This is a genomic window from Enterobacter sp. CFEC122 (assembly GCF_052983755.1).
The window spans coordinates 1-48,960 of the sequence record NZ_JBRIQR010000033.1 but is presented as its reverse complement, the minus strand read 5'-3'; the positions used below and the strand labels follow the sequence as shown (position 1 = coordinate 48,960).

Below are 48,960 nucleotides of genomic sequence, written 5' to 3'. Positions count from 1 at the left end.
GCGTCGTGCCGAAAGGGGAAATCACCGAACGTCAGGCGGCGGCGAATCTCGTCGCGGATGTGCTGAACGTCGAGAAACGTCTGGCCGTATGCGCGCCGGTGAAAATGCCGCAGCACGTTTACGACGCGCTGGTCAGCTTCTCATTCAACGTGGGAACCGGCGCGGCCTGCCGGTCGACGCTGGTCTCGTTTATCAAACGCCAGCAGTGGCCGCAGGCTTGCGACCAGCTCACCCGCTGGGTGTATGTGAATGGCGAAATTAACAAGGGGCTGGAAAACCGCCGCGCGCGCGAGCGTGCCTACTGCCTCAGGGGGATTGAATGAAAGTGATGTTGTTTTTACTGGCCGCGCTTATTGCGGTTGTGCTCTGGCAGCGTCATGAAAACGGCAACCTGACGCGCTCGTTTGAACGGGCAAACAGGGTCGCCACGGAACAAAAAACCGCGATCGGGATGCTGAAAAATCAGCTTTCCGTTTCGCAGGGAATTGCCAGGCGAAATGAAACCGCGCAGGCCAGTTTACGCGGTGAACTGCTGGCCGCCGGTGCGATGGCCGTGCAGCGTGAAGAAACCATTACGAGGCTGATAAATGAGAATGAAACCCTACGCCGCTGGTATAGCGCTGAGCTGCCTGATGTTGTGCGTCGGCTGCACACCCGCACCGCCTGCGCCTCCGCCGGTCATTGTTTACAGCGCCTGCCCGAAGGTGAGCTATTGCCCGATGCCGGGAAGCGACCCGGCCACTAATGGCGACCTGAGCGCCGATATACGCAGGCTTGAGCACGCGCTCGCCGCCTGCGCGCTGCAGGTTGAAACCGTCAAAGACTGTCAGGATAAACTCGATGAAGAAAGCACGCAGCCTGCGCGAAGCGCTGATTAAAGCCGTTCCGCAGCTTGAAACAAACCCCGAAATGATGCGCATCTTTGCCGATGAGGGAAATATCGATGCGCGGCTCGCGGCCTCGCTCTCACATGAGAAAATTTACACCCTGAATGTGATCGTGTGTGACTTTGTCGGCGACCCTGACCTGATTTTCGTGCCGGTGGCCGCATGGCTCAGGGAAAACCAGCCGGATATCTGCACGCTCGATGACGGCCGCAAAAAGGGCTACCGTTTTCAGATGGATTTGAACGACGGGGACAGCGTCGATATTAGTATCAGCCTGCAGCTCACCGAGCGCACCCTCATCAAGGAGGAAAACGGCGCGCTTCACGTAAGCTATGCCCCTGAGCCGCCGCTGCCGGAGCCCGTCACCCGGCCAAAAGAGCTCTATATCAATGGCGAACTGGTGAGCAAATGGGATGAGTGAATTTAAGCCCTTTGACGACCGGCTCAATGGCCTGATTGCTGCCCTGTCACCGGCTGCGCGCCGCAAGCTGGCCGGGGAGATTGCAAAGGAGCTGCGCAAGTCGCAACAGCAACGCATCAAGCTGCAGATAGCCCCGAACGGCTCACCGTATCAGGCGCGAAAGCGTCAGCCGCTCAGGGCTAAGACCGGGCGGATTAAACGGGCGATGTTCCAGAAGCTCAGGACAAACCGGTACATGAAAGCTACTGGTCGTGAAAACATCACGGTAGTTGAGTTTACCGGCAAAGTGCAGCGTATTGCTCGGATTCATCAGCATGGTCTAAAAGATCGGCCAAACCCGCACAGCCGTAACGTGCAGTACGCAGAGCGCCAGTTACTTGGAATTAGTCAAACGGAGAAATATCTTATTGAAATGTTAGTTGTTAAACATCTAAAAATTCAGTGACTTACTTGGTGGGGTACCCCACCAAGTATTATTTTCTTACTTTGGTTTTACTGCTGCAATTAATGATGCAATTTGTTCTACTCCATCAAATGTTGACGGTATTTTCTCTTGGCTCGGCATAATGTTAGAGAATATAACATCTTCAAATTTTGCAAGCGAATTCCCATTAGAGTCTTTTATTTTTTTTGAGTAATCCGCATAACTTTGGATAAACTGACAAAGACTTTTTCTGAGGTCAATTTGTAGTGTCTGTGCTTTCAGTGATGTGTGATTTGTTAAGGCAACTCTGAAATAATAAATAAAAATAAAGGTGAGGGAGAAAAATGGAATAAAGGAAATAAGTTTGTCGATTAAACTTGCGGTGGCGTTGGTTTTTATTGTTGAAAAAATTTCGATGAGTAATGGGCAGGGGATTGCAAGTGCAAGTGCAAGTAGCAATAATCTAGACCAGAAGATCTCTTTATTCTTTTGCTTACCTAATGAGCTAAAACCTTCATATAAGCCTACAAAATTGAAAGCACTCTCATATCCCTCAAGAGTTGATTTAATGTCCTTTATTTGTTTGTTTTTCTCCTCAATATATTCCTCCCAATCCCTTGCGAATTCTTGCGCTGATTTGAATTTTTTAATGAATTGATCATAAGTACTTATATCTGTGTCGCTGAAGGCATTTTTGACAATATTTAATGGCATTTCTCTTAGTGCGTAATCGAGTTGTCCTTTGCTTCTGTCATCAAATTCGTTATATCTATAAATGCCAAAGTCTTTAATTTGTTTTATGGTGCTAAATGGGCTTTCAGTCATTCCAGTAAATATGCTGGGTTCAACAATGATTCGGAAGCAGGAGGTGAACATGATATTTAGTGTTTGAGATGAAAGTATTCTGTCTTCTAGCTCGTTAGAAATCATATCACCAATGTGTTTAATATTAAAAGATGCTTCATAATCCCATCGGTCCGGTTCTTTTAAGAACATATTTAGGGACTCCTTAATGAGAGCGTTCCTATCTCTATCGAAGTCACTTGGTGCATCTGTTGAATCAATTGCGAGAATGTATTCACGTATCATTTGCTGAATTCGTGGGGTTTCAAAAAATTTGGTTGTCATTGAGAATTGCCCGTTACGTTGTTTAGAGAATGACAAAACGACAGTAAGTTTAAATCATTGTTAGAGCATTACATTATGCTCGAATGAAAACTGAACTCAATGACATCTTGCGAATTGTGCGTAATCTAATACGGACAGGGATTATTAGCGAAGTCGACGTAGAAAAGGGGCTTTGCCGTGTCCAGACCGGCGGCATGGAAACCACCTGGCTGAACTGGCTAACCTGTCGTGCCGGTCGCTCGCGCGTATGGTGGGCTCCCTCCGTTGGTGAGCAGGTGCTTTTACTGGCTGTTGGCGGCGAGCTCGATACGGCGTTTGTGCTGCCCGGCATTTTCTCTGACGACCATCCCGCGCCGTCTGCCTCCCCTGATGCGCTTCACGTGTCCTTTCCTGACGGGGCGGTTATCGAGTACGAGCCCGAAAACGGCGCGCTCACCGTATCCGGTATCAAAACCGCAGACGTCACTGCGTCGGATTCCATTACGGCCACCGTGCCGGTGGTGCTGGTGAAAGCGTCGAGCCGCATCACGCTCGATACGCCGGAGGTGGTTTGCACCAACAAGCTGACGACCGGCACGCTCGAAGTGCAGAAAGGCGGCACCATGCGCGGGAACATCGAGCACACCGGCGGGACACTGAAATCAAACGGCGTGCAGGTGGATAACCACGCGCACGGCAACGTACAGAGCGGCGGAAGCTGGACAAAGGGGACGCAATGACGGTGCGTTATCTGGGAATGAACAGCCAGACCGGCCTCAGTATCTCTGAGGTTGAGCATATCCGGCAAAGCGTGCGCGACATTCTGGTCACGCCGGTTGGCTCGCGCGTCATGCGCCGTGAATACGGCTCGCTCCTGTCGCAGATGATTGACCAGCCGCAGACCCCGGTGCTGCGCCTGCAGATTATGGCCGCGTGCTATTCCGCGATCCAGAAGTGGGAGCCACGCGTCAGCCTGACGACCATCATCTTTGAACGGTCGGAGACCGACGGCGGGCTGTATGTCGACATCACCGGCACGCGATCCACTGGCGGCCAGCCTTTTTCACTCACCATTCCACTGAGTTAAACGCTATGGCAATTGTTGACCTTAACCAGCTCGCCGCGCCTGACGTCGTGGAAGAACTGGACTATGAAACCATCCTGAGCGAACGAAAGGCGACGCTCGTCTCGCTGTACCCGGGAGACCAGCAGGACGCCATCGCGCGCACGCTGACGCTTGAGTCTGAGCCGCTGATGAAGCTGCTGCAGGAAAACGCCTACCGGGAAGTTATCTGGCGACAGCGCGTCAACGAGGCCGCGCGCGCAGTCATGCTGGCCTACGCCACCGGTGCTGACCTCGACCAGATAGGCGCAAACTCCAGTGTAGAGCGTCTCGTCATCACCCCCGCAGACGACACGACGTTGCCGCCGACGCCTGCCGTGATGGAGTCGGACACCGACTACCGTCTGCGCATCCAGCAAGCCCCGGAAGGGCTGAGTACCGCAGGCTCAACCGGTGCATATCAGTTTCACGGTCGCAGCGCTGACGGGCGGGTCGCCGATATTTCGGTCATCAGTCCCGCGCCTGCGTGTGTCACGGTCTCGGTGCTGTCCCGCGAAAATAACGGCGTGGCGTCTGACGAGCTGCTCGCCATCGTGCGCAACGCGCTGAACGATGAGGACGTCAGGCCGGTCGCTGACCGTGTGACCGTGCAGTCGGCGAGCATCATCGACTATAAAATCACCGCAACGCTTTACCTTTACCCTGGCCCCGAAAGCGAGCCGGTGCTCAGTGCCGCAAAAGCAAAGCTGCAGGCGTATATCACCGCGCAGCACCGGCTCGGGCGCGATATCCGCAAATCGGCAATTTATGCCGCGCTCCACGTCGAGGGCGTGCAGCGCGTCGAGCTGGCCGAACCGGTGGCCGACATCGTGCTCGATGACACGCAGGCCTCATGGTGCAGCGAGTACAGCGTGATGATCGGGGGCAACGATGAATGATACCCGCCTGCTGCCGGTGGGCTCGTCACCGCTTGAGGTGGCGGCGGCGCGCGCCTGCGCGGAGATTGAAAATACCCCCGTTCCGCTGCGTCGCCTCTGGAGTCCTGACGACTGCCCGGCAAACCTGCTGCCATGGCTGGCGTGGGCGTTTTCCGTTGACCGCTGGGATGAGAACTGGCCGGAAGCCACAAAGCGGGATGTGATCCGCGCGGCGTGGTTTATCCATGCGCACAAAGGGACGATTGGGGCGGTTCGACGCGTGGTCGAGCCGCTCGGCTATCTGATTAACGTGTCTGAGTGGTGGGAAACGAATGACCCGCCCGGCACATTTCGCCTCGATATCGGTGTGCTAGAGACCGGCATCACCGAGGGAATGTATTACGAGATGGAGCGGCTCATTGCGGACGCTAAGCCAGCCAGCCGCCATCTTATCGGCCTCAACATTATTCAGGATGTGCCGGGCTATCTCTACACCGGCGCGCTGACGTATGACGGCGACATCATCACGGTTTACCCGGATAAGTGAGAACATAATGACAGTAAAATATAAAACGGTCATCACCAAAGCCGGTGCGATTAAGCTTGCTGCAGCGACCGTCCCGAACGGGAAAAAAGTGAATTTTACGGCAATGGCCGTCGGTGACGGTGGCGGCACATTGCCGGTGCCTGATGCCAGCCAGACAGAGCTCGTCAATGAAGTCTGGCGCCATACACTGAACAAAATCAGCCAGGACAACAAACATCAAAATTATGTGATCGCGGAGCTGCTCATCCCGCCTGAAACCGGCGGTTTCTGGATGCGCGAAATGGGGCTCTATGACGATACCGGCACGCTGATTGCTGTCGGCAACATGGCGGAAAGCTATAAGCCGAAACTTGAGGAAGGGTCAGGCCGCGCACAGACCGTGCGTATGGTCATCATGGTAAGCGACATCGAGTCAGTCGAGCTGACGATTGACACCTCAACGGTGATGGCAACGCAGGACTATGTCGATGATAAGCTGGCGGAGCATGAGCAGTCCCGCCGTCATCCTGACGCCACGCTTAAGGAAAAAGGGTTTACCCAGCTCAGCAGTGCGACCGACAGCACGTCTGAGACGCTCGCCGCGACGCCGAAAGCGGTCAAAGCGGCATATGACCTTGCTAACGGGAAATACACAGCTCAGTACGCGACCACGGCGCAAAAGGGTATCGTCCAGCTCAGCAGCGCGACTGACAGCACGTCTGAGAGCGTCGCAGCGACGCCGAAAGCAGTTAAGTCTGCATATGACCTTGCTAACGGTAAATATACGGCTCAGGACGCGACCACGGCGCAAAAGGGTATCGTCCAGCTCAGCAGCGCAACTAACAGCATCTCTGAGGCGCTCGCGGCTACGCCAAAAGCCGTGAAGCTGGTCAGTGATGACGTGACTAACCTCAAAAACAACCTGCGGGATGCTGCTTACAGAAACGTAGCCGATAAAGCTGCGGGTGATTTAGTACCGGTTGGGTATAAAGGGAATTTTGTTTCCTCCTGCAACCATGACCCGATTAATTTTGCGACATATCCTTTTGTGGTCGGCGAATCGCTGTTTTTGGATGTGCGGTATTGCACGAATACGCCGCAGTTTCTGAAGCAGGATTATTATTATATTAACGTTATTGCAGCGACCAACCCTTCATTAGGGGGGCAATATAACCGCCCATTGATCCAGTTTGTAAGTTATACGAGTTCAACGTCTATCTATGCCATCCGTGAAGATGACGGGTTGAATACTGGCTGGCGTTATTTCCGTGAAGTTCAGTACGATGCGGATAATGCCACTATCACTGCACCCGGTTTTATTCGGGCATGTAACGGGAATACAGAGCTTGGACAGAATGCAATTTTCATCAGAGGTTATGGAAATAAGCATTTGTGGTTTTTCAAAGATAATGCAGAAATGGCTCTTATCTATGCCGGAGATGATGCGGTATTGCGCCTGCGTGGCGGCGGTGGTCCTTCACTTAATATCGGTCCTGATGGCAGCATTTCAGCCCCTGGCTATTTTGCCACAGGAGACGATATTCACTCTGGGCGCAACATCAGCAACGTTGGGCTGATTCAGGCAGGTGCAGGAGTATACGATACACCGGGCGTACGCGTTTATTCACCTAATAACCCGCCACCGCGTGATCAGTATGCCGCGCCAAACACAGCATGGTTGACAGGAGGCCAGACGTGGTGGCGCTGCGGAAGTTCAGGGGCTATGCGTGTGGCTGCTGTGGTTGGTGGTGTCCCGAACAGCGGACGCGTCACCTTCCCGACAGCGTTTCCTAGTGTGTGCAATGTCGTTATCCCGACTAGAAATGAAGAATCAGGTCAAGGTGCAGCAATGCAGCCTTATAACGTCGACAGAACGGGATTTAACTTGCGTATTGCTGGCGGCGGTACGGTTACGCTGATGTATGTAGCGGAGGGATATTAATTATGGGTTATGTATATCGTGCCAGCACTGGCGGCTTTTATTGTGATGAGCTGGAAGCCGAATATCGCAAGGCGGGAACGTGGCCGGGCTTCTTTGTGCGCGTGTCGGATGAGGATTACCGCAACCTGATGGAAGGCCTGTCTCAAGGTAAAATCATTGTCCCGAACAAGCAGTGTTATCCGGTACTGCAGGAGCGTCCGGCTCCATCCCGTGACGAACTTATCGCAGAGGCGGAGGAAAAGCGCCGGGAGCTGATTGAGTCTGCGCTGCAGTCGATTTCCGTTATCCAGCTCAAGCAAATGAACGGGCGCAGTTTAACCGAAAAAGAAGTTACCAGGCTGAATGACGTGCTTGATTATATCGAAGCGCTTGAGGCGACCGAGACCGACGCCGCCCCGGATATTCACTGGCCTGAATTAGCCGCGTAACCTGAGCCCTCCACCCGGAGGGCTTTTGTTTGTTGTTTTATCCCTCCGCCAACGCCATTTCATCGCGCCTGCAGAATACACAACAGAAAATAGTCGCACCCCTTAACCACGGAGTTAAACAGATGGGCGACTATCATCACGGCGTCGAGGTCATCGAGATTAACGATGGCACGCGCACCATTTCCACCGTCTCGACGGCCATCATCGGCATGGTCTGCACGGCCAGCGATGCTGACGCAAAGACATTCCCCCTTAACGAGCCGGTGCTGATTACCAGTGTGCAAACAGCTATCGGGAAAGCCGGTAAAAAAGGCACGCTGGCAAAATCCCTGCAGGCCATTGCCGACCAGTGCAAGCCGGTCATTGTGGTGGTGCGCGTTCCCGAAGGCACCGAAGACCCGGACGACCCAGAAGCGGCGCAGAAAGAGACCATTTCCAACATCATCGGCACGATCGACGAAAACGGCAAATACACCGGGCTTAAAGCGCTCTTAACAGCGAAAACCGTCACCGGCGTTAAGCCGCGCATTCTCGGCGTGCCGGGGCTGGATACGCAGGAAGTGGCGACCGCGCTCGCGTCGACCTGCCAGAGCCTGCGCGCGTTCGGCTATGTGAGCGCGTGGGGCTGCAAGACCATTTCCGATGCCATCAAATACCGTGAGAATTTCAGCCAGCGCGAGCTGATGGTCATTCACCCTGATTTTCTGGCATGGGACACCACGGCGAACGAAACTGATATTGCATGGGCGACCGCCCGCGCGCTCGGCCTGCGCGCCAGAATCGACCAGGAGACCGGATGGCACAAAACGCTGTCCAACGTCGGGGTGAATGGCGTCACTGGCGTCAGTGCCTCGGTATCATGGGATTTGCAGGAGCAGGCCACCGACGCCAACCTGCTGAATCAGGCCGGGGTGACAACGCTCATCCGCAACGACGGCTTTAAATTCTGGGGTAACCGCACCTGCTCTGACGATCCGTTATTCGTGTTTGAAAACTACACCCGCACGGCGCAGGTACTGGCCGACACGATGGCGGAGGCGCACGCGTGGGCGATAGATAAGCCTGTTTCCGCAACGCTCATCCGCGACATCGTCGCCGGTATCAATGCCAAATTCCGCGAGCTGAAAAACAACGGCTATATCGTTGACGGCTCATGCTGGTACGACCCGGAGTCAAACAGCGTGGAAACCCTGAAAGCCGGGCAGCTGTATATCGATTACGACTACACCCCCGTCCCGCCGCTGGAAAACCTGACCCTGCGCCAGCGCATCACCGATACCTATCTGGCAGACCTGTCAGACTCGGTTAACAGCTAAGGAGCTCAGAGCATGGCGTTACCCCGCAAACTTAAATACCTGAACATGTTTAACGACGGTCTCAGCTACATGGGCGTCGTTGAATCCGTCACCCTGCCAAAGCTGACCCGCAAGCTTGAGAAATATCGCGGCGGCGGGATGCCGGGCTCGGTGTCGATTGACCTCGGCCTCGACGACGACGCGCTGTCGCTTGAGTGGACGCTGGGCGGCCTGCCTGACGTTGAGCTGTGGGCGCAGTACGCGTCACCGGGTGCCGACAGTGTGCCGCTGCGCTTCACCGGCTCATTCCAGCGCGATGACACCGGCGCGATTTCCGCCGTTGAGGTTGTCATGCGTGGCCGTCACAAGGAGTACGACGGCGGCGAGAATAAACAGGGCGAAAGCGGCACGACCAAAATCGCGACCGAGTGCTCGTACTACCAGCTCACGATTGACGGCAAAGAGGTCATCGAGATTGACGTCGTCAACATGGTGATGAAAGTCGACGGCGTCGACCGTCTCGCAGAACATCGCCGGGCGATTGGCCTGTAACCCGTTAACCGGTCAGCCAGGCTGGCCGGTCACATACTCATATTCAAAGAGAGCAACATCATGGAACACATTAACGAAACCGCCACCACCGAAACCGAAAACCCAAACATTGTGATCCTCGATAATCCAATCATGCGCGGTGAGCAAAAAATCGAACAGGTGACGCTGACCAAACCCAATGCCGGAACCCTGCGCGGTGTGAGTCTGGTCTCGCTGGCAAACTCTGACGTCGATGCGCTGATTAAGGTGCTGCCGCGCATGACGTACCCGGCGCTGACCGAGTCCGAGGTCATGCGTCTGGAAGCATCGGACCTGATTTTGTTCGCCGGTAAGGTGGTCGGTTTTTTGTCACCATCTTCGGCTCGCTGACCTTCCCGGATAACTTTTCGGTCGATGACCTGATGGCGGATATCGCGGTGATATTTCACTGGCCGCCATCAGAGCTGAATTCCCTGAGCGTGACCGAGCTCATCACATGGCGCGATAAGGCGCTGCAGCGAAGCGGACACCACCATGAGCAATAATGTCAGACTTGAGGTACTGCTGAACGCAGTAGACCGGGCAAGCCGACCGCTTAAAGCTATCCAGAATGCCAGCAAGACCCTTGCTGGCGATATCCGCACTTCTCAAAACAGCCTGCGCGATCTGAATGCGCAGGCGTCCAGAATTGACGGATTCAGGAAAGCAAGCGCACAGCTTGCCGTGACAGGCCAGTCGCTTAACAAGGCCAAACAGGAAGCCGCCGCGCTGGCCGTGCAGTTTAAAAACACGCAGAACCCCACAACAGCGCAGGCGCGCGCGATGGAGGCGGCAAAGAAATCCGCCGCTGACCTGCAGCTCAAATACAACAGCCTCAGGCAGTCGGTACAGCGCCAGCGCACCGAGCTCGCGCAGGCCGGGATTAACACCCGTACTCTCTCGGCGGATGAGCGCCGCCTGAAAACCAGCATCAGTGAGACGACCGCACAGCTAAACCGGCAGCGCGAGGCACTGGCGCGGGTCAGCCAGCAGCAGGCGCGACTGAGTCGCGTTAAAGAACGTTATCAGGCCGGTAAATCCCTTGCCGGAGGCGCTGCAGCGGCAGGCGCGGCGGGCGTCGGTATCGCCACGGCGGGAACGATGGCCGGAGTGAAATTACTCACACCCGGTTATGACTTTGCACAGAAAAACTCTGAGCTGCAGGCCGTGCTCGGGGTTGAAAAACAGTCACCCGAAATGGAGGCGCTGCGCAAACAGGCGCGCCAGCTCGGGGACAATACTGCAGCGTCTGCAGATGATGCGGCGAGCGCGCAGATTATCATTGCGAAAAGCGGCGGGGACGCTGCAGCCATTCAGGCGGCGACGCCGGTCACGCTGAATATGGCGCTGTCTAACCGGCGCTCGATGGAAGAAAACGCCGCGCTGCTGACGGGGATGAAATCCGCGTTTCAGATGTCAAACGACCAGATCGCACACATCGGCGACGTGCTGTCGATGACGATGAACAAAACGGCCGCTGACTTTGACGGACTGAGCGACGCGCTGACGTATGCTGCGCCGGTGGCAAAAAATGCCGGGGTTAGTATCGAGCAGACCGCCGCAATGGTCGGCGCGCTCCATGATGCCAAAATCACCGGCTCGATGGCGGGGACGGGCAGCCGTGCCGTCCTGAGTCGCCTGCAAGCTCCGACCGGTAAGGCATACGAGGCTATCAAAGAGCTCGGCGTTAAAACGTCTGACAGCAAGGGCAACACACGCCCGATATTCGCCATTCTGAAAGAAATGCAGCGCAGTTTTGAGAAAAATAATCTCGGAACAAGCCAGAAAGGCGAGTACATGAAAACCATTTTCGGTGAGGAGGCCAGCTCGGCGGCGGCGGTACTGATGACCGCGGCATCAAGCGGCAAGCTCGACCAGCTCACGGCGGCGTTTAAAGCCTCGGACGGGAAAACCGCTGAGCTCGTTAAAATCATGCAGGACAACCTCGGCGGTGACTTCAAAGAATTTCAGTCAGCCTATGAGGCCGTCGGTACTGACCTGTTTGACCAGCAGGAGGGCTCACTGCGTAAGCTCACCCAGAATGCCACGAAATATGTGTTAAAGCTCGACGGCTGGATCCAGAAAAATCAGGGGCTGGCACAGACCATCGGCATCATAGCAGGCGGCGCATTGGCAATTATTGGCATCCTCGGGGCAATTGGTCTGGTCGCCTGGCCGGTCATTACCGGCATTAATATTTTAATTGCCGGTGCGTCGCTGCTCGGGACGGTTTTCTCTGTGGTGGGCGGTGCCATTATGACCGTGCTCGGGGCGCTTACCTGGCCGATTGTGGCTATTGGCGTTGCCATCGTCGCCGGTGCGCTGCTTATCCGCAAATACTGGGAGCCAATAAGTGCGTTTTTCTCAGGCGTAATGGAGGGGTTAAAGCAGGCTTTTGCCCCTGTAGTGGAACTATTCGAACCGTTAAAGCCGGTTTTTGACTGGCTGGGTGACAAACTGAAAGTGGCGTGGCAGTGGTTTAAAGACCTGATAGCACCGGTTAAGTCGACGCAGGAGACGCTCGACAGCTGCAAAAATGCGGGTGTGATGTTCGGTAAGATGCTGGCCGAAGCGCTGATGTTACCGCTCAAAAGCTTTAATACATTGCGCACCGGCGTTAACTGGCTGCTGGAAAAGCTCGGGGTTATCAATAAAGAATCGAGCGACCTTGACCAGAAGGCCGCTAAAGCCAGTGCCGCCACCGGCTCGCAAAATGGGTCTTATATTCCGGCAACCTCAGCATATGGCGGTTATCAGGCATATCAGCCGGTAACGGCACCCACGGGTAAGACTTACGTCGACCAGAGCAAGCCTGAATACAACATTAACCTGAATGGTGGCATCGCGCCGGGCAGCGACCTTGACCGGCAACTCCGCGAGGCTGTCGATAAATTCGACCGTGAAAACCGTGCGCGTCAGCGCTCAAGTATGCGTCATGACTGAGGGGGATAAAGCATGTTAATGGTATTAGGTTTGTTTGTGTTTGAGCGCCGCACGCTGCCCTATCAGTCCATGCAGTATTCGAAGGATTACCGCTGGGCGTCAAACGACCGTATCGGCAAGCCACCTGCTTATCAGTATCTCGGGGAAGGTGAAACCACGCGCACGCTGTCGGGTGTCCTCTATCCCGAAATTACCGGCGGACGCCTGTCACTGACCGCCATCGAGCTGATGGCAGACGAGGGGCGTGCGTGGCCGCTGATTGACGGAACGGGCATGATCCACGGCATGTATGTCATCGACAAAGTGACTCATACGCACACCGAGCTATTCAGCGACGGAGCGGCGAGAAAAATCGAGTTTAGCCTGTCCCTTAAGCGGGTCGATAAATCGCTGGCGGCCATTTATGGCGACCTGAAAACGCAGGCCGACAATCTGGTCACGTCTGCCGGTGACTGGCTGGGAGGGCTGGCGGGATGATTACGGGTATGAATATTCAGGCCGGGGCGAAGATAGCCCCGGCGTTTATGCTCAAGCTGGATAACGAGGATATCACGCAGGATTTTAGTGACCGCCTTATCAGCCTGACCATGACCGACAATCGCGGATTCGAGGCCGACCTGCTTGATATCGAGCTCGATGACACTGACGGCCAGATAGCTTTGCCACCGCGCGGCGCAACGTTGACGCTGTGGTTAGGATGGCAGGATTCAGCGCTGATAAAAAAAGGGACGTTCACGGTCGACGAAATCGAGCACAGGGGCGCGCCTGATACGCTGACCATCCGGGGTCGAAGCGCCGATTTTCGCGGGACGCTGAACTCGCGCCGGGAACAGTCATGGCATGACACCACGCTCGGGCAAATTGTGGAGACGATTGCGACACGCAATAAGCTGACGGCCAGCGTGGCCGACACGCTGAAAGCAGTGGCCGTGCCTCACATTGACCAGTCGCAGGAATCTGACGCGGTGTTTCTGTCCCGTCTGGCTGACCGGAACGGGGCGGCGGTTTCGGTAAAAGCGGGGAAACTGTTATTCCTGAAAGCGGGGAGCGGTAAGACGGCCAGCGGTAAGCCTATTCCGCAGATGACGCTTGAGCGCGGCGACGGCGATCGTCATCAGTTTGCCATTGCTGACCGGGAAGCCTACACAGGCGTGACGGCAAAATGGCTGCACACCAAAGACCCGAAACCGCAAAAGCAAAAGGTGAAGCTCAAGCGTAAGCCCAAAGAGAAGCACCTGCGCGCGCTGCAACACCCAAAGGCTACCAAAGCCCCGGCAAAGGCCAAAGCCAAAAAAGAGCAGGAAGCGCGCGAGGGTGAGTACATGGCCGGTGAGGCTGACAACGTGCTGGAGCTGACGACCATTTATGCGACAAAGGCGCAGGCCATGCGCGCCGCTCAGGCGAAGTGGGACAAACTGCAGCGCGGCGTTGCGGAGTTTTCAATCTCGCTGGCGATCGGTCGGGCAGATTTATTTCCTGAAACGCCAATCGCGGTGAAAGGGTTTAAGCGCGTCATAGACGAGCAGGCGTGGATAATCACCCGGGTGGTGCATAACCTCAACGGGAACGGCTACACGACGGGCTTAGAGCTTGAGGTTAAGGTTTCGGATGTGGAGTACGAAAGCGAAGAATTAACGTAGTAATGTGTTTTAACTGTTTGTTATATAAGGTTAAAGTGAGTACAATTAACGCATCGGAAATTAAATGAGGTGCTCGCCATGTTTCACTGTCCAAAATGCCATTTCGCCGCTCACGCCCGCACAAGTCGCTATTTTTCTGATACGACAAAGGAGCGGTATCATCAGTGCCAGAATATCAATTGCAGCTGTACCTTTGTCACGACCGAAACCCTTTCGCGCTTTATCGTTTCCCCGGGTGAGGTTGTGCCAGCGCCCCCACATCCGGCAACGTCAGGACAGCAACAGCTCCAATGGATGTGAGCTAGTAATTTTTTGCAGTTGCGAGGCATCATAATTCTGATAACATTCTAGATTAGAACATTACTAGTACTTTGGGACAGCCGTAAAATATGTCACACAGTTCACAATTTTACCTGTAGTATTAAAATATATAGCTAACTATAAGTAACCTACTAAGTTACCAATATGTTATACTAACAAAATATGGTTAAATATGCTGAGATGTTAAAAGTATTTAAGTTCACATCTCACAAACATGAACTGTGACATTTAAGAGAATAATATGAAGAATTTCGATACTCGTGCATACAACATTTCAGACTTTGTTGAATGGAGCCATACCGGTTTACTTGAGCTTTCGCCAAAGTTTCAAAGAAGGTCAGTATGGACTGAAAAAGCTAAATCTTATTTGGTTGATACTATTTTAAGAGGTAAGCCGATACCAAAAATCCTGATAACTCAGACTCTAAATGTTGGTAGAAATATTAGAACGGTAGTTGATGGGCAACAGCGTCTTCGAGCAATACTTAGTTATATAAATGGGGACTTTAAAGTATCCAGGGCACATAATAGAGAATTTTCTTCATTCTATTATGATGAATTGCCTGAAGATGTCAAAGCTGAGTTTTTGAAATATGAAATTGGCGTTGATATGCTGTTTGATTTGTCCTTTGAGGATATTTTGGATATATTTGCTCGTTTGAATACTTACTCAGTTAAATTAAATCCACAAGAGTTGTTAAATGCTCAATACTTAGGATTCTTCAAACAATGCGCATATAGTTTAGGATTTAAATACGTTGCATACTTAATTGAAGGTGGGGTGCTTACTGAAAAAGAAGTAACAAGAATGGCAGAGGCTGAATTGTCATCAGACCTACTGGGGGCTTTAATAGAAGGAATTCAACCTAAAAAATCAATACCTAATCTCTATAAAAAATACGACGATGACGAGGCTAAAAGTATTGATGCTAGTTCTAAATTTGATCAAGTGATGACGATAATAGGTGAAATATATCCAGCTGAAGAGTTAAAACAAACTAACTACCACCGCATACATTTTTTCTATACCTTGTTTACATCAGTTGCACATTGCATATATGGATTGGCTGAATTAAACGGTACACCTAGAACTAACATTGACGCAAATAATATTGGTCAAATAAGAAATGCTTTAGATGAAGTGAGTGCGAGATATGATGAGGTAACCGCAAAAGATGCACTAGCTCCAAATGATGAATATAAAGAATTCATCGAAGCATCTCGCAGAGCAACGACTGACCTCTCATCACGTAAGTTGAGGACGGACTTCATCTGTAAAAAGATTAGAGATGCTATATAAAATGCCAATACTTGATGATTTCAATGACTTTAAGGCGGCGATCAATCAAGCATCATCATTGCGCCAAAAAGCTAATGGTGTATCTGCAGGGATGACGAAGGAGGAAAGGAATCTTCTCTATGAGGCAATTTTTTTACGTATATACAGGGCCTATGAAAATTTGCTTGAAAATACCTTTATCTCCTATCTTTCTGGCGAGGCAACAAAGAGTGGTTTGCAGTTGGCAACATTTTTGAAGCCAAATGATAGGGGGCATGCTAGAGCAATGATAACATCTTCACAACCATATTTAGATTGGACATCTCCCCAAACTGTAATTCGTCGAGCTGAAGTATATCTCGATGGGGAAAATCCAATTAAAACTGCAATATCATCTTCTCTAACCCATTTGATGTCTGCGAAAAAAATAAGAAACCATATAGCGCATAACTCTATGGAAAGTATGAATGATTTTAATAAAGTGGTTAAAGATTTTTTACTTACGGTCCCCCTGAATCAACTATCCTCTGGAGAGTTTTTGTCAATGATCCCAACGAAAGGACCTAGCAAACATAAAGAGATTTTAACTTTCTATATGGACCAGTTGGAGAGCACAGCAATTGCACTTGTTGCGTAAGGTTATACTTGATAAGTATTTTTTTTCATTTTAAATAATATACCCTAAACTAATCAGATCTTTTCCAGTTATTAATACCAAACCCCTTAATTCTGGGGTTTGGTATATCGATGTGGTCTGTATGTGGACATGACCTGAAATAAATCCTTTTATTTCATTGTGTTGAAGCGTTTTCAAAAGCTCCTGCGGGAGCCTTTTTCATTCTGTTTGACAATCCCTCACCATTTAGTTGTATAGTACAACTAAATGGTGAGGACATAACATGCACAGCGAAACCCCGGTAGTCAGTGTTATTCGACGTTCCTCGCGCCTGATGGTGCGAGAGTTAGGTTTTATGGGTTCTACCCTGGCCTCAACGAATTACTCGCCTTCGGCCGTCCATACTCTGGTCGAAATTGCCCTACGAAAAGAGATGACGGCGAGTCAGCTGGTACAGCTGCTGGGCCTGGAAAAGTCCAGCGTCAGCCGGATGCTGGCTCGCCTGATTGCCGCAGGCGAACTCGAGGAGGTCATTTCTACCGAGGATGCGAGAGCAAAGAGCCTCAGGCTGACCGCGAAGGGTCACGAGACGGTCAGTAAAATTAATACCTTCAGCAATGAGCGCGTGGTCACAGCAATAAAACGTCTTGCTCCTGCCCAGCAGCAGACCATTTCTGAGGGGCTCTCCCTTTATGCCAACGCGCTGCTGGCGTGTCGGGAGGCGGGCAATGATATGCAGCCCGATGAGCTGAAGATAGTGCAGGGGTATATCCCGGGCATGATTGGCCGTATCGCGGAGATGCATGGCAGTTATTATTCGCGGGAGCATAATTTTGGTCGCTTCTTCGAGGCCAAAGTGGCTTCGGGGCTGGCTGAGTTTAGTGAAAGACTGGAGAAGCCCTGTAACCAGATTTGGCTGGCAGTGCTCAACGACAAAATTGTCGGCTCGGTGGCGATCGATGGCGAGGATCTGGCGCCGGGTGAAGCCCATCTTCGCTGGTTTATTCTTGATGATGGCTGCCGGGGGCACGGCGTGGGAAAAAAACTGCTGAATGAAGCCATGCGGTTCTGCGACAGTGCCGGTTTTTCTGCCGTGCACCTCTGGACGTTCAATAAGCTGACCGCCGCCAGGCGTCTGTACGAGTCGTATGGGTTTACGCTGGTAAAAGAGTGGGAAGGCGATCAGTGGGGAAGCCTTATTACAGAGCAGCAGTTTACCCGGCACAGAGGCGCGTAATCGCCACCCTAAAAAAGGCTCCTTTCGGAGCCGCTTTGGTATCAGAACACTTTTTTATACGGTCTCACCGTCACTTTTGCATACACGCCCGCTGCAACGTACGGGTCTGCATCAGCCCAGGACTGAGCGGCTTCCTGGGATTCAAACTCAGCAATGACCGTGGAGCCGGAGAAACCGGCAGCACCCGGATCGTTGCTGTCTACTGCGGGCATGGGGCCAGCGGTCAGTAATCGGCCTTCATCCTGAAGCAACTGCAAACGTGCCAGATGCGCAGGGCGCACAGACTGGCGTTTTTCGAGCGAATCAGCAACATCTTCAGAGTAAATCACGTAAAACACGGCGAAGCTCCTTAACCGGTAAAAGTGTCAGTTACGTTATGTGAAAGGGCAAACGACTGCAATGTAAAATAAAAACAATGTTAATACCCTGATCTGTATGCGCCTTTTTTGGCCTCTCGGGCGCTAAAATTGCGCCAGAGCAAAGTGTCTTATTGAATATGATTGCTATTTGCATTTAAAATCAGGGTTCGGTTTTTTAACGTTGATGACTATGACTTCGATGACCCTTGATTTACCTCGCCGCTTTCCCTGGCCGACGCTGCTTTCTGTCGTGATTCACGGTGCCGTTGTGGCGGGTCTGCTGTATACCTCGGTTCATCAGGTTATTGAAATGCCCGCGCCCGCGCAGCCGATCTCGGTGACGATGGTCTCGCCAGCGGATCTTGAACCGCCGCAGGTTGCCCCTCCGCCGCCACAGCCGGTGGCTGAACCGGAGCCAGAACCCGAGCCCGTTCCGGCGCCACCGAAGGAAGCTCCGGTGGTGATCCACAAACCTGAACCGAAGCCAAAACCTAAGCCGAAGCCAAAGCCGGTGAAAAAGGTCGAGGAGCGTCCGAAACGCGAGGAACGTCCGGTTGAACCGCGTGCGACTCAGCCGGTCGAAAATGCAGCGCCTTCACGTCCGGTGATGAACAATACGGCAACGACGTCAAAGCCAACCGTAACCGCACCAGCGGGCCCGCGCGCCGTAAGCCGCAATCAGCCTCAGTATCCGGCGCGAGCTCAGGCCTTGCGTATTGAAGGCCGCGTACGGGTGAAATTTGACGTCACTGCGGATGGCCGCGTGGATAATGTGGAAATCTTGTCTGCGCAACCTTCTAATATGTTTGAGCGCGAAGTGAAATCTGCCATGCGCAGATGGCGCTATGAGCCAGGCAAGCCGGGCAGCGGATTGATCGTCAATATTGTTTTCCGCCTGAACGGCGGGGCGCAGATGGAATAAAAAAAGCCTCCGAAAGGAGGCTTTTTTTTGCCTGTCGATCAGGCCTGTGGAAGTTGACGAGGTTTACCTTCGCTGTCCACGGCAACATAAATAAACAGCGCTTCAGTGGCCTTATAGCGTTGCCCAATCGGCTCAGAAGAGACTTTCTTCACCCAGACTTCGATGTTGATGGAAATGGAGGTATTGCCGCGCTTCACGCAGCGCGCGTAGCAGCAAACCACATCACCCACCGCAACCGGGCGCAGGAAGGTCATGCCGTCCACTCTCACGGTGACCACGCGCCCGTGGGCAATCTCTTTTGCCAGAATTGCGCCGCCCATATCCATCTGCGACATCAGCCAGCCGCCAAAAATATCGCCATTGGCATTGGTGTCAGCGGGCATTGCCAGTGTGCGTAAAACCAGTTCGCCCTGAGGGGCGTTAGTTGTTGTCATTGTTTTAACTCGTAACGGAAGACTTCAGGCGGGATGCTACTATGATTCGCGTGCGGAGAGAATAGACCAGAACGCCCGTCGTTGACGTTCTGGTCAGTCAGTAATCAGTGGTTGTCGTCCTGGGGCATATGGCGATAGATGTATACGCCGCTTAACAGCGTGAAGATAAGCGTCAGCGCGGTCAGGCCAAAAACCTTAAAGTTGACCCAGATATCCTGCGGCAGCCAGAAGGCAATATAGATGTTAGCGAGACCGCAAAGAATAAAGAAGATTGCCCAGGCGGTATTCAGACGCGACCAGACCACCTGCGGAAGCGTTAGTTCTTTACCTAACATGCTCTGGATAAGGGGTTTTTTCATGAACCATTGACTGAACAATAGCGCTGCTGCAAACAACGCATAAATAACAGTCACCTTCCACTTAATAAATTCAACATCATGCAAGGCAATGGTCAATCCACCGAACACCGCTACTAAAACGAACGTGATAAGCGCCATTTTTTCGACTTTGCGATAGCGAATCCAGCTGTAGATCAGCACAACGGCGGTCACGACGATTAACGCTTTTGTTGCAGCAAAAATGTCGTACAACTTATAGACAGCGAAAAACACCGCGAGCGGTAAAAAATCAAGAAACTGCTTCATTCTGTGATTCCATCTTCTGAGCGGGGCGGGAGACAGCGATGCCCCCGCCTCGGGATTACTGACGAATTAACATATACAGGCGGAACAGATAAACGAGCAGTACCGCTGAAATGAGATTGCTCAGCGTATTCGCCACCACGGCGCCGACGTTAGGCGTTAATACCGCAAAATTCGGCGCAAACAATAACAGCAGCGTTTTGGCCAGCAGCCAGCCGATCACGGCGGGGGCCACCAGACGCATATTAGCCCATGCCAGTCTGATGCTGCTGCGCATCGCGGTAAAAATTCCCATCTTATCCTGCACAACCATCACCGGCGCAAATGCGAGCACGATAGCCAGTAAAACGCCCGGCACCACGACCAGCATAATCCCCATTTGCACCAGCATCGTGGTTAAAAAAATCAGGATAAACAGCTTAGGTAAGACCGGTGCACTCGCACCAATCGCGCGTAAGGCGCTGACGCGGTGACCCGCCGATACCAGCTGAATCATCAGCAAAACGCCGCCCGCCAGAATTGCATTACCAATCAGGCCTGAGAACGTGGACGCGGCAGAGGCGCGCAGCAGGATTTGCTGCTGCTCCGGCGTCATATTTTGCACCAGCTCAAACAACCCCACGCTACCCGCAAGATGGTCGCCCTGGCTCAGGCTGGCAATCTGTTCTTCACTCGGTGAGAAGGCATGGCCCAGCACCACCGTGATAAAGGCGCAAAGCAACGCGATCAGTAAAAAGGTAATGAACTGATTGCGGAAAAAGTTTCCCGTGTCACGGTAGACAGACTTCGCCGTGATAGACATGCACTCTCCTTGAGTATTGCAGGTGTTAATTAGCCGGCAATTGTACACCGGATGCACCTGCTGTGGCAGCATCAAGGCTTGTATGGAAAAGCATATCTTTGTAAAGCGGCGGTAATCCAACCCGCGCGCGGGCGCGGTTACAGGCTTCGTTGACCTGGCCATCTTCCCCCGACATGGCAAATTCCCGGCACGGGCTGGGGCGATCCTCATAGATGGAACAGCGGGTCGAGACCCCAGGCTCACCCTGGAGCGCCACACAGCGGGCCTGCTTTTGGTTCGTGCCGCTCATGCAGCGCAAAAAGGGGGTTAACGGCTCGGTAAGATGAACCGGAACGGTACCACCGCCATCGCTGGCTTCGGCCCAGTAGAAAGAGACTCGAAAATACGCACAACAGGCTCCGCACGTCATGCACGGGTTGATATCACTCATGGCACACCTGCAAAAGAAGAACGCATCAAATCAATTTGTGAGAGCGATAAATTATCCAGCCGCCAGAGGAAGAGCAAGAGGGGGAAAAGGGAAAATTTTGTAACCGTGAAATGCCAAAAATTGACATGGAAACAACTTATTGGTTTTGAGTGCGTAACAAAAAATTAATCCAGATCAATGAATGTTAAGTTACTGGTTTTAATGTGATCTGTGGCAGATCACTTATTACTCTTTTGTGAGTATATTCTCATCCGCGATTAAAACCACAACGATGGAGCGGATATGAAAAAATTAGCGGTGGCAGCCCTTGTATTAAGCAGTCTCTCTGGCGGCGCGTATGCGCATGAAGCAGGCGAATTCTTTATTCGTGCCGGTTCGGCTACGGCTCGCCCAACTGAAGGTTCGGATAACGTGCTGGGAATGGGCGGTTTTAACGTCAGTAATAACACCCAGTTAGGTTTAACCTTCACCTATATGGCGACGGATAACGTGGGCGTTGAGCTTCTGGCCGCAACGCCGTTCCGTCATCGCGTGGGCCTCGGGCCAACCGGTGATATCGCCACGGTTCACCATTTACCGCCAACGCTGATGGCGCAGTGGTACTTCGGCGACTCAAGCAGCAAGGTGCGTCCATATATTGGCGCCGGTGTGAACTACACCACCTTCTTTGATGAGAAATTCAACGATACCGGTAAAGAGGCGGGTCTGACGGATCTCAGCCTGAAAGATTCGTGGGGCATGGCGGGGCAGGTTGGCCTGGATTATCTGATTAACCGTGACTGGCTGATCAACGCCTCGGTCTGGTATATGGATATTGATACGGACGTACGCTTCAAGGCGGGCGGTCAGCAGCAAAGTATCAGCACTCGCCTGGATCCGTGGGTGTTTATGTTCTCTGCGGGTTATCGTTTCTGATTCCCCGTCAAACTGGCCACAGGGTGGCCAGTTTGCTTTGCTCACGTCAAAACGACGGATAAACCGGCCGCTCATCGAGCTTTACGCAGTGCCTCAGGATCGTTTCCCCATCATATAAATAGCTGAAAGCGTCGCTGGATACGGAATGGAAGAGAATATCGCCGTTGGCAAACGGGATCATTTCGGTATCACCCGCACGTTTATGCCCCGCACCGGTTTCAAAATGGCCGCGCCACCGTTCCTGAGTGTGGTCATAAACGTGCAGAATAACCTCGACAAGTCCTCTTTGCGGACAATTAAGACGCAGGAAAGTAGAAGAGAAATTCAGGGACAGCGCGTGGAAGGGAATCAATAAGGCGAAGACCAGTAAAGCTCGTAAATACATCAAACCGCGAAAACCTCCTTCAAAAGGGAAATGAGATTTTACTTAAGTCATAAATAACGTTTTTGCCGTGGATCAAGATGTCTTATAATTCAATACGATAAAGGCCCCTGACGAGGCCCTTAGCGATCATTTTTGAATCAGATAGCGAATGGTTGGGCCATCCTGCTGGATATCCAGCACCGTATAACCGTGGTTTTTCGCATCCAGCGGTATGTTGTTGATGGACTGCGGGCAGTCGCTGACCACCTCCAGAATTTCACCTTTCTTAAGCTGCGGCAGCGCTTCAAGCGTAGCCACCGCCGGATATGGACAGGGCTCGCCAACCATATCCAGACGATAATCAGGCACGATCTCTTTCATGCTGCATTCTCCTGCGTTTCTGTTTTAACGCCCGCACGGCGGAAGAAACGTCTCTCCTGTGCGACGACCAGTAAAAAAGCGACCAACAGCAGGGCGTAGGTGACGAGCAGGCCGCCGAGAGGCCCGAAGGTATTCAGCAGGTTGACCTTGTCCCAGCGGGTGGCCAGGACGGGAGACACGTCATCCCAGCAGTACGCCAGGATCGTCGAGCCAATCACATTGCCCAGCCCCACCCACCAGTAGTGCACCTGGCCTTCGACGGCGCGATACATCCAGCCGGTTTCACACCCGCCAGCCAGCACGATCCCGAAGCCGAACAGCAGGCCGCCTATGACCGCGTTAGGACCGGCCCACATGATTTTTGGTTCGACGCCCAGTTGAACATAGCTGAAGATGCCGATGGCGCTGACCGCCATCCCGGCGATAATCGCTTTCGCCATCATCGTGCGCCCGGTGATCCACATATCGCGAAACGCAGAGGTAAAGCAGATCTGCGCGCGTTCAATGAGCAGACCAAAACCCACACCGAACAGCATCGCCAGACCGAGCTTAGGCTGGTTCAAGGCGGTGCAGAGCGCCCATGCCACCATGGCGAAAAAGACCAGCATTCCGAGGCGGAAACGGCGGCGGGCCTGAGAGGGCTTCTGGGTCAACGGAGACGCTGCGCTGACTTTTGTCATTTTCACTGGAATACGAAACAGCGGCAGCAGGGTGAATTTTGCGCCAAAGTAAGAGCCGATGGCCGTGGCGACGGCAAAGAACCAGGCGTGAAGCGAAAACTGCGGGATCCCGGTAAAGAAGGCGGCAAGGTTACACCCCATCGCCAGACGCGCGCCGAATCCGGCAATTATCCCGCCGACAACCGCCTGCAAAATGCGGATCCGGCTTTTGGGCATACGCAACTTAACGTTATTTGCCCACAGCGCGGCCGCGAAACAGCCGCCGAACATGCCGATAATCATCATCCCGTCGATGCGGGTGAGCGGCGTACCGTCGAGGTGGATGAGCTTAAAGTATCCCCACTCTTCGGCATGCACGCCAGCGAGTTGCAGCAATTGACCACCCCAGCGGGTGAACTCGCCGGTCACGGCCCAGAAGGTGCCGGTAATGCCAAAATAATAAGTAGAGAGAATGCCTGCCGCGATAACGGCCGGAACGGGTGACCAGAACTTAACCAGGTAAGCCTGTTTGAAGGATTGCCATGACATGAATAAGCCTCTGAACTCAGAAGGATTAAAGATAAAAAAGAGTCCAGATCATACGCTTACACGACAGTTTGAAAAGCCATTCACACCGAAAATATCGATAGGATCAATTTTGATGTCATTCTTTGTTGAAGACGGGGAAGAAAAGGTAACCGTCTGGCAAGGGTGCCAGACGGTGGAGGGGTCAGGCTTTACGCGTTGCCGCCTTCATGGCGGTCACAAACGCCTTCAGCTCGGCCAGCATCTGCTCGGGCTTGTCCACGTTCTTCTCAATGATCTTCACTATCGCAGAGCCGGAAATGGCACCTGCGGCCTTCGCGTCAATCGCCGCGGTGACCTGGTCTGGAGAGGAGATCCCGAAGCCCTGCAGCGGCGGCGCGGCATGGTACTCGGCCAGCTTTTCCACCAGATGATGCAGCGGCAGGGCCGCTTTATTCTCGGCACCGGTCACGCCTGCGCGGGAGAGCAGATACGTGTAACCGCGCCCGTAAGAGGCTATCTGGCGCAGCAGTGTGTCATCGGCGTTCGGCGGGCAGATGAAAATCGGGGCGACGTTGTGACGCATCGCCGCCTGGCGGAACGGCGCGGACTCCTCGACCGGCACGTCGGCGACCAGAACAGAGTCGACGCCCACGCGGGCGCACTCGGCGTAAAATTCATCGATACCGCGGTTGAACACCAGATTGGCGTACATCAGCAGGCCAATCGGGATAGTGGGATGCTTCTGACGGATCGCCGCCAGCATTTCGAAGCACTGGGTTGGCGTCACGCCCGAAGCAAACGCGCGCAGCGTCGCATTCTGGATAGTCGGGCCATCCGCCAGCGGGTCAGAGAACGGGATCCCCAGCTCCAGCGCATCGGCACCGGATTCAATCAGGGTGTCGATGATCTTCAGCGACTGTTCAGGGCCCGGATCGCCCAGGGTGACGAAGGGAACGAACGCGCCTTCCTGGCGGGATTTCAGTTCTGCAAATACGTTATCGTAGCGTTCCATCAGATTTCCCCTCGTGCTTTCAGAATATCGTGAACGGTGAAGATATCTTTGTCACCGCGTCCGGAAAGGTTGACCACCAGCAGCTGCTCTTTTTCCGGATTGTCTTTCATCATTTTCAGCGCATGGGCCAGAGCGTGTGAAGACTCCAGCGCCGGGATGATCCCTTCGCTGCGGCACAGCGTTTTGAACGCTTCCAGCGCTTCGTCATCGGTAATGGAGACATAGTCCGCACGACCGGTGCTGTTCAGATAGGCGTGCTGCGGTCCGACGGACGGGAAGTCGAGGCCAGCGGAGATAGAGTAAGACTCTTCAATCTGGCCTTCATCGGTCTGCATCATCGGGGATTTCATGCCGAAGTAGATCCCCACGCGGCCATGCTTCAGCGGCGCGCCGTGTTCACCCGATTCAATACCATGACCCGCAGGCTCGACGCCAATCAGACCCACGCGGGTGTCGTCGATAAAGTCTGCGAACATGCCGATGGCGTTTGACCCGCCGCCGACGCAGGCGATGACCGCATCCGGCAGGCGACCCTCTTTTTCGAGGATCTGCGCTTTGGTCTCTTCCCCGATCATGCGCTGGAACTCACGCACGATGGTTGGGAACGGGTGCGGGCCCGCCGCGGTACCGAGCATATAGTGCGCGGTTTCGTAGCTGCCAGACCAGTCGCGCAGCGCTTCGTTACAGGCATCCTTCAGCGTCGCGGAGCCGCTGTGCACCGGGATCACTTCCGCACCCATCAGACGCATACGGAAGACGTTCGGAGACTGACGCTCAACGTCTTTCGCCCCCATATAGATGCGGCATTTCAGGCCGAGCAGGGCGCTGGCGAGCGCCGAGGCCACGCCGTGCTGGCCTGCGCCGGTTTCGGCGATGATTTCGGTTTTGCCCATACGCTTCGCAAGCAGCGCCTGGCCCAGCACCTGGTTAGTCTTGTGCGCGCCGCCGTGCAGCAGGTCTTCACGCTTAAGATACAGCGTGGTTTTCGTGCCTTCCGTCAGATTGCGGCATTTGGTCAGGGCCGTTGGGCGGCCTGCATAGTTTTTCAGCAGGTCGGTAAATTCAGCCTGAAACGCCGGATCCTTCTGTGCGCTCACAAACGCTTCTTCCAGCTGGCGCAGGGCGGGCATCAGGATTTGCGGGACGTACATCCCGCCGAACTCACCAAAATACGGGTTAAGTAATGTCGTCATCTTCTCTTCCTTAATATGCACGCAGAGTTTTAAAAACCGAGGCCAGTTTGCTGGCATCTTTACTACCCGGCTGGGACTCTACGCCTGAATTGAAATCGAGGCCTGCGCAGCCGGTTTTCGCGGCTTCTACACAGTTATCCGGGCTTAATCCGCCCGCCAGCAGAACGTTGTCCAGCTTTTCGCCGTTCAGCAGGGACCAGTCAAAACGCTGGCCGGTTCCGCCCTGACCGTTATCGAGGACGTATTTATCCACGTGGTTCAGGTTACGCGGGGGCAACGTATCGTCAACGCGTTGCGCTTTCCAGATCTGTACCTGCGGCGCCAGCGTGGCGCGCAGGGCATCGATATAGGCCTGATCTTCATCGCCGTGAAGCTGCACCGCGCTCAGTGATAACGCGTCGGCTTTTTCAACCACCTCGGCGATATCCGCATTGCGGAACACGCCAACATAGCTGAGTGGTGCCGCGGCGATGACCTTACGCGCCTGCTCTTCGCTGACCGCGCGAGGAGAGGAATCCACAAAAATCAGCCCGCCATAAATCGCTCCGGCTTCATACGCGGCCTGGGCGTCCTGTTCGCGGGTTAAACCGCAGACTTTGTTCTCACCCAGCAGCACGCGACGTACTGCCGCATTGAGATCGTCATGTTCCATCATGGCGGAGCCAATCAGGAAACCGTTGGCGAAGTGGCTCAGCTCGCGCACCTGGGCGTAGCTGTTAATGCCGGATTCGCTGATGACCGTGACGCCAGAGCCCAGCCGCGGCGCCAGCTGGCGCGTGCGGTTCAGGTCAATGGACAGGTCGCGCAGATCGCGGTTGTTAATGCCGACCACTTTGGCTTCCAGCGCAATCGCGCGCTCCAGCTCCTCTTCGTTGCTCACTTCGGTCAGCACGCCCATTTTCAGGCTGTGCGCGACGGCAGAGAGCTGGCGGTACTGCTCGTCGTCAAGCACCGAGAGCATCAGCAGGCAGGCGTCGGCCTGGTAAAAGCGCGCCAGCCAAATCTGATACGGATCGATAATGAAGTCTTTACAGAGGATCGGCTGCGGCGCGATGCCGCTGACGATCGGTAGAAAATCGAAGCTGCCCTGAAAATATTTCTCATCCGTCAGCACGGAGATGGCTGAGGCATGATGCTTATAAATACCGGCAATGCGCGCCGGGTCGAAATCGTCACGGATAACGCCTTTAGACGGAGACGCTTTTTTGCACTCAAGAATAAACGCGGTGCGCGCACCCTGCAGGGCGTCATAGAAACGACGGCTGCTCGGGACGACGTCATTCTGGAAACTGGCAAGCGGCTGCTGTTGCTTGCGGGCTTCCACCCAGATGGCCTTATCGGCAACGATTTTCGCTAAAACGGTCTGCATTCTTTACCCTCTTGCCGCAAGTGCGGTAACGCGATCGTAAGCTGCACCGGAGCGCAGTACATCCAGAACTTTTTGAACGTTGGCCTTAAGGTCTTCCTCACCGTGCAAACGCATCAGCATGGCGACGTTGGCGGCAACGGCGGCCTCATGGGCGACCTCTCCCTTACCTTGTAATAAGCGCGTCAGAATGTCACGGTTTTCTTCCGGGGTACCGCCTGCCAGCGCTTCCTGGTGATACGGAGTTAAACCAAAGTCAGCGGCTTCGAGCTGGTAGCTCAGGATTTCACCGTCGCGCAGTTCGGCTACCAGCGTCGGGGCATGCAGAGACACTTCATCCATTCCGCCGCTGTGCACCACGGCGGCACGCTGGTAACCCAGCACGCGCAGCGTCTCGGCAATCGGCAGGACCAGTTCCGGGCTGTAGACACCGATCAGCGCCAGCGGCGGATGGGCCGGGTTGATCAGCGGGCCGAGCACGTTAAACAGCGTGCGGGTTTTCAGCTGCTGACGAACCGGCATTGCGTGGCGGAAACCGGTGTGATACTTCGGCGCAAACAGGAAGCAGACGCCCAGGTCATCCAGCGCTTCACGGGAACGTTCGGCGTTCATATCGAGATTAATGCCGAATGCCGCGAGCAAATCAGACGAGCCTGACCGGCTGGACACGCTGCGGTTACCGTGTTTCGCTACTTTCAGACCACACGCTGCGGCCACAAAGGCGCTGGCGGTTGAAATATTGATACTGTTGCTGCCGTCACCGCCGGTGCCGACGATATCGGCAAACGGATAGTCCGGGCGCGGGAACGGGGCGGCATTTTCCAGCAGTGCCGTGGCGGCACCGGCGATCTCCTGCGGGCTTTCACCGCGGACCTTCATGCTCACCAGCGCGGCTGCGAGCTGTTCCGGCTTCAGCTCGCCGCGAACCACGGCGGAGAAGAGCTGGTGGCTCTCCTGCTGGCTCAGGGTTTGCGCCTGATACAGTTTTTCCAGAATCGGCTGCAGGGTGTTGGTCTGCTCCAGCTTCTGTAACGCCCAGTCGAGGGTCTGCTCCAGCAGGCGGGCACCGTGGGAGGTCAGGATGGATTCCGGATGGAACTGCATCCCGCAGACGCGATCCGCGTCGTGACGTACCGCCATCACCATCCCTTCAAACGAGGCGTTGATCGTCAGCCCGGCGGGAATGTTGCTGCCGACCAGCGAGTGGTAGCGCGCGACCGGGAGCGGATTCGGCAGCCCGGCAAACATTGCCTGGCCGTCATGTTCAATGCTGGAGGCTTTACCGTGCAGGATCTCGCCCGCCTGGCCGACGTAACCGCCGTAGGCTTCCACGATTGCCTGGTGACCAAGGCAGATACCGATAATCGGCAGCTTGCCGCGCATGCGGGTTAGCAGTTCGGGCATACAGCCCGCTTCGCTCGGCGCGCCCGGCCCCGGGGAGAGCATCAGCACCGGGTTTTGCATGGTCGCCAGACGGTCAATCAGGGTCTGCGCCGGGACGTGGTTGCGATAGATAACGACGTTATGGCCATTCGCACGCAGCTGATCTGCCAGGTTATAGGTAAAGGAGTCGATGTTATCGAGCAGCAGAATGTCAGCCATCAGAAAATCTCCTGTGCGTGGTGTGCGGTAGCAATGGCGCGAAGGACCGCACGCGCTTTGCTGCGCGTTTCGTCAGCTTCAGACTGCGGAACAGAATCAAGAACAATCCCGGCACCGGCCTGAACGGTGGCAATACCGTCTTCGACATAGGCGGAGCGGATCACGATGCAGGTATCGAGGTCACCGTGGGCCGTAAAATAGCCCACCGCACCGCCGTAGCTGCCGCGACGGCGTCCTTCGGCGGCGGCAATCAGCTGCATGGCGCGCACTTTCGGCGCACCGCTCAGGGTACCCATGTTCATGCAGGCGCGGTAGGCGTGCAGTACGTCGAGATCGTGGCGCAGCTCACCGACCACGCGGGAGACCAGGTGCATCACGAATGAATAGCGGTCGACTTTAGTCAGGTCCGCCACGTAGCGGCTGCCTGGGGTGCAAATACGGGCCAGATCGTTACGCGCCAGGTCAACCAGCATCAGGTGCTCGGAGAGTTCTTTATGGTCGGTACGCATTTCCAGCTCGATGCGGCTGTCGAGATCGCGATCCAACGAGCCGTCTGCGCGACGTCCGCGCGGGCGGGTTCCGGCGATCGGGTAAATTTCAATCTGGCGGCTGGTGGCGTCGTACTTCAGCGAGCTTTCCGGCGAGGCGCCGAACAGCGTGAAGTCGTTGTCCTGCATAAAGAACATGTACGGGCTTGGGTTGCTCTTTTTCAACACGTCGTAAGCGGCCAGCGGGGACGGGCAGGGCAGAGAGAAGCGGCGGGAAGGCACGACCTGGAAAATTTCCCCGGCGCGAATCGCCTTTTGCATCTGGCGAACCACGGCACCGTATTGATCGTCGGTCTGGTTCACATCGCAGGTCATCTTCTCGACGCGCTGCACCGGTAGCGCAGGCGGCGCTTCCGTCATTTGCTGCTGCAGTTGGGCAATGCGGTGCTCCAGACGGGTTTTCTCAGCGCCAGAAGGCGTGAACAGGCTGGCCTGGATACGGGTGTACTGTTTCTGATGGTCGATCACCAGCAGGGTTTCGGCCAGATAGAAGCAATAGTCCGGGCAGCGATTGCCCTGCTCGGTTTCCGGCAAATCTTCAAATCCCGCGACCAGGTCGTAAGCAAACAGCCCGCCAAAGAACATCGCTTCACGCTCTTCGTGCGGAACGGTGACCAGGTTTTGCAGCAGGCGGAAGGCATCAAAGACGGACAGGGAACAGAGGCGCGCGTCTTCATCTAACAGTTGGCTAACCGGCGGGAAATGCAGGATGCGCATTTCTGGATGACGTTCATTTTCGATGCCTGAAGGCAGGGCGGCATCCAGCAGCGGCAGCAGAGATGCGCCATTGTCTGACAAAGCCTTAATGGTGACAGTGTCACCTAAGGCGGTAATGCGCAACGCGCTGTCGACCAGCAGCAGGCTTTTCAGATCGTCTTTGCTGTCGATGTCCGCAGATTCCAGCAGCAGCGTTGCCGGGCGTGCCCCGCACACCTGATGAAACAGCGCGGTCGGGTTGTGGCGATAGGCCGCCTCGCAGGTCAGCAATTCGAGATGGGGTTTGGCTGTTTGCATGTTGGTGTTCTCATTTATTCTGTTCAAAAAAAAGCCCGCTGAGTAGCGGGCGGGTATCTGTTTGCATTTCGCAGACGCGTGACACTGCCCGAAGATCAGGAAGTACGCCACCAACCGTGCAGAGTGAAATGTGCTGTCATTTTCAGATACCTTTCTCGTGTGAACTTGCGTACTAGTTAACTAGTTCGATGGCGTGTTGTCAACCCTTGATTTCAGAATTTCACGTTAAGTCGGTATCATGGCGGTTTCGGATGTCTTCAACCTGTTATGGGAAGTGCTTTGAGCGATACCACCTACGCGATTATTTATGATTTACACAGCCATACTCAGGCCTCTGATGGCCTGCTGACACCCGAAGCCCTGGTTCATCGTGCCGTTGAAATGCGCATCGGCACGCTGGCGATAACCGATCACGATACGACGGATGCCATTCCGGCTGCGCGCGCCGAGATTGCCCGCTGCGGGCTGGCACTCAATCTGGTGTCCGGCGTCGAGATTTCGACCGTCTGGGAAAACCATGAGATTCATATCGTTGGCCTGAACATCGATATAGACCATCCGGCACTTATTGAGTTTTTGCAAGAACAAAAAACGCGCCGCAACCAGCGCGCAGAGATGATCGGCGAGCGTCTGGAAAAGGCACATATTCCTGGCGCGCTGGAAGGTGCGCAAAAGCTGGCGAACGGCGGGGCGGTTACGCGCGGTCATTTCGCCCGTTTTCTGGTAGAGGCGGGTAAAGCCACGACGATGGCGGATGTCTTTAAAAAGTATCTGGCGCGCGGGAAAACCGGATACGTTCCGCCACAGTGGTGTACAATAAAACAAGCTATTGATGTGATTCATCATTCTGGCGGTAAGGCCGTGCTGGCCCATCCGGGGCGGTATAATCTTTCTGCTAAATGGCTGAAAAGGCTGCTGGCGCACTTTGCCGAAAACGGTGGAGAGGCGATGGAAGTCGCCCAGTGTCAGCAGGCACCCAATGAGCGCGCGCAGCTCGCGACCTATGCCCGACAGTACGGCCTGCTTGGCTCACAGGGTTCTGATTTCCATCAGCCCTGCGCCTGGATCGAACTGGGGCGCAAGCTCTGGCTGCCCGCTGGCGTTGAGCCGGTCTGGCAGCTCTGGGAACAGCCGCAGCAAATTGAAGAGAGGGAAGTATGAGTCAGTTTTTCTATATCCATCCGGATAACCCGCAGCCACGCCTGATTAACCAGGCCGTGGAGATCGTCCGCAAAGGCGGCGTGATTGTCTACCCGACCGATTCCGGCTACGCGCTGGGCTGCAAAATTGAAGATAAAGGGGCAATGGAACGCATTTGCCGCATTCGCCAGCTGCCGGACGGCCATAACTTTACCCTGATGTGCCGCGATCTCTCTGAGCTGTCGACCTATGCTTATGTCGATAACGTAGCGTTTCGCCTGATTAAGAACAACACGCCGGGCAACTACACCTTCATCCTGAAAGGGACCAAAGAAGTGCCGCGTCGTCTGCTGCAGGAAAAACGTAAAACCATCGGCATGCGCGTGCCGTCGAACCCGATTGCGCAGGCGCTGCTGGAAACCCTCGGTGAACCAATGCTGTCTACCTCGCTGATGCTGCCCGGCAGCGAGTTTACCGAGTCCGATCCGGAAGAGATCAAAGATCGTCTGGAGAAGGTGGTCGAGCTGATTATTCACGGCGGTTATCTCGGCCAGCAGCCGACCACCGTGGTCGACTTAACCGAAGATGCACCGGAAGTGATTCGTGAAGGCGTGGGTGACGTAAAGCCTTTCTTGTAATGGTATAAGCAGATATACTACGCGGCCATCAAAGCAGGGCTCGGCCCTCTTTTGACGTGATTCGACGCCTGTGAAGGCGACACCTGAGGAAGCTCAATGAGCGAGAAGTTACAGAAAGTGCTGGCGCGTGCCGGCCACGGTTCACGCCGTGAAATCGAAGCCATTATTGAAGCGGGCCGCGTGAGTGTGGACGGTAAAATCGCCACGCTGGGTGACCGCGTAGAAATCGTACCGGGGCTGAAGATCCGTATCGACGGTCATCTTATCTCCGTGAAAGAGTCCGCTGAGCAGATCTGCCGCGTGCTGGCTTACTACAAGCCGGAAGGCGAGCTGTGTACCCGCAATGACCCGGAAGGTCGCCCGACGGTGTTTGACCGTCTGCCTAAACTGCGTGGCGCTCGCTGGATTGCCGTTGGTCGTCTGGACGTGAATACCTGCGGTCTGCTGCTGTTTACCACCGATGGTGAACTGGCAAACCGTCTGATGCACCCAAGCCGTGAAGTGGAACGTGAATACGCGGTGCGCGTGTTTGGCCAGGTTGACGAGAATAAACTGCGCGACCTGTCGCGTGGCGTTCAGCTGGAAGACGGTCCTGCGGCGTTCAAAACCATCAAATTTACCGGTGGGGAAGGCATCAACCAGTGGTACAACGTGACCCTGACCGAAGGCCGCAACCGCGAGGTGCGTCGTCTCTGGGAAGCGGTAGGCGTGCAGGTTAGCCGCCTGATCCGTGTCCGTTACGGCGACATCCTGCTGCCAAAAGGCCTGCCGCGTGGGGGTTATACCGAACTGGATCTGACCCAGACCAACTACCTGCGCGAGCTGGTCGGCCTGACGCCGGAAACCACCTCTAAAGTGGCGGTGGAAAAAGATCGTCGCCGCATGAAGGCGAACCAGATTCGCCGTGCGGTGAAGCGTCACAGCCAGGTGAGCAGCAACCGCCGCTCTGGCAGCCGTAATAACAACGGTTAATGTAAAAGCCCGGTGAAGACACCGGGCTTTTTTCTTTAGTAATCAATCCCTATTTGCGCTTTGATGCCCGCATCAAACGCATGTTTAACCGGACGCAGCTCGCTTACGGTATCTGCCAGCTCCAGAATATCCCGATGACACCCGCGGCCCGTGATGATGACCGTCTGATGGGCGGGACGGTTTTTCAGTGCATTAAGCACCTCTTCTAGCGGCAAATAGTCGTAGGCGACCATATACGTGATTTCATCCAGCAGAACCATATTGAGTGAAGGATCGACCAGCATTCTTTTAGCGTGCTCCCAGACGGCCAGACAGGCTGCGGTATCGGTTTCGCGGTTCTGGGTGTCCCACGTAAATCCGGTCGCCATCACCTGGAACTCAACGCCGTGAGGCTCAAGCAGATTACGCTCGCCGTTAGGCCACTCACCTTTAATAAACTGGATAACGCCAACCTTCTGCCCGTGGCCGACGGCGCGTGTCGCCGTGCCGAATGCGGCCGTGGTTTTCCCTTTACCGTTGCCGGTAAAGACGATGACGATCCCGCGCTCGTCCTGAGCGGCCGCGACGCGTGCATCGACCTGTTCCTTCAGCCGCTGCTGGCGCTGCTGATGACGTTCTTCACTCATTGCGAGATTCCTGGTTTACGGCCCGGCTGGGCGTCAAAGGTCATCCCGGTTTTGCGGCGGCTGTCGTCGCCCATCAGCCAGAGATAGAGCGGCATAATGTCTGCCGGCGTTTTCAGCTTCTGCGGGTCTTCCGTCGGGAAGGCGCTGGCGCGCATTTTTGTGCGCGTACCGCCCGGGTTAATGCAGTTTACGCGAAGATGGCGGCTTTGGTACTCCTCTGCCAGCACCTGCATCATGCCTTCGGTTGCGAATTTTGATACGGCATAGGCACCCCAGTTTGCGCGCCCCTCACGGCCTACGCTGGAGGAGGTGAACACCAGTGAACCCGAATCCGATTTGAGTAATAAAGGAAGGAGTGCCTGGGTCAGGAAAAACGTCCCGTTGACGTTGACCTGCATGACCTCCTGCCAGATCTCGGGATCCTGTTCATCCATCGGGCGAACTTCGCCAAGCAAGCCGGCATTATGCAGTACGCCGTCCAGGCGCGGGTAATGGGTGCTGATGCGGTGAGCAAGCTCCTGACATGACGCGGGCGTGCAGGTGAGCAGATCGAGCGTGTACCAGCGAGCAGGAATCCCACCTGCGGCTTCAATCTCCTGCGCCACCCCTTTAAGTTTTTCTTCGTTGCGGCCGGTCAGGATGACGCTCGCGCCATACTCAGCGTAGGTCAGCGCCGCTTCACGGCCAATCCCGTCGCTGGCCCCAGTGACAAGAATGATGCGGTTCTGCAGCAGATTTTTTTGCGGTTGATAATGCAAGGTGACTCCTCGGCGCACGGTGACTTAAACACGCCTTCTTTTGTGACTTTTCGGCTTTATGCCCGAATTCGCCTGATAATTCAATCAGTCTACAGGACGCATTGCTGTAAAATTAACAATTTGCAAATATTTAAACGCCAGACCGGGGATTCCTGAAGGCGCCTCGCAGAGGTAGTGTCACGAGCGAGACGCATGGGCAGGGGGTGTTGTACACTGCCGTGAAAGATTCGTGGTTAAATCAAGGTGGAACGCGTGGAATTACTTTCTCAATATGGGTTGTTTTTGGCGAAAATCGCGACGGTGGTGATTGCCATTGCGGTGGTTGCCGTTCTGATTGTCAACCTGACGCAGCGCAAGCGTCAGCGTGGGGAGTTACGCATCACCCGCCTGAGCGAGCAGTATAAAGAGATGCAGGAAGAGATGTCTCTCGCGCTGCTTGACAGTCATCAACAGAAACTGTGGCTCAAAGCCCAGAAGAAAAAGCATAAGCAGGAAGGCAAAGCGGCAAAGGCAAAGGCGAAGCTCAATACGCCACAGGATAAGGTCACGCCACGGGTTTACGTGCTCGATTTTAAAGGCAGCATGGATGCGCATGAAGTCGCGTCTTTGCGCGAAGAGGTCACTGCCGTGCTGGCCGTGGCGACGCCGCAGGACCAGGTCGTTGTTCGTCTTGAAAGCCCGGGGGGCGTGGTGCACGGCTACGGCCTGGCGGCCTCTCAGCTGCAGCGCCTGCGTGAAAAACAGATCCCGCTGACCGTGGCCGTAGATAAAGTGGCGGCGAGTGGTGGCTACATGATGGCCTGCGTGGCGGACAAAATTGTGGCCGCACCGTTCTCGATTATCGGCTCGATCGGCGTGGTCGCACAGATCCCGAACTTTAACCGCTTCCTGAAAAATAAAGAGATTGATATCGAGCTTCACACTGCGGGTCAGTACAAACGCACCCTGACGCTGCTGGGGGAAAACACGGAAGAAGGGCGCCAAAAATTCCGTGAGGATCTCAACGAAACGCATCATCTCTTTAAAGACTTTGTGCACCGTATGCGCCCGACGCTGGACATTGAGCAGGTCGCAACGGGTGAGCACTGGTACGGCGTTCAGGCGCAGGAGAAAGGGCTTGTAGATGAAGTCGGAACCAGCGACGATCTGCTGCTCAACCTGATGGAAGGCCGGGAACTGGTGGGCGTCCGCTTTGCCCAGCGCAAGCGACTCCTTGACCGCTTTACCAACAGTGCGGCAGAAAGCGCGGACCGCCTGCTGCTCCGCTGGCTACAGCGTGGACAAAAACCGCTGCTGTAAACAAAAACGCGAGGCTTATGCCTCGCGTTTTGCGTTAATCGACCAGGTGATATTTCTCGGAAAGCGTATGTGCCAGGTATTTAAACATGTTAAACACGGCGGTGCTTTTCGGGGTCGGTAAGCCCTGTTCATCAAGGAAGTATTCACCGCTGAAAACCAGCACGCCATTTCGCTGCTCTACGCCGGTGGCTTCAATGCCTGCCAGCGTATCTTCATGGTCACGAATAAGCTTGTTTGCTTCGATAAGCAGAGAGGCTCGGTCAATAGGTTGGGTCGTATTCTGCATAATCCACTCCTTAAACAGTGACAATAGTCTACGCCGAGGGCGCTTTGGGGGCAAATTTTCCCTGTAATGTGAGGGGATAAGGTGCAGGGGCCTGGCTGGCAGGATTTGCTTTTGCATGCTAATAAAGTTGCGTAACGAATTTTATCAGGTAGAGTGTGCGCTTTCGTCATTCTGGCAACAGAATTGCTTGACATTCAACCGGGAATTCGTCACGAATTACACGAGATGTGAGAAAAATACCCGAGAACTCAATCACCTGGGCGTCTTTTCTTTAACGCCCGGTAAGACAAAGGGGTTGATATCTCCTGACGCAGTCGCAATATCATTGGCTCGTCGTCAGCGGAAGGGAAATCAACGTGCGGCGTATTCCTGGAAGAATTAAATTAGGTAAAGGTGAATATGGGTAAAGCTCTCGTCATCGTTGAGTCCCCGGCAAAAGCCAAAACGATCAATAAGTATCTGGGTAATGACTACGTGGTTAAGTCCAGCGTTGGTCATATCCGCGATTTGCCGACCAGTGGCTCAGCCAGCAAAAAGAGCGCAGACTCTACCTCCACCAAAGGGGCTAAAAAGCCTAAAAAGGATGAACGTAGCGCGCTTGTCAACCGCATGGGTGTTAACCCATGGCATAACTGGGATGCACAATATGAAGTGCTTCCAGGGAAAGAAAAAGTCGTTAACGAGCTGAAGCAGCTGGCTGAAAAAGCAGACCACATCTATCTCGCAACCGACCTTGACCGCGAAGGGGAAGCCATTGCGTGGCACCTGCGGGAAGTGATCGGGGGTGATGACAAACGCTACAGCCGCGTAGTGTTTAACGAAATTACGAAGAATGCGATTCGTCAGGCGTTTGAGAAGCCGGGCGAGCTAAACATCGACCGTGTTAACGCCCAGCAGGCGCGTCGCTTTATGGACCGCGTTGTGGGCTACATGGTTTCTCCACTGCTGTGGAAAAAGATTGCCCGTGGCCTGTCCGCAGGTCGTGTGCAATCCGTCGCCGTGCGTCTGGTCGTTGAGCGCGAGCGCGAAATTAAAGCCTTCGTGCCGGAAGAGTTCTGGGAAGTCGATGCCAATGTGACCACGCCGGGCGGTGACGCTCTGCCGCTGCAGGTAAGCCACCAGAACGATAAGCCTTTCCGCCCGGAAAACCGCGACCAGACCATGGCCGCCGTGGCGCTGCTGGAAAAGGCACGCTATCAGGTACTGGAACGTGAAGACAAACCGACCAGCAGCAAGCCTGGTGCGCCGTTTATCACCTCCACCCTGCAACAGGCGGCGAGCACCCGTCTGGGTTATGGCGTGAAGAAGACCATGATGATGGCCCAGCGCTTGTATGAAGCAGGTTACATCACCTACATGCGTACCGACTCAACCAACCTGAGTCAGGACGCGGTCAATATGGTGCGTGGCTACATCAGCGACAACTTCGGTAAGAAATACCTGCCGGAAAGCGCTAACCAGTTCGCCAGTAAAGAGAATTCTCAGGAAGCGCACGAAGCGATTCGTCCTTCTGACGTCTCCGTGCTGGCTGAATCGCTGAAAGATATGGAAGCCGACGCGCAGAAGCTGTATCAGCTGATCTGGCGTCAGTTCGTGGCGTGCCAGATGACCCCGGCCCAGTACGACTCCACCACGCTGACCGTTGGCGCGGGTGATTTCCGTCTCAAGGCGCGCGGTCGTATTCTGCGTTTCGACGGCTGGACAAAAGTGATGCCTGCGCTGCGTAAAGGTGATGAAGACCGAACGCTGCCTGCGGTGAACAAAGGTGATGAACTGTCTCTGGTTGAGCTGATCCCGGCTCAGCACTTCACCAAGCCACCGGCACGCTTCAGTGAAGCATCTCTGGTAAAAGAGCTGGAAAAACGCGGTATTGGCCGTCCGTCGACCTACGCGTCAATTATCTCGACGATTCAGGATCGCGGTTACGTCCGTGTTGAAAACCGTCGTTTCTATGCGGAAAAAATGGGTGAGATCGTCACCGATCGTCTGGAAGCCAACTTCCGCGAGCTGATGAACTACGATTTCACCGCGCAAATGGAAGACAGCCTCGACCAGGTTGCCAGCCACCAGGCGGAATGGAAAAAGGTCCTTGACAGCTTCTTCAGCGACTTCACCGACCAGCTTGAAAAAGCGGAGAAAGACCCTGAAGAGGGCGGCATGCTGCCTAACCAGATGGTACTGACCAGCATCGACTGCCCAACCTGTGGCCGCAAGATGGGGATCCGTACTGCCACCACGGGCGTGTTCCTGGGCTGCTCCGGCTATGCGCTGTCGCCAAAAGAGCGCTGCAAAACCACCATCAACCTGGTGCCGGAGAACGAAGTTCTCAACGTGCTGGAAGGTGACGATGCGGAAACGAACGCTCTGCGTGCCAAGCGCCGCTGCAAAAAATGCGGCACGGCAATGGACAGCTACCTGATCGATCCAAAACGCAAGCTGCACGTGTGCGGTAATAACCCAACGTGTGACGGGTATGAGATTGAAGAGGGCGAGTTCCGCATTAAAGGCTATGACGGCCCGATTGTGGAGTGCGAGAAGTGTGGTTCTGAAATGCACCTGAAAATGGGACGTTTCGGTAAGTACATGGCCTGTACCAACGACGAATGTAAAAACACGCGCAAAATTCTGCGTAACGGTGAAGTGGCCCCGCCGAAGGAAGATCCGGTTCCGCTGCCGGAGCTGCCGTGTGAGAAATCCGACGCGTACTTCGTGCTGCGTGACGGCGCGGCAGGTGTCTTCCTGGCCGCCAACACCTTCCCGAAATCGCGCGAAACCCGCGCGCCGCTGGTGGAAGAGCTATATCGCTTCCGCGATCGTCTGCCGGAGAAACTGCGTTATCTGGCCGATGCGCCGCAGCAGGATCCGGAAGGCAACAAAACCGTGGTGCGTTTTAGCCGTAAAACTAAGCAGCAGTATGTTGCGGCAGAGAAAGAGGGTAAAGCGACCGGATGGTCAGCCTTCTTTGTCGATGGCAAATGGGTTGAAGGCAAGAAATAATCTTTCCTAACCGTAACTTACCTGTAAAAGGGCCGGATTTCCGGCCCTTTTTTATTACCTTGTTATTATTTTTTGTTCCGTACTATACAGTCAGGCTATAAATGATATAGTGGTTATAGTTAACCCGTTTCTTATTATTAAATCGTCTTAAGCGAATGACCGCATGCGCTAAATCGGATGGTCTGGCATGAAATTACAGCAGCTTCGTTATATTGTTGAGGTGGTGAATCATAACCTTAACGTCTCTTCTACCGCCGAGGGGCTATATACCTCGCAACCGGGCATCAGCAAACAAGTTCGTATGCTGGAGGATGAGTTAGGCATTCAGATCTTCGCCCGCAGCGGTAAGCATCTTACTCAGGTGACGCCTGCAGGGCAGGAAATCATCCGCATTGCGCGTGAAGTCCTCTCTAAAGTCGATGCGATTAAGTCTGTGGCGGGGGAGCATACCTGGCCGGATAAAGGCTCGCTGTATATTGCCACGACGCATACGCAGGCGCGCTATGCGCTGCCCGGCGTGATCAAAGGCTTTATCGAGCGTTATCCTCGCGTCTCGTTGCATATGCACCAGGGCTCGCCAACGCAAATCGCTGAAGCCGTCTCTAAGGGGAATGCAGACTTTGCTATCGCCACCGAAGCGCTTCACCTGTATGACGATCTGGTGATGCTCCCGTGCTACCACTGGAACCGTTCTATTGTGGTGACCCCCGATCACCCCCTGGCGGGTAAAGGGTCGGTCACTATCGAAGAGTTGGCCCAGTATCCTCTGGTGACCTATACGTTTGGCTTTACCGGCCGGTCCGAGCTTGATACGGCATTTAACCGGGCAGGGTTAACGCCGCGCATTGTCTTTACCGCGACCGATGCCGACGTGATTAAGACCTATGTCCGGCTTGGATTGGGCGTGGGCGTCATCGCCAGCATGGCGGTCGATCCGGTGTCAGACCCTGACCTGGTGCGTCTTGATGCGCACGACGTTTTCAGCCATAGCACCACAAAAATTGGGTTCCGCCGCAGCACCTTCCTGCGCAGCTATATGTATGATTTTATTCAGCGCTTTGCCCCTCATTTAACGCGTGACGTGGTGGATACCGCCGTGGCATTACGCTCAAATGAAGATATTGAAGAGATGTTTAAAGACATCAAACTCCCCGAAAAATAATCACACCCGGTATCTTTCCCCCAGGGAAAGATACCGAAATAACGCCTCAAAGCTAAATTAGAATTATCATCATCTGCTTTCCCTGCCATATAATGTCATTAGCCATTTGCTTTGTAAGGTTTTAATGTCGTGAATTGGCGACAAAAGTAGAAACTAATTTACGCCTCCGCAAATTTTTCTTTTCAATAATTTATTTCTGGTCAAAAGATTGAATATTTCATACCTCCCGGTGCGTAAATTCACTGGCTTTTCGGCTAAAGTTTCTTTAGGATTTATCTCAACAGATTATTAATTGTACCAATTGTTTGGTCCTAAATGATAAGCGATGTCGATTGTATGAGGTTAGCAATGCCTTCAGGAAGTGAAGAACCGCAAAGGGATCCTGCGCTCAAGCGTAAAGCCTGGCTGGCGGTCTTTCTCGTCTCCGCCTTGTTTTGGGTGGCTGTTGCTCTCCTGGCCTGGAGATATTGGGGTTAAATATGGCAGTGACGGTACGTACCGCTTCGGTAAAACAGATGTGTCAGCATCGTGACAACGGCCACAGAGGGCGTAAAGCACCTGCAACTGTTGTACCTGCGTCCTGGAAACTGACGCCGCAGCAGCAGGCGTTTATTGATGTGTTCGCAGAAGACGAACCCAAAAAACAATAATTTAGTTTATTGCGTAATGATGCAAATAGTCTGAATATCGACTCTGCACTTTTGTACTCTTTAATAAATACACATCAGCAATATAGCACTGAGGAACAACCTCGGAATTTTTATAAATAATGCCTGGTGTCCCTATGATGAATAACATGACGTCTCACAAATACTGGTCGTGGATCGGCGTTTTTACCGTGTCGATTCTGTTCTGGAGTCAGCTCATCTGGCTGGCGCTCCACTAAATTGTAAAACCTCGCTACGGCGGGGTTTTTTGTTTCCCCCTTGTGGACCAATCCGAAATTTATCAATTTGGGTTGTTATCAAAACGTTACGACATCTTTGTGTTATCTTTAATTACAGCCCTGATGATTGTCGGGACATCTCTGTGATTAAGGAGGAGCTTATGTCGTTAACCCTACGCGAAGCCAGTAAGGATACGTTACAGGCAGAAAATAAAACCTGGCACTACTACAGCCTGCCGCTGGCTGCCAGAACGCTTGGGGACATTTCGCGTTTACCCAAGTCCTTGAAAGTTTTACTTGAAAATCTGTTGCGCTGGCAGGACGGTGACTCCGTCACGCTCGATGATATCCAGGCGCTGGCAGGATGGCTTGAGAAGGCCCATGCCGACAGAGAAATCGCCTACCGCCCGGCAAGGGTGCTGATGCAGGACTTTACCGGTGTTCCGGCCGTGGTTGATTTAGCCGCGATGCGCGAAGCCGTGAAGCGTCTCGGCGGAGATACGGCAAAGGTTAACCCGCTTTCCCCCGTTGACCTCGTCATTGACCACTCCGTGACCGTTGACCACTTCGGTGATGACGATGCCTTTGGTGAAAACGTTCGTCTCGAGATGGAGCGTAACCACGAGCGCTACGTCTTCCTGAAGTGGGGACAGCAGGCGTTCAGCCGATTTAGCGTGGTACCGCCAGGCACCGGCATTTGTCACCAGGTAAACCTTGAATATCTGGGTAAAGCCGTCTGGAGCGAATTGCAGGATAAAGAGTGGGTGGCTTATCCGGACACGCTGGTGGGCACGGATTCACATACCACCATGATCAACGGTCTGGGCGTGCTGGGCTGGGGCGTCGGCGGTATTGAAGCGGAAGCCGCCATGCTCGGCCAGCCGGTTTCCATGCTTATTCCGGATGTGGTGGGCTTCAAGCTGACCGGAAAGCTCTCTGAAGGCATTACCGCCACCGACCTGGTGCTGACCGTCACCCAGATGCTGCGCAAGCATGGTGTGGTAGGCAAGTTTGTCGAATTCTACGGTGACGGACTGGATTCGCTGCCGCTGGCCGACCGCGCCACCATTGCCAATATGGCGCCGGAATACGGTGCCACCTGCGGCTTTTTCCCCATTGACGACGTCACGCTGGAGTACATGCGCCTCAGCGGCCGCAGCGAAGAACAGGTCGCGCTGGTGGAAGCGTATACCAAAGCGCAGGGCATGTGGCGCAATCCGGGCGATGAGCCTGTTTTCACCAGCACGCTTGAACTCGATATGGGAAGCGTCGAAGCGAGCCTCGCGGGTCCGAAACGCCCGCAGGACAGGGTTGCGCTGACCGACGTGCCGAAAGCGTTTGCCGACAGCAATACCCTGGAAGTGAACGTGGCGCAGAAAGACCATCGTCCCGTCGACTATGTTCTGAACGGACATCAGTATCAGCTTCCGGACGGTGCGGTTGTGATTGCCGCGATTACCTCCTGCACCAATACTTCCAACCCCAGCGTATTAATGGCGGCCGGTCTGCTGGCTAAGAAAGCGGTAGAGCTTGGGCTAAAACCTCAACCGTGGGTTAAGGCCTCGCTGGCACCGGGCTCCAAAGTGGTGTCGGATTACCTGGCTCAGGCCAAACTGACGCCGTACCTGGACGAGCTGGGCTTTAACCTCGTGGGCTACGGCTGTACGACCTGTATTGGTAACTCCGGGCCACTGCCTGAACCCATCGAAACGGCGATCAAGCAGGGTGACCTGACGGTAGGCGCCGTTCTTTCCGGTAACCGAAACTTTGAAGGGCGCATTCACCCGCTGGTAAAAACCAACTGGCTTGCTTCGCCGCCGCTGGTGGTGGCATACGCTCTCGCAGGGAACATGAATATCAACCTGGTGACCGATCCGATTGGTCACGATCGTAAGAATGATCCTGTCTATCTGAAAGATATTTGGCCTTCTTCACGTGAAATCGCGCTGGCCGTTGAGAAGGTCTCTACCGAGATGTTCCGCAAAGAGTACGCGGAAGTCTTTGAAGGCACGCCGGAATGGAAAGCCATCAATGTTGCAGGTTCGGATACCTATGGCTGGCAGGATGACTCGACCTATATTCGTCTGTCGCCGTTCTTTGATGAGATGCTGGCCGAGCCGGCGCCGCTTAAGGATATCCATGGCGCGCGTATCCTGGCCATGCTGGGGGATTCCGTCACGACGGATCATATCTCTCCGGCGGGGAGCATCAAAGCCGATAGCCCGGCAGGCCGTTACCTGCAAAGTCGGGGTGTCGAACGCCGCGATTTTAACTCCTACGGTTCGCGCCGCGGTAACCATGAAGTCATGATGCGCGGGACCTTTGCCAACATCCGCATTCGTAACGAAATGGTGCCGGGCGTGGAAGGGGGCATGACGCGCCATCTGCCGGGGACGGAAGTCGTGTCGATTTATGATGCGGCGGTCAAATACCAACAGGAAGGGACGCCGCTGGCGGTGATTGCCGGGAAAGAGTACGGTTCCGGCTCCAGCCGCGACTGGGCGGCGAAAGGCCCGCGCCTGCTTGGCGTTCGGGTGGTCATCGCCGAATCGTTCGAACGTATTCACCGTTCGAATCTGATCGGCATGGGGATCCTGCCGCTTGAGTTCCCGCAGGGCGTGACGCGTAAAACGCTGGGTCTGACCGGGGAAGAGCAGATTGACATTAGCGGCCTGCAAAACCTGCAGCCGGGTAAAACGGTGCCGGTAACGTTAACGCGGGCAGACGGGAAAACCGAGGTGCTGGATTGTCGGTGCCGTATTGATACGGCAACCGAGTTGACCTACTACCAGAACGACGGCATTTTACATTACGTGATTCGTAAGATGCTGGATTGATGAAACGAGCCCGGCACGCGTGCCGGGCTTTTTATATCACTCTTTGAGCAGATGGCCCATTTTGGCGGCTTTGGTATCAAGGTAGTGGGCATTTTTCGGGTTACGGCCGACAATCAGCGGTACACGTTCAACGATGTTGATCCCGGCTTCGGTCAGGATTTCCACTTTTTTCGGGTTATTGGTCAGCAGACGAACTTCGTCTACGCCCAGCAGCTTGAACATATCGGCGCATAAGGTGAAATCACGTTCGTCAGCGGCAAAACCGAGCTGATGGTTGGCTTCAACCGTATCGTAGCCCTGGTCCTGAAGCGCGTAGGCGCGAATTTTATTCAGCAAACCAATGTTACGCCCTTCCTGACGGTGATAAAGCAGCACGCCGCGGCCCTCTTCAGCAATATGAGAAAGGGCCGCTTCCAGCTGGAAACCGCAATCACAGCGCAGGCTGAACAGCGCGTCGCCGGTGAGACACTCTGAATGGACGCGGGACAGCACCGGCGTCTGCCCTGAAATGTCGCCATACACCAGTGCGACATGATCCTGTCCGGTTGCCAGTTCTTCAAAACCCACCATCAGGAAATCGCCCCATGGGGTTGGCAGTTTGGCTTCTGCCACACGTTTAAGCTGCATGTGATTCTCCAGAGTAGGCTGACACGTTTCGTGCCTTTGCCCTGTTTTGCTTTCTGTATCAGTTTATTTTGCCACAAGCTCAGCAGGTTCGCCTAATGGGCACCATGCGATATGACCGTTAAAAGCACGATCCGACATCTCCACCCAGCGAACAAATTTCAGTTATGATTGTGACGCTTAGCAAAAAGGAGAAGACATGCATTCAATCGCCAGACGTACGGCAGCAGGTGCGGCCATTTTACTGATTATGCCTTTGGCCGTATGGCTTTCAGGGTGGATGTGGCAGCCCGGGCAGAACGCCACGTGGCTGAAAACGTTATACTGGATTACGGAAACGGTCACCCAGCCCTGGGGAATTATCACCCACGTCCTCCTGTGCGCCTGGTTTCTGTGGTGCCTGCGCTTTCGTCTGCGCGCGGCGCTAATGCTCTTTGCGATCCTCGGTGGCGCTATCCTTATCGGTCAGGGCGTAAAATCCTGGGTGAAAGATCGCGTTCAGGAGCCGCGTCCTTTTGTCGTCTGGCTGGAAAAAACGCACCATGTTCCGGTGGATGAGTTCTACACTTTAAAGCGTAAAGATCGTGGCGCACTGGTGAAAGAACAGCTTGCGGAACAGCAGGATATCCCGAAATTCTTGCGTAAACACTGGCAGAAAGAGACCGGGTTCGCGTTTCCCTCCGGCCACACCATGTTTGCGGCCAGCTGGGCGCTGCTGGGGGTTGGGCTGCTTTGGCCTAGACGTCGAACGGTCACCATCGTCATTTTACTGGTCTGGGCGACGGGAGTGATGGGCAGCCGCTTACTGTTGGGGATGCACTGGCCACGGGACCTGGTCGTCGCCACGCTCATTTCGTGGATGCTGGTTATGCTGGCGACCTGGCTGGCTGAACGATTCTGCGGCCCGCTAACGCCACCGCCGGAAGAGAAAGAAGAAATAGCCGAAAGGGACCAAACGGACGCCTGAAGGTTGATATTGCGCATTTTGCCCATAGATCCATGACTGGCGCGTCACTTTTTCCATTTCGCGCCCGTCACTAAAATGGTAGTTTATAAGGCTGATTGCGGTAAGTTGAACATACTTTATTCGCTTGAACCACATAACGGGAAGTAATGTGAAATATTTACTCATTTTCTTACTGGTATTGGCGATTTTTGTCATTTCAGTCACATTGGGTGCACAAAACGATCAGCAGGTGACGTTTAACTATCTGCTGGCTCAGGGCGAGTATCGCGTGTCGAGCCTGCTCGCGGTCTTATTTGCTGCAGGCTTTGCCATTGGCTGGCTGGTTTGCGGTTTGTTCTGGTTAAAAGTCCGTGTTTCGCTTGCGCGCGCTGAACGTAAAATCAAACGACTCGAACATCACATTGCGCCTGCGTCCGACATGCCGGAAAGCTCTGGCGTGCCGGTCGTGAAGGAATAATCGACGATGCTGGAGTTGTTGTTTCTGCTTTTGCCTGTCGCCGCAGCCTATGGCTGGTATATGGGCCGCAGAAGTGCGCAACAAACAAAACAGGATGAGGCCAACCGGCTCTCCCGCGACTACGTTGCGGGGGTGAACTTCCTCCTGAGCAATCAGCAGGACAAAGCGGTAGACCTGTTCCTCGACATGCTGAAAGAGGATACGGGGACCGTTGAAGCCCATCTTACCCTGGGGAACCTGTTCCGCTCGCGCGGCGACGTTGATCGCGCCATTCGTATTCACCAGACCCTGATGGAAAGCGCCTCGCTGACCTACGATCAAAGACTGCTGGCCGTACAGCAGTTGGGACGAGATTACATGGCTGCTGGGCTGTACGATCGCGCGGAAGATATGTTTGCGCAGCTGGTGGATGAAACAGATTTCCGCATCGGCGCGCTGCAGCAGCTCCTGCAGATTTATCAGGCCACCAGCGACTGGCAGAAAGCCATTGATACGGCTGAACGTCTGGTGAAGCTGGGTAAAGATAAGCAGCGCGTTGAGATCGCCCATTTCTACTGTGAGCTTGCCCTTCAGCAGATGGGCAATGACGACATGGACAAAGCCATGGCGTTGCTGAAGAAAGGTGCCGCCGCGGACCGCAACAGCGCCCGTATCTCCATCATGATGGGGCGCGTTTTTATGGCGAATGGCGACTACGCCAAAGCCGTTGAAAGCCTGCTGCGGGTTATCGACCAGGACAAAGAGCTGGTCAGTGAAACGCTGGAAATGCTGCAAACCTGCTATCAACAGCTGGACAAGCGGGAAGAGTGGGTGGCATTTCTGCGTCGCTGCGTGGAAGAGAATACCGGCGCAACCGCGGAACTGATGCTTGCTGACGTTGTTGAGCAGTATGAGGGGGGCGACACCGCGCAGGTCTATATCACCCGACAGCTTCAGCGTCATCCGACCATGCGGGTCTTCCATAAGCTGATGGATTACCACCTGAACGACGCGGAAGAAGGGCGCGCGAAAGAGAGCCTGATGGTGCTTCGCGACATGGTTGGCGAGCAGGTGCGCAGCAAACCGCGCTACCGTTGCCAGAAGTGTGGTTTTACCGCCTACACGCTCTACTGGCATTGTCCGTCCTGCCGGGCCTGGTCCACCATCAAGCCCATCCGCGGCCTGGACGGGCAGTAATTTTTTAAAAGCCTTCATTTTAGTTACAACATACTGATGGTATTTAACGCTTTCTGAGCACCGTGCGGTTTGCCGGCCTGGCAGGCAGATAAATGGATTCTGTCAATTTGCGGCGTCGGCAGGTAGAATGCTGGCCGTTTATCTGTTCCGCGCCGCTGCGCGCCCATAGACGAAAAGGGCTGGTCATGACGTCTGTTACATCCTCCACTTCCCGCGTAATTACGGATTCTCCTGTTGTTGTTGCGCTTGATTACAATAAGCGTGACGCTGCACTGGCGTTTGTCGACGGTATCGACCCTCGCGATTGCCGCCTGAAAGTTGGCAAAGAGATGTTCACGCTGTTTGGGCCGCAAATCGTTCGCGATCTGCAACAGCGCGGCTTTGACGTTTTCCTCGACCTCAAATTCCATGATATTCCGAACACCACGGCCCACGCCGTTGCTGCAGCCGCCGAGCTGGGCGTATGGATGGTCAACGTCCATGCGTCGGGTGGGGCAAGAATGATGACCGCTGCCCGTGAGGCGCTCCTGCCGTTCGGTAACGACGCGCCGCTGCTTATCGCCGTCACCGTGCTGACCAGTATGGACGAAAATGATTTACGCGACCTTGGCGTGACGTTGTCACCTGCGGAACATGCCGAACGTCTCGCGCGTCTGACGCAGCAGTGCGGCCTGGATGGCGTAGTCTGCTCCGCGCAGGAAGCGGTACGTTTCAAATCAGCGCTGGGCCAGGATTTTAAACTCGTTACGCCGGGGATCCGTCCTGCGGGCAGCGACGTGGGCGATCAGCGCCGCATCATGACGCCTGAGCAGGCGCTGGCTGCGGGCGTTGACTATATGGTCATTGGACGTCCGGTTACGCAGTCTGCAAACCCGGCAGAGACGCTTAAGGCTATCAACGCATCGCTGAAAAAGGGGGCGTAATGACCGATTCCAACAGCCGTCTGGTCTACTCAACCGAGAGCGGGCGTATCGATGAACCGAAAACGAAAGTGGAACGTCCTAAGGGGGACGGTATCGTGCGCATTCAGCGTCAGACCAGCGGACGTAAGGGGAAAGGGGTCTGCCTTATTTCCGGTATTGATCTGGATGATGCTGAACTGACAAAGCTGGCTGCCGAGCTGAAAAAGAAATGTGGATGCGGCGGGGCCGTGAAGGACGGCATTATCGAAATCCAGGGTGATAAACGTGATTTAATTAAATCACTGCTCGAAGCCAAAGGCATGAAAGTCAAACTGGCAGGCGGCTAAAATAAATGAGCCACGGCAATTGCCGTGGCTCGTGTTATATACGTGCGTATGTCAGACCTGAAATGCGTTTAAATATCGCAATATCGAGGAAGGCTTAGAT

General features: G+C 54.4%; 58 protein-coding genes and 1 other annotated feature. Of the genes, 39 read left to right on the top strand and 19 right to left on the bottom strand.

The genetic code is table 11. The features are described from left to right. From ACVCAM_RS19920 to ACVCAM_RS19900, 5 genes are all read left to right on the top strand, one after another. The coding region (locus ACVCAM_RS19920) for a lysozyme (RefSeq protein ID WP_447093649.1) at nt 1-323 on the top strand (323 nt) is incomplete at its 5' end. Continuing rightward, complete coding sequence (lysB, locus tag ACVCAM_RS19915; protein WP_248260811.1) at nt 320-745, top strand: Rz-like lysis system protein LysB; 426 nt, start codon at nt 320-322, stop codon at nt 743-745. The genes ACVCAM_RS19920 and lysB, both read left to right, overlap by 4 nt. Next, on the top strand, nt 633-878 hold the full coding sequence (lysC, locus tag ACVCAM_RS19910) for an Rz1-like lysis system protein LysC (protein ID WP_072163335.1): 246 nt from the start codon (nt 633-635) through the stop codon (nt 876-878). The genes lysB and lysC overlap by 113 nt, the downstream gene beginning before the upstream one ends. Beyond that, on the top strand, nt 841-1,308 hold the full coding sequence (locus tag ACVCAM_RS19905; RefSeq protein ID WP_023338712.1) for a phage tail protein: 468 nt from the start codon (nt 841-843) through the stop codon (nt 1,306-1,308). The genes lysC and ACVCAM_RS19905 overlap by 38 nt, the downstream gene beginning before the upstream one ends. Continuing rightward, nucleotides 1,301-1,753 carry a phage virion morphogenesis protein gene (locus ACVCAM_RS19900; RefSeq protein WP_248260810.1) on the top strand — a complete coding sequence of 151 codons (453 nt, stop codon included), beginning with the start codon at nt 1,301-1,303 and terminating at the stop codon, nt 1,751-1,753. Before ACVCAM_RS19905 ends, ACVCAM_RS19900 begins: the two co-directional genes overlap by 8 nt. 36 nt (nt 1,754-1,789) lie before the next feature. Here ACVCAM_RS19900 and ACVCAM_RS19895 read toward each other — a convergent pair whose 3' ends face one another. Continuing rightward, complete coding sequence (locus ACVCAM_RS19895) at nt 1,790-2,860, bottom strand: hypothetical protein (protein WP_248260809.1); 1,071 nt, start codon at nt 2,858-2,860, stop codon at nt 1,790-1,792. An 83-nt stretch (nt 2,861-2,943) separates the two neighbouring features. On the opposite strand from ACVCAM_RS19895, the gene ACVCAM_RS19890 reads away from it, so the two are divergent. From ACVCAM_RS19890 to ACVCAM_RS19810, 17 genes are all read left to right on the top strand, one after another. Next, on the top strand, nt 2,944-3,579 hold the full coding sequence (locus ACVCAM_RS19890; protein WP_248260808.1) for a phage baseplate assembly protein V: 636 nt from the start codon (nt 2,944-2,946) through the stop codon (nt 3,577-3,579). Continuing rightward, entirely contained in the window at nt 3,576-3,926 is a 351-nt protein-coding gene (locus ACVCAM_RS19885; RefSeq protein WP_248260807.1) for a GPW/gp25 family protein, read from the top strand. The genes ACVCAM_RS19890 and ACVCAM_RS19885 overlap by 4 nt, the downstream gene beginning before the upstream one ends. Before the next feature lie 5 nt (nt 3,927-3,931). Beyond that, nucleotides 3,932-4,840, top strand: coding sequence for a baseplate assembly protein (locus tag ACVCAM_RS19880; RefSeq protein WP_248260806.1), 909 nt, complete (start codon nt 3,932-3,934; stop codon nt 4,838-4,840). Further along, nucleotides 4,833-5,366: a phage tail protein I gene (locus tag ACVCAM_RS19875; protein WP_248260805.1), complete on the top strand. Its 534-nt coding sequence runs from the start codon at nt 4,833-4,835 to the stop codon at nt 5,364-5,366. Before ACVCAM_RS19880 ends, ACVCAM_RS19875 begins: the two co-directional genes overlap by 8 nt. A gap of 7 nt (nt 5,367-5,373) precedes the next feature. After that, on the top strand, nt 5,374-7,287 hold the full coding sequence (locus ACVCAM_RS19870; protein ID WP_248260804.1) for a phage tail-collar fiber domain-containing protein: 1,914 nt from the start codon (nt 5,374-5,376) through the stop codon (nt 7,285-7,287). A gap of 2 nt (nt 7,288-7,289) precedes the next feature. Beyond that, nucleotides 7,290-7,715 (top strand): tail fiber assembly protein, encoded by a 426-nt coding sequence (locus ACVCAM_RS19865; RefSeq protein WP_248260803.1) that lies wholly within the window; start codon nt 7,290-7,292, stop codon nt 7,713-7,715. 122 nt (nt 7,716-7,837) lie between these two features. Then, entirely contained in the window at nt 7,838-9,031 is a 1,194-nt protein-coding gene (locus tag ACVCAM_RS19860; RefSeq protein WP_248260802.1) for a phage tail sheath protein, read from the top strand. 12 nt (nt 9,032-9,043) lie between these two features. Next, complete coding sequence (locus ACVCAM_RS19855) at nt 9,044-9,562, top strand: phage major tail tube protein (RefSeq protein ID WP_023333115.1); 519 nt, start codon at nt 9,044-9,046, stop codon at nt 9,560-9,562. Between the two features lie 60 nt (nt 9,563-9,622). Beyond that, nucleotides 9,623-9,931, top strand: a complete 309-nt coding sequence (locus ACVCAM_RS19850) for a phage tail assembly protein (RefSeq protein ID WP_248260801.1) — start codon at nt 9,623-9,625, stop codon at nt 9,929-9,931. Next, on the top strand, nt 9,928-10,086 hold the full coding sequence (locus tag ACVCAM_RS19845; RefSeq protein WP_320206160.1) for a GpE family phage tail protein: 159 nt from the start codon (nt 9,928-9,930) through the stop codon (nt 10,084-10,086). Before ACVCAM_RS19850 ends, ACVCAM_RS19845 begins: the two co-directional genes overlap by 4 nt. After that, nucleotides 10,076-12,523 carry a phage tail tape measure protein gene (locus ACVCAM_RS19840; RefSeq protein WP_248260800.1) on the top strand — a complete coding sequence of 816 codons (2,448 nt, stop codon included), beginning with the start codon at nt 10,076-10,078 and terminating at the stop codon, nt 12,521-12,523. Before ACVCAM_RS19845 ends, ACVCAM_RS19840 begins: the two co-directional genes overlap by 11 nt. Nucleotides 12,524-12,535: 12 nt before the next feature. Beyond that, nucleotides 12,536-13,000, top strand: a complete 465-nt coding sequence (locus ACVCAM_RS19835; protein ID WP_023333118.1) for a phage tail protein — start codon at nt 12,536-12,538, stop codon at nt 12,998-13,000. After that, entirely contained in the window at nt 12,997-14,163 is a 1,167-nt protein-coding gene (locus ACVCAM_RS19830) for a phage late control D family protein (protein WP_447093648.1), read from the top strand. The genes ACVCAM_RS19835 and ACVCAM_RS19830 overlap by 4 nt, the downstream gene beginning before the upstream one ends. Before the next feature lie 78 nt (nt 14,164-14,241). After that, nucleotides 14,242-14,463 carry a DNA-binding transcriptional regulator gene (locus ACVCAM_RS19825; protein ID WP_248260798.1) on the top strand — a complete coding sequence of 74 codons (222 nt, stop codon included), beginning with the start codon at nt 14,242-14,244 and terminating at the stop codon, nt 14,461-14,463. A 262-nt stretch (nt 14,464-14,725) separates the two neighbouring features. Further along, complete coding sequence (locus ACVCAM_RS19820) at nt 14,726-15,784, top strand: DUF262 domain-containing protein (protein WP_248260797.1); 1,059 nt, start codon at nt 14,726-14,728, stop codon at nt 15,782-15,784. Nucleotide 15,785: 1 nt separating this feature from the next. Then, entirely contained in the window at nt 15,786-16,400 is a 615-nt protein-coding gene (locus ACVCAM_RS19815) for a hypothetical protein (RefSeq protein WP_248260796.1), read from the top strand. Nucleotides 16,401-16,662: 262 nt separating this feature from the next. Next, nucleotides 16,663-17,616, top strand: coding sequence for a bifunctional helix-turn-helix transcriptional regulator/GNAT family N-acetyltransferase (locus ACVCAM_RS19810; protein WP_025913085.1), 954 nt, complete (start codon nt 16,663-16,665; stop codon nt 17,614-17,616). A gap of 41 nt (nt 17,617-17,657) precedes the next feature. Here the strand turns inward: ACVCAM_RS19810 and ACVCAM_RS19805 are convergent, their stop codons facing one another. Next, nucleotides 17,658-17,954 carry a YciI family protein gene (locus ACVCAM_RS19805; RefSeq protein ID WP_407223433.1) on the bottom strand — a complete coding sequence of 99 codons (297 nt, stop codon included), beginning with the start codon at nt 17,952-17,954 and terminating at the stop codon, nt 17,658-17,660. Between the two features lie 220 nt (nt 17,955-18,174). Here ACVCAM_RS19805 and tonB point away from each other — a divergent pair, with 220 nt between their 5' ends. Next, on the top strand, nt 18,175-18,897 hold the full coding sequence (gene tonB, locus ACVCAM_RS19800) for a TonB system transport protein TonB (protein WP_024907102.1): 723 nt from the start codon (nt 18,175-18,177) through the stop codon (nt 18,895-18,897). Nucleotides 18,898-18,935: 38 nt separating this feature from the next. On the opposite strand, the gene yciA is transcribed toward tonB, so the two are convergent. The 4 genes from yciA to ACVCAM_RS19780 all read right to left on the bottom strand — a co-directional run bounded on the left by yciA (nt 18,936) and on the right by ACVCAM_RS19780 (nt 21,204). Continuing rightward, nucleotides 18,936-19,331 (bottom strand): acyl-CoA thioester hydrolase YciA, encoded by a 396-nt coding sequence (gene yciA, locus ACVCAM_RS19795; RefSeq protein ID WP_008502796.1) that lies wholly within the window; start codon nt 19,329-19,331, stop codon nt 18,936-18,938. A 104-nt stretch (nt 19,332-19,435) separates the two neighbouring features. Next, on the bottom strand, nt 19,436-19,975 hold the full coding sequence (locus ACVCAM_RS19790) for a septation protein A (protein WP_008502797.1): 540 nt from the start codon (nt 19,973-19,975) through the stop codon (nt 19,436-19,438). A 55-nt stretch (nt 19,976-20,030) separates the two neighbouring features. Beyond that, entirely contained in the window at nt 20,031-20,774 is a 744-nt protein-coding gene (locus ACVCAM_RS19785) for a YciC family protein (RefSeq protein ID WP_023292236.1), read from the bottom strand. A gap of 25 nt (nt 20,775-20,799) precedes the next feature. Beyond that, nucleotides 20,800-21,204, bottom strand: coding sequence for a YkgJ family cysteine cluster protein (locus tag ACVCAM_RS19780; protein WP_021240310.1), 405 nt, complete (start codon nt 21,202-21,204; stop codon nt 20,800-20,802). Between the two features lie 282 nt (nt 21,205-21,486). On the opposite strand from ACVCAM_RS19780, the gene ompW reads away from it, so the two are divergent. Continuing rightward, a complete protein-coding gene (gene ompW / locus ACVCAM_RS19775; protein WP_008502800.1) occupies nt 21,487-22,119 on the top strand; it encodes an outer membrane protein OmpW in 633 nt (210 codons plus the stop codon). Nucleotides 22,120-22,165: 46 nt separating this feature from the next. Here ompW and ACVCAM_RS19770 read toward each other — a convergent pair whose 3' ends face one another. From ACVCAM_RS19770 to trpL, 9 genes are all read right to left on the bottom strand, one after another. Next, nucleotides 22,166-22,504 (bottom strand): hypothetical protein, encoded by a 339-nt coding sequence (locus ACVCAM_RS19770; RefSeq protein WP_071530987.1) that lies wholly within the window; start codon nt 22,502-22,504, stop codon nt 22,166-22,168. Between the two features lie 126 nt (nt 22,505-22,630). After that, the gene (gene yedF / locus ACVCAM_RS19765) at nt 22,631-22,864 is read right to left on the bottom strand and encodes a sulfurtransferase-like selenium metabolism protein YedF (RefSeq protein WP_003856774.1); all 234 of its coding nucleotides are present in this window, start codon (nt 22,862-22,864) and stop codon (nt 22,631-22,633) included. Next, entirely contained in the window at nt 22,861-24,072 is a 1,212-nt protein-coding gene (yedE, locus tag ACVCAM_RS19760) for a selenium metabolism membrane protein YedE/FdhT (protein WP_025913084.1), read from the bottom strand. Before yedE ends, yedF begins: the two co-directional genes overlap by 4 nt. A gap of 181 nt (nt 24,073-24,253) precedes the next feature. Next, nucleotides 24,254-25,063 carry a tryptophan synthase subunit alpha gene (trpA, locus tag ACVCAM_RS19755; protein ID WP_023344339.1) on the bottom strand — a complete coding sequence of 270 codons (810 nt, stop codon included), beginning with the start codon at nt 25,061-25,063 and terminating at the stop codon, nt 24,254-24,256. Next, entirely contained in the window at nt 25,063-26,256 is a 1,194-nt protein-coding gene (gene trpB / locus ACVCAM_RS19750; protein ID WP_008502804.1) for a tryptophan synthase subunit beta, read from the bottom strand. The genes trpA and trpB overlap by 1 nt, the downstream gene beginning before the upstream one ends. 10 nt (nt 26,257-26,266) lie before the next feature. Continuing rightward, nucleotides 26,267-27,625: a bifunctional indole-3-glycerol-phosphate synthase TrpC/phosphoribosylanthranilate isomerase TrpF gene (gene trpCF, locus ACVCAM_RS19745; protein ID WP_008502805.1), complete on the bottom strand. Its 1,359-nt coding sequence runs from the start codon at nt 27,623-27,625 to the stop codon at nt 26,267-26,269. Between the two features lie 3 nt (nt 27,626-27,628). Further along, entirely contained in the window at nt 27,629-29,224 is a 1,596-nt protein-coding gene (trpD, locus tag ACVCAM_RS19740; protein WP_008502806.1) for a bifunctional anthranilate synthase glutamate amidotransferase component TrpG/anthranilate phosphoribosyltransferase TrpD, read from the bottom strand. After that, nucleotides 29,224-30,786 (bottom strand): anthranilate synthase component 1, encoded by a 1,563-nt coding sequence (locus tag ACVCAM_RS19735; protein WP_063436147.1) that lies wholly within the window; start codon nt 30,784-30,786, stop codon nt 29,224-29,226. The genes trpD and ACVCAM_RS19735 overlap by 1 nt, the downstream gene beginning before the upstream one ends. 25 nt (nt 30,787-30,811) lie before the next feature. Then, nucleotides 30,812-30,905: a sequence feature (Trp leader region), on the bottom strand. Further along, nucleotides 30,882-30,926 carry a trp operon leader peptide gene (gene trpL / locus ACVCAM_RS19730; RefSeq protein ID WP_106993556.1) on the bottom strand — a complete coding sequence of 15 codons (45 nt, stop codon included), beginning with the start codon at nt 30,924-30,926 and terminating at the stop codon, nt 30,882-30,884. Its footprint overlaps the feature before it by 24 nt. Before the next feature lie 139 nt (nt 30,927-31,065). Here trpL and rnm point away from each other — a divergent pair, with 139 nt between their 5' ends. The 3 genes from rnm (at nt 31,066) to rluB (ending at nt 33,536) form a co-directional block, all read left to right on the top strand. Then, nucleotides 31,066-31,947, top strand: a complete 882-nt coding sequence (gene rnm / locus ACVCAM_RS19725) for an RNase RNM (protein ID WP_032674928.1) — start codon at nt 31,066-31,068, stop codon at nt 31,945-31,947. Further along, entirely contained in the window at nt 31,944-32,564 is a 621-nt protein-coding gene (locus ACVCAM_RS19720; protein WP_003856793.1) for an L-threonylcarbamoyladenylate synthase, read from the top strand. The genes rnm and ACVCAM_RS19720 overlap by 4 nt, the downstream gene beginning before the upstream one ends. A gap of 96 nt (nt 32,565-32,660) precedes the next feature. After that, nucleotides 32,661-33,536: a 23S rRNA pseudouridine(2605) synthase RluB gene (gene rluB / locus ACVCAM_RS19715; RefSeq protein WP_008502809.1), complete on the top strand. Its 876-nt coding sequence runs from the start codon at nt 32,661-32,663 to the stop codon at nt 33,534-33,536. A gap of 35 nt (nt 33,537-33,571) precedes the next feature. Here the strand turns inward: rluB and cobO are convergent, their stop codons facing one another. Both cobO and ACVCAM_RS19705 read right to left on the bottom strand, forming a co-directional pair. Further along, nucleotides 33,572-34,162, bottom strand: coding sequence for a cob(I)yrinic acid a,c-diamide adenosyltransferase (cobO, locus tag ACVCAM_RS19710; RefSeq protein ID WP_025913081.1), 591 nt, complete (start codon nt 34,160-34,162; stop codon nt 33,572-33,574). Continuing rightward, nucleotides 34,159-34,920: a YciK family oxidoreductase gene (locus ACVCAM_RS19705; RefSeq protein WP_008502811.1), complete on the bottom strand. Its 762-nt coding sequence runs from the start codon at nt 34,918-34,920 to the stop codon at nt 34,159-34,161. The genes cobO and ACVCAM_RS19705 overlap by 4 nt, the downstream gene beginning before the upstream one ends. A gap of 252 nt (nt 34,921-35,172) precedes the next feature. On the opposite strand from ACVCAM_RS19705, the gene sohB reads away from it, so the two are divergent. Further along, the gene (gene sohB / locus ACVCAM_RS19700; RefSeq protein ID WP_025913080.1) at nt 35,173-36,219 is read left to right on the top strand and encodes a protease SohB; all 1,047 of its coding nucleotides are present in this window, start codon (nt 35,173-35,175) and stop codon (nt 36,217-36,219) included. A gap of 34 nt (nt 36,220-36,253) precedes the next feature. On the opposite strand, the gene ACVCAM_RS19695 is transcribed toward sohB, so the two are convergent. Then, a complete protein-coding gene (locus tag ACVCAM_RS19695; RefSeq protein WP_003856804.1) occupies nt 36,254-36,505 on the bottom strand; it encodes a YciN family protein in 252 nt (83 codons plus the stop codon). Nucleotides 36,506-36,904: 399 nt separating this feature from the next. Here ACVCAM_RS19695 and topA point away from each other — a divergent pair, with 399 nt between their 5' ends. The 6 genes from topA to acnA all read left to right on the top strand — a co-directional run bounded on the left by topA (nt 36,905) and on the right by acnA (nt 44,387). Next, the gene (gene topA, locus ACVCAM_RS19690) at nt 36,905-39,502 is read left to right on the top strand and encodes a type I DNA topoisomerase (protein WP_021240303.1); all 2,598 of its coding nucleotides are present in this window, start codon (nt 36,905-36,907) and stop codon (nt 39,500-39,502) included. A 187-nt stretch (nt 39,503-39,689) separates the two neighbouring features. Further along, on the top strand, nt 39,690-40,664 hold the full coding sequence (cysB, locus tag ACVCAM_RS19685; RefSeq protein WP_008502814.1) for an HTH-type transcriptional regulator CysB: 975 nt from the start codon (nt 39,690-39,692) through the stop codon (nt 40,662-40,664). 336 nt (nt 40,665-41,000) lie between these two features. Further along, complete coding sequence (locus ACVCAM_RS19680) at nt 41,001-41,141, top strand: YmiA family putative membrane protein (protein ID WP_213374860.1); 141 nt, start codon at nt 41,001-41,003, stop codon at nt 41,139-41,141. Between the two features lie 2 nt (nt 41,142-41,143). Next, nucleotides 41,144-41,314 carry a hypothetical protein gene (locus ACVCAM_RS19675; RefSeq protein ID WP_021240301.1) on the top strand — a complete coding sequence of 57 codons (171 nt, stop codon included), beginning with the start codon at nt 41,144-41,146 and terminating at the stop codon, nt 41,312-41,314. A 137-nt stretch (nt 41,315-41,451) separates the two neighbouring features. Next, the gene (gene ymiC / locus ACVCAM_RS19670; RefSeq protein ID WP_032623144.1) at nt 41,452-41,550 is read left to right on the top strand and encodes a small membrane protein YmiC; all 99 of its coding nucleotides are present in this window, start codon (nt 41,452-41,454) and stop codon (nt 41,548-41,550) included. A gap of 161 nt (nt 41,551-41,711) precedes the next feature. Beyond that, entirely contained in the window at nt 41,712-44,387 is a 2,676-nt protein-coding gene (gene acnA / locus ACVCAM_RS19665) for an aconitate hydratase AcnA (RefSeq protein ID WP_025913079.1), read from the top strand. A gap of 36 nt (nt 44,388-44,423) precedes the next feature. Here acnA and ribA read toward each other — a convergent pair whose 3' ends face one another. Continuing rightward, complete coding sequence (gene ribA, locus ACVCAM_RS19660) at nt 44,424-45,014, bottom strand: GTP cyclohydrolase II (protein WP_008501210.1); 591 nt, start codon at nt 45,012-45,014, stop codon at nt 44,424-44,426. Between the two features lie 196 nt (nt 45,015-45,210). Here ribA and pgpB point away from each other — a divergent pair, with 196 nt between their 5' ends. The 5 genes from pgpB to yciH all read left to right on the top strand — a co-directional run bounded on the left by pgpB (nt 45,211) and on the right by yciH (nt 48,860). Next, on the top strand, nt 45,211-45,978 hold the full coding sequence (gene pgpB / locus ACVCAM_RS19655; RefSeq protein ID WP_021240298.1) for a phosphatidylglycerophosphatase B: 768 nt from the start codon (nt 45,211-45,213) through the stop codon (nt 45,976-45,978). 148 nt (nt 45,979-46,126) lie between these two features. Next, the gene (locus ACVCAM_RS19650; protein ID WP_008501212.1) at nt 46,127-46,435 is read left to right on the top strand and encodes a LapA family protein; all 309 of its coding nucleotides are present in this window, start codon (nt 46,127-46,129) and stop codon (nt 46,433-46,435) included. A 6-nt stretch (nt 46,436-46,441) separates the two neighbouring features. Then, the gene (gene lapB / locus ACVCAM_RS19645; protein ID WP_407223430.1) at nt 46,442-47,611 is read left to right on the top strand and encodes a lipopolysaccharide assembly protein LapB; all 1,170 of its coding nucleotides are present in this window, start codon (nt 46,442-46,444) and stop codon (nt 47,609-47,611) included. 185 nt (nt 47,612-47,796) lie between these two features. Next, the gene (pyrF, locus tag ACVCAM_RS19640) at nt 47,797-48,534 is read left to right on the top strand and encodes an orotidine-5'-phosphate decarboxylase (RefSeq protein WP_008501214.1); all 738 of its coding nucleotides are present in this window, start codon (nt 47,797-47,799) and stop codon (nt 48,532-48,534) included. Continuing rightward, nucleotides 48,534-48,860: a stress response translation initiation inhibitor YciH gene (yciH, locus tag ACVCAM_RS19635; RefSeq protein ID WP_008501215.1), complete on the top strand. Its 327-nt coding sequence runs from the start codon at nt 48,534-48,536 to the stop codon at nt 48,858-48,860. The genes pyrF and yciH overlap by 1 nt, the downstream gene beginning before the upstream one ends. The last annotated feature ends 100 nt before the right edge of the window (nt 48,861-48,960 follow it).

Excerpts from the sequence above, each read along its gene's own strand:
- lysB (WP_248260811.1), top strand. The coding sequence starts at position 320 with ATGAAAGTGATGTTGTTTTTACTGGCCGCGCTTATTGCGGTTGTGCTC.
- lysC (WP_072163335.1), top strand. The coding sequence starts at position 633 with ATGTTGTGCGTCGGCTGCACACCCGCACCGCCTGCGCCTCCGCCGGTC.
- ACVCAM_RS19905 (WP_023338712.1), top strand. The coding sequence starts at position 841 with ATGAAGAAAGCACGCAGCCTGCGCGAAGCGCTGATTAAAGCCGTTCCG.
- ACVCAM_RS19900 (WP_248260810.1), top strand. The coding sequence starts at position 1,301 with ATGAGTGAATTTAAGCCCTTTGACGACCGGCTCAATGGCCTGATTGCT.
- ACVCAM_RS19895 (WP_248260809.1), bottom strand. The coding sequence starts at position 2,860 with ATGACAACCAAATTTTTTGAAACCCCACGAATTCAGCAAATGATACGT.
- ACVCAM_RS19890 (WP_248260808.1), top strand. The coding sequence starts at position 2,944 with ATGAAAACTGAACTCAATGACATCTTGCGAATTGTGCGTAATCTAATA.
- ACVCAM_RS19885 (WP_248260807.1), top strand. The coding sequence starts at position 3,576 with ATGACGGTGCGTTATCTGGGAATGAACAGCCAGACCGGCCTCAGTATC.
- ACVCAM_RS19880 (WP_248260806.1), top strand. The coding sequence starts at position 3,932 with ATGGCAATTGTTGACCTTAACCAGCTCGCCGCGCCTGACGTCGTGGAA.
- ACVCAM_RS19875 (WP_248260805.1), top strand. The coding sequence starts at position 4,833 with ATGAATGATACCCGCCTGCTGCCGGTGGGCTCGTCACCGCTTGAGGTG.
- ACVCAM_RS19870 (WP_248260804.1), top strand. The coding sequence starts at position 5,374 with ATGACAGTAAAATATAAAACGGTCATCACCAAAGCCGGTGCGATTAAG.
- ACVCAM_RS19865 (WP_248260803.1), top strand. The coding sequence starts at position 7,290 with ATGGGTTATGTATATCGTGCCAGCACTGGCGGCTTTTATTGTGATGAG.
- ACVCAM_RS19860 (WP_248260802.1), top strand. The coding sequence starts at position 7,838 with ATGGGCGACTATCATCACGGCGTCGAGGTCATCGAGATTAACGATGGC.
- ACVCAM_RS19855 (WP_023333115.1), top strand. The coding sequence starts at position 9,044 with ATGGCGTTACCCCGCAAACTTAAATACCTGAACATGTTTAACGACGGT.
- ACVCAM_RS19850 (WP_248260801.1), top strand. The coding sequence starts at position 9,623 with ATGGAACACATTAACGAAACCGCCACCACCGAAACCGAAAACCCAAAC.
- ACVCAM_RS19840 (WP_248260800.1), top strand. The coding sequence starts at position 10,076 with ATGAGCAATAATGTCAGACTTGAGGTACTGCTGAACGCAGTAGACCGG.
- ACVCAM_RS19835 (WP_023333118.1), top strand. The coding sequence starts at position 12,536 with ATGTTAATGGTATTAGGTTTGTTTGTGTTTGAGCGCCGCACGCTGCCC.
- ACVCAM_RS19830 (WP_447093648.1), top strand. The coding sequence starts at position 12,997 with ATGATTACGGGTATGAATATTCAGGCCGGGGCGAAGATAGCCCCGGCG.
- ACVCAM_RS19825 (WP_248260798.1), top strand. The coding sequence starts at position 14,242 with ATGTTTCACTGTCCAAAATGCCATTTCGCCGCTCACGCCCGCACAAGT.
- ACVCAM_RS19820 (WP_248260797.1), top strand. The coding sequence starts at position 14,726 with ATGAAGAATTTCGATACTCGTGCATACAACATTTCAGACTTTGTTGAA.
- ACVCAM_RS19815 (WP_248260796.1), top strand. The coding sequence starts at position 15,786 with ATGCCAATACTTGATGATTTCAATGACTTTAAGGCGGCGATCAATCAA.
- ACVCAM_RS19810 (WP_025913085.1), top strand. The coding sequence starts at position 16,663 with ATGCACAGCGAAACCCCGGTAGTCAGTGTTATTCGACGTTCCTCGCGC.
- tonB (WP_024907102.1), top strand. The coding sequence starts at position 18,175 with ATGACCCTTGATTTACCTCGCCGCTTTCCCTGGCCGACGCTGCTTTCT.
- yciA (WP_008502796.1), bottom strand. The coding sequence starts at position 19,331 with ATGACAACAACTAACGCCCCTCAGGGCGAACTGGTTTTACGCACACTG.
- ACVCAM_RS19790 (WP_008502797.1), bottom strand. The coding sequence starts at position 19,975 with ATGAAGCAGTTTCTTGATTTTTTACCGCTCGCGGTGTTTTTCGCTGTC.
- ACVCAM_RS19785 (WP_023292236.1), bottom strand. The coding sequence starts at position 20,774 with ATGTCTATCACGGCGAAGTCTGTCTACCGTGACACGGGAAACTTTTTC.
- ACVCAM_RS19780 (WP_021240310.1), bottom strand. The coding sequence starts at position 21,204 with ATGAGTGATATCAACCCGTGCATGACGTGCGGAGCCTGTTGTGCGTAT.
- ompW (WP_008502800.1), top strand. The coding sequence starts at position 21,487 with ATGAAAAAATTAGCGGTGGCAGCCCTTGTATTAAGCAGTCTCTCTGGC.
- ACVCAM_RS19770 (WP_071530987.1), bottom strand. The coding sequence starts at position 22,504 with ATGTATTTACGAGCTTTACTGGTCTTCGCCTTATTGATTCCCTTCCAC.
- yedF (WP_003856774.1), bottom strand. The coding sequence starts at position 22,864 with ATGAAAGAGATCGTGCCTGATTATCGTCTGGATATGGTTGGCGAGCCC.
- yedE (WP_025913084.1), bottom strand. The coding sequence starts at position 24,072 with ATGTCATGGCAATCCTTCAAACAGGCTTACCTGGTTAAGTTCTGGTCA.
- trpA (WP_023344339.1), bottom strand. The coding sequence starts at position 25,063 with ATGGAACGCTACGATAACGTATTTGCAGAACTGAAATCCCGCCAGGAA.
- trpB (WP_008502804.1), bottom strand. The coding sequence starts at position 26,256 with ATGACGACATTACTTAACCCGTATTTTGGTGAGTTCGGCGGGATGTAC.
- trpCF (WP_008502805.1), bottom strand. The coding sequence starts at position 27,625 with ATGCAGACCGTTTTAGCGAAAATCGTTGCCGATAAGGCCATCTGGGTG.
- trpD (WP_008502806.1), bottom strand. The coding sequence starts at position 29,224 with ATGGCTGACATTCTGCTGCTCGATAACATCGACTCCTTTACCTATAAC.
- ACVCAM_RS19735 (WP_063436147.1), bottom strand. The coding sequence starts at position 30,786 with ATGCAAACAGCCAAACCCCATCTCGAATTGCTGACCTGCGAGGCGGCC.
- ACVCAM_RS19720 (WP_003856793.1), top strand. The coding sequence starts at position 31,944 with ATGAGTCAGTTTTTCTATATCCATCCGGATAACCCGCAGCCACGCCTG.
- rluB (WP_008502809.1), top strand. The coding sequence starts at position 32,661 with ATGAGCGAGAAGTTACAGAAAGTGCTGGCGCGTGCCGGCCACGGTTCA.
- cobO (WP_025913081.1), bottom strand. The coding sequence starts at position 34,162 with ATGAGTGAAGAACGTCATCAGCAGCGCCAGCAGCGGCTGAAGGAACAG.
- ACVCAM_RS19695 (WP_003856804.1), bottom strand. The coding sequence starts at position 36,505 with ATGCAGAATACGACCCAACCTATTGACCGAGCCTCTCTGCTTATCGAA.
- topA (WP_021240303.1), top strand. The coding sequence starts at position 36,905 with ATGGGTAAAGCTCTCGTCATCGTTGAGTCCCCGGCAAAAGCCAAAACG.
- cysB (WP_008502814.1), top strand. The coding sequence starts at position 39,690 with ATGAAATTACAGCAGCTTCGTTATATTGTTGAGGTGGTGAATCATAAC.
- ACVCAM_RS19680 (WP_213374860.1), top strand. The coding sequence starts at position 41,001 with ATGAGGTTAGCAATGCCTTCAGGAAGTGAAGAACCGCAAAGGGATCCT.
- ACVCAM_RS19675 (WP_021240301.1), top strand. The coding sequence starts at position 41,144 with ATGGCAGTGACGGTACGTACCGCTTCGGTAAAACAGATGTGTCAGCAT.
- ymiC (WP_032623144.1), top strand. The coding sequence starts at position 41,452 with ATGAATAACATGACGTCTCACAAATACTGGTCGTGGATCGGCGTTTTT.
- acnA (WP_025913079.1), top strand. The coding sequence starts at position 41,712 with ATGTCGTTAACCCTACGCGAAGCCAGTAAGGATACGTTACAGGCAGAA.
- ribA (WP_008501210.1), bottom strand. The coding sequence starts at position 45,014 with ATGCAGCTTAAACGTGTGGCAGAAGCCAAACTGCCAACCCCATGGGGC.
- pgpB (WP_021240298.1), top strand. The coding sequence starts at position 45,211 with ATGCATTCAATCGCCAGACGTACGGCAGCAGGTGCGGCCATTTTACTG.
- lapB (WP_407223430.1), top strand. The coding sequence starts at position 46,442 with ATGCTGGAGTTGTTGTTTCTGCTTTTGCCTGTCGCCGCAGCCTATGGC.
- pyrF (WP_008501214.1), top strand. The coding sequence starts at position 47,797 with ATGACGTCTGTTACATCCTCCACTTCCCGCGTAATTACGGATTCTCCT.
- yciH (WP_008501215.1), top strand. The coding sequence starts at position 48,534 with ATGACCGATTCCAACAGCCGTCTGGTCTACTCAACCGAGAGCGGGCGT.